The following is a 54,978-nucleotide window of genomic DNA, read 5'->3' as shown; positions in this document are numbered from 1 at the left end:
GCGGCTACAACGTCTCCGGTGAGACCAAGCTCGCGGAGAACAAGGGCCTGCCCTTCGCCTCCGTCGCCGACGCCCGCAAGTCGGCGACCGCCCTGCGCGCCCTCGGCGGCGGCAACACCGTCCGCTTCCTGCTCTCCTGGGCGTACGCCGAGCCCGAGCGCGGCAAAGTGGACACCGCCTACCTGGCCGCCGCCACCGACCAGATGAAGGCCTTCCTCGACGCCGGCATCCGCGTCTACCCCGACTTCCACCAGGACCTCTACTCCCGGCACCTCTTCGACGCCGACAGCTGGTACACGGGCGACGGCGCGCCCAAGTGGGCGGTGGACGCCGGGAACTACCCGGACGAGTCCTGTGGGATCTGCCTGTTCTGGGGGCAGAACATCACCCAGAACGAGGCCGTGAAGCGGGCGTCGTACGACTTCTGGCACAACGCGCACGGCGTGCAGGACGCCTTCCTCGCCACCGCCGAGAAGACCATGGCGTACGTCCAACAGCACTTGAGCGCCGACCAGTTCGAGGGCGTCGCCGGCTTCGACCCCTACAACGAGCCGCACGCGGGCGTCTACGACTCCGGGCAGACCAGCCGCGCCTGGGAGAAGGACGTGCTGTGGCCGTTCTTCGAGAAGTTCCGGGCCCGCATGGACGCGGCCGGCTGGCGGGACAAGCCCGCCTTCGTGGAGCCGAACCTCTTCTGGAACGCGGGCCTCGACTTCCAGAGGCAGGAGGGCGGCCTGCTGGATGCCGGAAAGCTCGGACCGCGCTATGTGTTCAACACCCACTTCTACGACCAGAAGGCCATCTCCGGCGTCTTCATGTGGGGCAAGGCGGCCGACGGCCAGTACGCGAAGGACTTCCGCACGGTCCGCGACCGGGCGGCCGCCGCGCAGACCGCCGCCGTGGTCAGCGAGTTCGGGCATCCCCTGGCGGGCAACGTCTCCGACAAGGCGCCGACCGTCCTCAAGGCGATGTACCAGGCCCTCGACTCCCGCCTGAAGGGCGCCGACTGGTGGTCCGACCCGGCGGCCTCGGGACCGGTGCTCTCCGGCTCGCAATGGCAGTGGGACATCTACAACGGCCGCCACCGCGAGCTGATGAACGGCAACCCCGACAAGGTGCTCACCGCCGGTGACGCCTGGAACGACGAGGACCTGTCCGCCGTACGCCTCGACGACTCGGGCAAGCCGGTGCTGCGCCAGGACGCCCGGCTCCTGGACCGCCTCTACCCGAGCGCCACGGCCGGTACGACCGTCGGCTTCACCTACGAGGACCGCTCCCGGGACGGCTCGACGACCCTGACCTGGAACCCGGTGCCCAACTCCTTGCCGAAGGTGCGGCAGTTGGTGGGCTCCGGACAGTACGGGCTGCTGCTGTGGCGCTCGGACGGCGGCCGGGCGCCCACCGAACTGCACCTGCCGGCGAGCTTCCCGACCGCGTCCACCACGGTCGTCTCCGACCTGGGCACGGCCCACGCCCCGCCCGCGTACACCTCGACGACCCCGATCGGCGTGGCCCAGGAGCCCGGCGGCACGGGAAGCCGCCGCCTGCTGCTCACCGCGCCGGACTCGGGCGTCCTGCACTACGCGCTGGTGACCAACGGGGCGACGGCTCCCTCGGCGGATCTGCTGAACGCGGCCCGCTCCGAGCTGGCGGCGTGGGCGGCGAAGGAGGTCAACTAGCGGACGGGCTCGTCCAGCCGGCCTCGACATGACCGAGCCGGACGCGCTGCGGGTGGTCTCCGACCGGCACGGACGCGACCTTCTTCCCGGTGGCGAAGTCGATGGCCGTGACCTGGTCGGAGCCGCTCTCGGAGACGACACAACTCCTGCCGTCACCGCTGACCGTGGCCCAGTAGGGCTTGGCGGCGGTGACGAGCGGGCCCTCCTGGAGGGTGCCGCGGTCGACGACCGTCGCGTAGTCGTCCATGGTCCCCGCGACGCACAGCTTCTTGCCGTCCGGGCTCATCGAGAGGCCGTGGTGGCGTGAGTCGTTGACGAAGGTGGTGCGGTCGTCACTGGTCGCCGGGTTCTTCGGCAGGGTCTTCGTGCGGGTGATCTTGTCGGTGGCCAGGTCGTACTCGAAGAAGCCGTTGAAGAACGACACCTGGAAGTACAGCTTCGACTCGTCCGGCGAGAACACCGCCGGCCGGACCGCGTCGGAGAAGTCCTTCAGGCCGATCGCGTCCAGGCGCGGACGCATGTCGATGACCTTGACCTGCTGGTACGTGGTCGCGTCGATGACGGTGATGCGGCGGTCGCCCTTCGTCCAGTCCAGCCAGGACGCGTCGGTCTGCGTGTTCACCTCGCCGATCGACATGTTGTAGATGTACTTGCCGTCCTTGGTGAAGATGTTCTCGTGCGGCTTGTCGCCGGTTGCGGCCTTGCCGAGCTGCTTGCCGGTCTCGATGTCCAGGACGTGCACGGTGTTGCCGGTGGACGCCGACACGGCGACCCGTTTGCCGTCGGGGGAGACGGCCATGTGGTCGGAGCGGAAACCGGACACCGGGAAGCGCCAGTTGATCCGCCCGGAGGCGAGGTCGATGGAGACGACGTCGGCGAAGCTGGGCCGGGAGACGACCACCGACTTCCCGTCCGGCGTGGAGTACATGTCGTCGACGAACTGGTCGTGTCCCTCGCCGACGCTGTTGCGGATCGTCATGAAGGCGATCCATCTGATCGGATCGGCGTTGATCTCCGCCATCCGCTCGTCCTTGTCGGGGATGACGTTGATCCGGCCGATCTTCGCCAAGTCGCCGGTGGACTTGATGACATCGGCGGTGCCCTCCCAGTTGTTGCCCACGAACAGCACCTGGCGCAGCGCGTCAGGGGCGTCCGCGTGGGCGGCGGTCGCGGGAAGGGTGGCGGTCAGGGCGAGGGCGGCGGTCAGGGAGCACAGGTGCCGTCGTCGGAAGACGGGCATGGCTGATCCCTCCTCTGCGGGTGGGGGTGAGGAATCTGAACACACATACTTTCAGAGTCAACTTACTGCAAAGTAAGGAAAGGGCGGCCTACTTCACAAGACCGCGTCCACGACAAAATCGCGTTCGAGGGAAGATGGGTGTCCGAGCGGATGAAGGGAGAGCCGGTGCCGGGCAGACTCAGAGCGCCGACCGGCCGCTACGGCGGCAAGACCGCCGAGGAGCGGCAGGCCGAGCGGCGCCGGCGGTTCCTGGACGCCGCGCTCCAGCTGTTCGGTGACAACCCCGGCTTCCGCGCCACCACCGTCGCGGCGCTCAGCGAGGCGGCCGGGCTGTCCACCCGTCAGTTCTACGAGGAGTTCCGCACCCTGGAGGACGTGCTCGCGGCGCTGCACCTCCAGGTCAACGACTGGGCCGAGGCGGCGGTGCTGGAGGCGGCGGCCGGAGCGGCGGACCTGCCGCTCGTCGAACGCGCGACCGCGATCTTCCGCGCCTACGCCGGGAACGTCGCCGCCGATCCGCGCCGGATCCGCATCACCTTCGTCGAGATCATCGGCGTCAGCCCGCGCCTGGAGGAGCAGCGGCTCGCCCGCCGGGCCGGCTGGATCGACCTCATCTGCGCCGAGGCCCGGGCGGCCGCCGCGCGCGGGGAGGCGGCACCCCGCGACTACCGCCTCGCGGCGACGGGTTTCATCGGCAGCGTCAACGGCCTGCTGCACGACTGGAGCGCCGGCTGGGTCGACGCGACGCTGGACGAGGTCGTCGACGAACTGGTCCGGCAGCTGCTGGGGATCCTGCGGCCGCCGGGGTGGAGCCCGCGGGGCTGACTCAGACCCGCGTACGGTCACGTCCGGTCGCCCGGGCTCCGGGAAAGGCGCGCCGGTAGTCGCCGGGCGACACCCCGAGGTGCCTGAGGAAGTGGTGGCGGAGATTGTTGGCCGTGCCGAGGCCGCTCAGCTCCCCGACCTTCTCGATCGGCAGGTCCGTCGACTCCAGCAGTGACCGGGCGCGTCCGAGCCGCTGGTCGAGAAGCCACTGCAGAGGCGTCGTCCCGGTGGCGGCCTGCAGCCGCCGGTAGAACGTACGTGGGCTCATCGCGGCCCGCCTCGCCAGGTCGGCCACGGTCAGCGGCCGGTCCAGGTTGGCCCGCGCCCACTCGAGGACGGGCGCCAGCCCCTGGTCGTCGCCGGCCGGCACCGACAGCTCGATGAACTGCGCCTGCCCGCCCGGCCGGTGGGCGGGCACGACCATGCGGCGCGCCAGCTGGTTCGCGACGTGCGCGCCGAGATCGCGCCGCACCAGGTGCAGACACAGGTCGAGTCCGGCGGTCAGTCCCGCGCTGGTGAGCACGTCGCCGTCGTCCACGTACAGCACCGACGCGTCGACGTGCACCTTCGGGTAGCGCTCGGCCAGCTGGGCGGTGTGCATCCAGTGGGCGGTGGCGCGCCGTCCGTCGAGCAGCCCCGCCTCGGCGAGCGCGAAGGCGCCGGTGCACAGGGAGACCATGCGGGCGCCCGCGTCATGAGCACGGCGCAGGGCCGCGATCAGCTCCCGCGGCAGCGGCCTGCCCTCCTCGACGCACGGGTCGGGCACCGAGGGCACGATGACCGTGTCGGCACCGACCAGGTCGTCCAGCCCGTACCGGGTGCGCAGGCTCAGGCCGTGACCGTCCGCCGCACCGTCCCCCTCAGGCCCGGCCCCGGTCCCGCACAGCCGCAGGTCGTACCAGGGATCGGCCAGATCGGGCTGCGGCTTGCCGAACACGGTGCACGGGATGCTCAGTTCGTACAGATCCCACGAGGGGACCCCGATCTCCTCGGTCACGACCACGGCGACAGAACCGGCACTCATGCTCCGCAGCCTATGGCAGGAATTTGGTGGAGGCCGTCACTGCTGTCACTTTTCCCGATCTCCGTGCCCTGCGAACGTTGGCCGTACGTGATCACACGTCACTTTCCAATGGAGCACGAGGAGTTGGGCATGAACGCACGACACCGGCCGGTCACCGTCGTCGGACTGGGCTCGATGGGCTCGGCACTGGCCGCCACGCTGCTGGAGCGGGGCCACCCGACCACCGTCTGGAACCGTTCCCCGGACAAGGCCCGCCCCTTGGCCGACCGGGGTGCCCGTCTGGCCGCCACACCCCAGGAGGCGATCGCCGCCTCCCCGCTGACCATCGCCTGTGTGCTGGACTACGAGGCGATGTACACCGTCCTCGACCCGGCCACCGGCGAACTGGCGGGCAGAACCCTGGTCAACCTCTCCTCCGGCTCTCCCGAGCAGGCCCAGGAGGCCGTCAAGTGGGCCCATTCCCACGGGGCCGACTACCTCGACGGCGCCATCATGACCACCCCGCCCGGCGTCGGCGACCCCGCCATGATGTTCCTCTACAGCGGCTCCCGGGAGGTCTTCGACGCCCACCGCCCCACCCTGGCGACCCTCGGCGACCCCCTCCACCTGGGCACCGACCCCGGCCTCGCCTCCCTCTACGACGCCGCCCTGCTCGGCCTGATGTGGTCCACCATGACCGGCTGGCTGCACGGCACCGCGCTGGTCGGCGCCGAGCGGACATCGGCCACCGACTTCACCCCGGTCGCGATCCGCTGGCTGAGCGCGGTGGCGGGCTTCCTCACCACGTACGCGCCCCAGGTGGACGCCGGCCGCTACCCGGGCGACGACGCCACCGTCGACGTGCAGATCGCGACCATCGACCACCTCATCCACGCGGCGGCGGCCCGCGGCATCGACAACGCCCTGCCCGAGCTCCTGAAGGCCGCCATGGAGAAGGCCGCCGCCGCCGGCCACGGACAGGACAGTTACGCGAGCCTCATCGAGGTCCTGAGGAACCCCGCCGACAGCGAGGCCTGACATCGGCTAGACCGACACCAGCACCACGAGATTCGCCGCCACCAGCAGCGCGCATCCCGGCAGCAGACCGGCCAGCAGCCGTGCGCGGAGCCCGCGGTACACCGCCTCGTACTCGGCCCGCCGGGCGGCGGCGTCCACGGTCTGCTCCAGCGGCGTGGCGATGGTCGTCGGGCCGACGCCGCCCGGCACGGTATCAGCGAGGCCCGCTCCACGGCGTAGCCGAAGTCGACGTCGCCGACGTTGCCGGGGTTGTACCCGGCGTCGATCACGACGGCGCCGGGCTTGCCGTCCCGGCCGCGGATCAGCCGGGGCCGTCCCACCGCGGGTGAGCGTCGCGTCCCGGGCGAGCAGCAGCGTTCGTCCTCCCCACCAGTGCCTTGAGGGCCTGCGGGGTGTCCACGCTGCGGGGCTCGTCGGCGTCGTTCCTCCTACTCGTCCCAGGCCTGGACCAGAGTCTGCTCGGCGATCTTGCCGTCCCGCAGCGAGAGCATGGACTCGGACAGGACACGCACCCCGTCCGAGTACTCGCAGCTCTCGCTGTAGGCGGCCTCGTCGCCCTGGATGACGCACCGCTCCAGCTTGTGCGTCATGTCGCGGCTGTAGACGTCCTCCAGCATCCGGCTGATCTCGTCCCGGCCGTGCAGGACCTTGGGGTGGCTGGGCTGGGTCGTGCGGTCGACGATGCGGAACTCCGCGTCGTCGGCGTAGAGCGAGAGGAAGATGTCCGGGCTCTGTCCTTCCACGGCCCGGCGCAGCGTCTCTCGGTCGAAGGCGGGGTCTGCCGCGGTTCCCATGATGACCTCCTTCGAAGGGCCGCGACCCGGTCGGGACCGGGCCGCGAGGGGCCTCTCCTGTCGAGCCTCCTCCCGTCCGGCGAGCTCGGCAAACGCAGCCGGACCACTGGGCCTGACGGGCGAGCGCCACCGCCCGCCCGTATCCGCCGGGGACCCGCTCGCGCTGCGATACGCATGCTCTCAACACGACGTATCGTCGCCGCCGTTGGTCTCGCCGCGGGTGTCACCGGCCTCGCCGCGCCGATGGCGAACGCGGCCGACGCGGAGTCCCGGAGCCCGCTCAGCCCGGTCGCCACGCTCGACTCGCTGACCGTGAGTGACATCCCCGCCGAGCACGAGGACGAGATCCCACGGCCCTCCTCCCAGCCGGCCGGGCTCAGTCCGCCGCGGCCAGGAACTGGGTCGCCGCCAGCTCCGCGTAGAGCGGGTCGGCGGTCACCAGCTCGCGATGAGTGCCGACCGCCCGGACACGACCCGCGTCCATCACCACGATCCGGTCGGCCATCGTCACCGTGGACAGCCGGTGCGCCACCACGAGGACCGTCGTCGTACGGGCCACGTCCGCGACGGTGTCGCGCAGCGCCGCCTCGTTGACCGCGTCCAGCTGCGAGGTCGCCTCGTCGAGCAGCAGCAGCCGGGGGCGGCGCAGCAGAGCCCGGGCGATGGCGACCCGCTGCCGTTCACCGCCCGACAGCTTGGTGCCACGATGCCCGACGAGCGTGTCGAGACCGCCGGGCAGCCGGGCGACCAGACCGTCGAGACGGGTCGTCTTCAGTACCCGCGCGAGGGCGTCGTCGTCCGCCTCCGGATTGCCCAGCAGCAGGTTGTCCCGCAGGGAGCCCGACAGGACCGGCGCGTCCTGCTCCACGTAGCCGATGGCGGCGCGCAGTTGCGTCAGCTCCCAGTCGGCGAGGTCGCGCCCGTCGAACGTGATCGCCCCGGAGTCCGGCTCGTAGAACCGCTCGATCAGCGAGAAGACGGTGGTCTTGCCGGCGCCGGACGGGCCCACGAACGCCGTCATGCCCTGCGCGGGAACGGCGAACGTCACCCCGTGGTGGACGTACGGCAGGTCGTCGGCGTAGCGGAAGCGGACGTCGTGGAAGGCCAGGGTGGCGGGCTGCGCGCAGGGGGAGGGGAGCGGGGCGGCCGCGGCCGCCGGCTCGGCGGGCAGACGCAGCGCCTCCTGGATGCGGGTGAGGGCCGCGGCGCCCGTCTGGTACTGCGTGACGGCGCCGACGACCTGCTGTATCGGGGACATCAGATAGAAGACGAACAGCAGGAACGCGACCAGCGTGCCCACGTCGATCGCGCCGGTCGCCACGCGCGCGCCACCCACCGCGAGCACCGTGATGAAGGCGATCTGCATGGCGAGCCCCGCCGTGTTGCCCGCGGCCGCCGACCACTTGGCGGCCCGCACACTCTGGCGCCACGACTCCTGCGCCGCCTCGTGCAGCGTGCGTTCCTCCCGGTGCTCGGCACCGGACGCCTTCACGGTGCGCAGGGCGCCGAGGATCCGCTCCAGCGAGGCACCCATGACACCCACCGCGTCCTGCGCCTGCCGGCTCGCCTTGTTGATACGCGGCACGATCACGCCGAGGATCACGCCCGCGCCCAGGATCACGGCCAGGGTGACGCCCAGCAGCACGGCGTCCACCAGGCCCATCATCACCACCGTCGCGACGAGCGTGAGGCCGCCCGTGCCCAGGCCGACCAGCGAGTCGGTGGTGACCGCGCGCAGCAGGGTGGTGTCCGAGGTGATGCGGGCCATCAGGTCCCCGGGTTCGCTGCGGTCCACGGCCGGGATGCGCAGCCGCAGCAGATACGACGACAGGGCGCGCCGCGCGCCGAGCACCACCGACTCGGCGGTGCGCTGCAACACGTACGAACCCAGCGCGCCGACCGCCGCGTTGGCCACGATCAGGGCCGACATCACCAGCAGCGCCCCGGTGATGGCCCGGTCGTGCGCCAGATCGTCGATCAGGTCCTGCGCCACCAGCGGCAGCATCAGCCCGGTCGCCCCGGTGACCAGCGAGAGCACCGCACCGGCGAACAGGGACCGGCGGTGCGGCCGTACGTATCCGAGCAGCAGCCGCCAGGCGGGCGTACCGGTATCGGTCTCCGCGATGCTCACATCACTCCTTCGGCGTCGGGCGGAGCGTTCAGATTACGGGGGCCGCGGGGTGCGGTGCCCGGCGTTTTCGAACAGTGTGTGAGCTGGTGATACAGCGCCGCGGGTGGCCGATCCGCATCCCTTGCCGATCAGTCGCGCGTAGGGTCGGGAAGGAAGGCATCCCGGCCGACGAAGCCGACGAAGGAGTCAGCATGACGCAGGAAGTACGCGGTGTGATCGCACCGGGCAAGGACGAGCCGGTACGGATCGAGACCATCGTCGTGCCCGATCCCGGCCCGGGGGAGGCGGTCGTGCGCGTCCAGGCCTGCGGGGTGTGCCACACCGATCTGCACTACAAGCAGGGCGGCATCAGCGACGACTTCCCCTTCCTGCTCGGCCACGAGGCCGCGGGCGTGGTCGAGGCGGTCGGCGACGGCGTCACCGACGTGGAGCCCGGTGACTTCGTGATCCTCAACTGGCGTGCGGTGTGCGGGAAGTGCCGGGCCTGTCTGCGCGGGCGGCCCTGGTACTGCTTCGACACGCACAACGCCGAGCAGAAGATGACCCTCGCCTCGACCGGCCAGGAGCTCTCCCCGGCCCTCGGTATCGGCGCCTTCGCCGAGAAGACGCTGGTCGCGGCCGGGCAGTGCACCAAGGTCGACCCGGCCGTCGCCGCGCAGGTGGCCGGGCTGCTCGGCTGCGGCGTCATGGCCGGCATCGGCGCCGCGATCAACACCGGGAACGTCGGCCGGGGCGACACGGTCGCCGTCATCGGCTGCGGTGGCGTCGGCGACGCGGCCGTCGCCGGCTCGCACCTCGCCGGAGCGGCGAAGATCATCGCCGTCGACATCGACGACCGCAAGCTGGAGACCGCTCGGAGCATGGGCGCCACCCACACCGTCAACTCGCGCGAGACCGACCCGGTCGAGGCGATCCGCGAACTCACCGGCGGCTTCGGCGCCGACGTCGTCATCGAGGCCGTCGGCCGCCCGGAGACGTACAAGCAGGCCTTCTACGCCCGCGACCTCGCCGGTACGGTCGTCCTGGTCGGCGTGCCCACCCCCGAGATGAAACTCGAACTGCCGCTGCTGGACGTGTTCGGGCGGGGCGGGGCGCTGAAGTCGTCGTGGTACGGCGACTGCCTGCCCTCCCGCGACTTCCCCATGCTGATCGACCTGCACCTGCAAGGCCGCCTGGACCTCGGGGCGTTCGTCACCGAGACCATCCAGCTCGACGAGGTGGAGAAGGCGTTCGAGCGGATGCACCACGGCGACGTGCTGCGCTCGGTGGTGGTGCTGTGATGACCCCGCGTGTCGAACACCTCGTCACCTCCGGGCAGTTCAGCCTCGACGGCGGCACCTGGGACGTCGACAACAACGTCTGGATCGTCGGCGACGACCACGAGGCGATCGTCATCGACGCCGCCCACGACGCCGACGCGATCGCCGAGGCCGTCGGAGACCGCCGGCTCACGGCCATCGTGTGCACCCACGCCCACAACGACCACATCGACGCCGCCCCCGCACTCGCCGAGCGCACCGGGGCCACCATCTGGCTGCACCACGACGACCTGCCGCTGTGGAAGCAGACCCACCCGGACCGCGAGCCCGACGCCTGGCTGGTCGACGGCCAGGTGATCGAGGCCGGCGGCGCCGGCCTGCGGGTCCTGCACACCCCGGGGCACGCGCCCGGCGCGGTGTGCCTGTACGACCCCGGGCTCGCCACCGTCTTCACCGGGGACACCCTCTTCCAGGGCGGCCCCGGCGCCACCGGCCGGTCCTTCTCGCACTTCCCGACGATCATCGACTCGATCCGCGACCGCCTCCTCACACTGCCGCCCGAGACGAAGGTCCTCACCGGCCACGGAGACTCCACGACCATCGGCGCGGAGGCCCCGCACCTTCAGGAGTGGATCGCCCGCGGCCACTGACGGCGTGTCGTCAGGAAAAGACGACAGAAGATGTCCGGCTTCCCCGTCACCCTGGAGGCGACAAGCAGCCACGGTCACGGGAGGTCGGACATGTCAGCTCCGCTGAAGGGCAAGGTCGCACTGGTCGCCGGTGCGACCCGGGGCGCCGGACGGGGAATCGCGGTGGAGCTCGGCGCGGCCGGCGCCACCGTCTACGTCACCGGACGCACCACACGCGCCCGCCGCTCGGAGTACGACCGGCCCGAGACCATCGAGGACACCGCCGACCTGGTCACCGAGGCCGGCGGGCAGGGCATCGCCGTACCCACCGACCACCTCGACGCCGCTCAGGTCCGCGCCCTGGTGGACCGGATCGCGGACGAACAGGGCCGCCTCGACGTCCTCGTCAACGACATCTGGGGCGGCGAGAAGCTCTTCGAGTGGGACACCCCGCTGTGGGAGCACGACCTCGACAACGGCCTGCGCCTGCTCCGGCTCGCGGTCGAGACCCACGCGATCACCGGCCACCACGCCCTGCCCCTGCTGCTGCGCAACCCCGGCGGCCTGGTCGTCGAGGTCACCGACGGCACCGCCGACTACAACGGCGACCACTACCGCGTGAACTTCTTCTACGACCTCGCCAAGGCCTCCGTCCTGCGCATGGCCTTCGCCCTCGGCCACGAACTCGGCCCGCTCGGCGCCACCGCCGTCGCCCTCACCCCCGGCTGGCTGCGCTCGGAACTCATGCTGGACACCTACGGGGTCCGCGAGGACAACTGGCGCGACGCCCTGGAGCGCGTACCCCACTTCGCCATCTCGGAGACCCCGCGCTACGTGGGCCGGGCCGTGGCCGCGCTGGCCGCCGACCCGGACGTGGTGCGATGGAACGGCCGGTCCCTCTCCAGCGGCGGCCTCGCAAAGGTGTACGGCTTCACCGACCTCGACGGCAGTCGCCCGGACGCCTGGCGCTACCTCGTCGAGGTGCAGGACGCGGGCAAGCCGGCCGACACGACGGGCTACCGCTGAGCGCCACGGACTGCGGCACTGACGGCGTGCGGCTGCGGGCCGACGACCTCGACTGGACCTTCGGCACCGGCACACCCCTGCACGGCACGGCGCAGGACCTCCTGCTGGCCACCTTCGGCCGGCGTCTGCCGCCCGGCCGGCTGAGTGGAGAGTTATGTCACCGTTTCGTCGCAGGCTGAAAGTCCGTACAACCGAACCCCCCGTGTGCCCGTCTAGCTGGCAGGGATCGCAGACCATGTGACCACTTCCGCGAAAGGGCAGGACCAACCATGGGGGACGTACGCAGACGGGGCGCCGTCGTACTCGGGATCACCGGACTGGTGGCACCGCTCACGCTCGCGCTCGGCGCCACGCCGGCCGCGGCCGCGAGCTGCACCGCGAAGACCGGCCCGTACCAGAAGCAGGTGGAGAAGTTCCTGGGCCGTCCGGTCGACGGCAAGCAGTCCGCCGCCGACTGCAAGGCGATCCGCGCCTTCCAGACCAAGCACGGCATCTCCCCGAACGCCGGCTACGCCGGGCCCGTCACCTGGGGAGTGATGGACCTGATGCAGAAGCAGAAGGCCGTCGGGAAGAACCCGAACAAGGACGGCAAGTGCCCGGTGAACAAGGGCCGGATCGCCTGCGTGAACCTGAGCCTCCAGCTGAGCTGGATCCAGGACGGCAAGAAGCTCGTCTACGGCCCGGTCCCGGTCCGCACGGGCCGCGACGGCTACGAGACCCGCACCGGCCTGAAGAAGATCTACTGGCGCAACATCGACCACGTCTCGTCCATCTACGACGTGCCGATGCCCTACGCCCAGTTCTTCGACGGCGGCCAGGCCTTCCACTCGGTCGGCGTCAGCATGTGGAACCCGCCGGGCTCGCACGGTTGCGTCAACATGACCAAGACCGACGCCAAGAAGTACTGGTCGCTGCTGAAGAAGAACGACGACGTCTTCGTGTACGGCCGCAAGCCGGGCACCTGATCCAGGCACCCGGCTCGCACGGAGCCCCTACAGGGGCGCGTCCCCGAAGTCCGGGATCTCCAGCCGTACCCCGCCCTGCCGCGCGGACTCGTGAGCGATGATGCCCGGCAGGGTGTAGCGGGCGGCCACCCACGCGTTCACCGACGGCAGGGTGCGCGTGTTGACGGCGGTCACGAAGTCGTCCACCAGGAAGTGGTGGCTGCCCTCGTGGCCGTTGTGGAGGTTGTCGAACTCCCTGGGCAGCCGCGCACGGTCGTGCACGGGAGCCGACCCGGAGGTGAAGGCGGCCCGCAGCTCCGGCGCGATGTGCTGGAGCGACGGGTCGTCGGGCGCCATGGTGGGCTTGGGCTCCAGCAGTTCGCTGATGTCCTGCACCCCCTGCTTGTCCTGCCACAGGGCGACCGTGGCGAGCTGTTCCATGCTCGCCTCGGTGCCGAAGAAGCGGAAACGCGACTCCCGTATGTGCGAGGGGTAGCCGACCCGCCGGAACTCGTTCGTACGGAACGAGCCGCCGCCCGCCACCTCGAACAGCGCGGTGGCGTTGGAGAAGTCGTTGCCGAACTGGCTGACCTCCTTGTCGAAGACGCCGTCGCCCCGGTCGTCGACGACACCGATCGCCGACACGCTGACAGCGTGCGTCTGCCAGGCGCCCAGCACCCCGCCGACCGCGTGCGTCGGGTACAGCAGCGGGGGATAGCTGGCGGTGGCCTTCCAGTTCTCGCCGCCGCTGTACTGGTAGGCCTCGTAGAACCCCAGGTCCATGTCGTGGACGTAGTCGCCCTCGGCGTAGAACAGCCGCCCGAAGGCGCCCTCGGCGATCTGGTTGCGGGCGTGGACCGTCGCCGGGTTGTACTCGCTGGTCTCGCCCATCATGTACGTCAGCCCGGTGGCCTTGACCGCGTCGATGATCGCCGCGATCTCCTCCGTGCTGATCGCCATGGGGACCGCGGAGTACACGTGCTTGCCGGCGCCCAGGCCCTGGAGCACCAGCGGCCCGTGCGTCCAGCGCTGCGTGAAGATCGCGACGGCGTCGACGTCCTCCGATTCCAGCATGGCCTGGTACGACGGGAAGGTGCCCGTCAGCCCCTGCGCGGAGGCGAGTTGCTCGGCCCGCTCGGGCAGCAGGTCGGTGACGTAGACGGCGCTGACGCCGGGGTGGGCCTGGAACAGCGTGGCGAACTGGCCCGAGAACTGTCCGGCGCCGACGATGCCGATGGAGAACGTCATGTAAGGCGTGCCCTTCACTGGTCGGGGGATCACTGCGAGAGGATCAGGTTGATCTGTTCGTTGGTCTCGTCGAGGCTGTTGACCGGCTTGCCGTTGCCGTAGATGTCCTCCATCGCCGGCGACATGAGCGCCGTCATGTCCGCCGAGTAGCTGGCGATCGGGTACGAGAAGGTCCGGAAGTTCTTCTTGTCGGCCACGGGCTTCGTGAACGACGAGACGTCGATGCCCTTCTTCCGGTACGCGGCGACGGCGGCCTCGGTCCCGGCCTTCGTCGCGGGGAAGACCACGCCGTAACCACCGACTACCTTCTGGCACTTGTCCGAGGCCAGATACGCCACCCACTTCTTGGCGCCCTCCTTGTTCTTGGAGGCCTTGGTGACGGAGTCGGCGAGGCCGTTCATCATCGTGGCGCGCTTGCCGGTCGGGCCGACCGGTGTCAGGGCGGTCTTGATGTCCCGGCCCTTGAAGCCCGCGTACGTGGAGATCATCCAGGCCCCGTCGAACGCGGTGGCGGCCTTGCCCGCCGCGACCTGGGTGTTCGCCTGGTTGGACTGGACGTTGTAGTCGGACAGCGGCGGCATGTAGCCCTTCTTCGCCAGGCCGAAGTACCACTTGACGACCGACTGGAAGGTTTTGCTGTCGTACTGGTACTTCGTCCCCCAGCGCGGCTTGTCCAGGTAGCTCCACCCGGCGGAGGCGGCGAAGTTGCTCCACTGGGTCTGGCCGTCGCCGAACCCGCCGCCGTTGGTGGCCATGCCGTACACCTTGACGTTGTTCTTGTCGAAGCCCGGTTCGTCGCCCCGCTTGCCGTTCCGGTCGATCGTGAGGTGGGCGATGGCCTTCTCGAAGGTGCCGCCGTCCTCCGGGTTCCAGGAGAGGTCGTTCAGCTGCTCGGCGGTGAGGCCGGCGTCCTTCGTCATCTTCGAGTTGTAGAACAGCGCGACGGTGTCCCAGTCCTTGGGGGCGCCGTAGCGGTGGCCGTCCTTCCCGATCCAGTTGGCGGCGAGGCCCGGCTGGTAGTCGGAGTCCTTGATGCCGAGGTCGTCGAGCGGTTCGAGGACCTTCAGGTCGGCGTACTGGCCGAAGTTCTGGATGTGGTCGGTGAAGACGTCCGGCTGGGTGCCCGCGATGAACCCGGCGGTGAGCTTGGTCCAGTAGTCGCTCCAGCCCAACTGCGTGATCCTGACCTTCAGTCCGGGGTTCTCCTTCTCGAACCCCTTCGCGCAGGCCTGGTAGGCGGGCAGCTGGTTGGCGTCCCACAGCCAGTACGTGACCGTGTTCGCGGAGGATCCGGCGGCGCCCTGCTGCGCGCATCCGCTGACCAGGGACAGCGCCAGCGCGCCGGTCGCCGCGACGAGCGTACGCATACGAATTAGCATCACAGTCCCTCTACTTGATCCCGGTGAAGCCGATGGAGCTGACGATGCGGCGCGCGAAGCAGGCGAACAGCACCAGCATCGGCAGCGCGGCGATCAGCGTCGCCGCCATGAGCCCGGACCAGTCGACGCCGGTCGCCGGGGTCTGCGCCCGGAAGATCGCCAGCGCCACGGTCAGCACGCGCGAGCTGTCGCTGTAGGAGACCATCAGCGGCCAGAAGTAGTCGTTCCAGGAGGTGATGTACGTCAGCACGCCCAGCGTGAGGATCGGCGTGGACGCCATCGGCAGCACCACCCGGAAGAAGATCTTGATCTTTCCGGCGCCGTCCAGCAGCGCGGCCTCCTCGACCTCCTGGGGGATGTTCATGAAGAACTGCCGCAGGAAGAACACCGCGAACGGCGCCATGAACATGGTGGGCAGGGCGATGCCGAGGAGCGTGTCCACCAGGTGCAGTTGCTTGATGAGCACGAAGTTCGGCAGCAGCGTGAAGATGGTCGGCACCATCATCCCGGCCAGGAACAGCCCGAACACCGCGTCCCGGCCGCGCCAGCGCAACCGCGAGAAGGCGTACGCGGCCATCGCGGAGAAGAAGAGCTGACAGCCGGTGATCAAGGTCGAGACCAGCACCGAGTTGAGCAGATAGCGCCAGAAGTCGAGCCCGCCGCCCGCGCCGCCCTGCGCGACGGCCTCCTCGGCCGACTGCATGCCCAGGGCGCGTTCGAAGCCGCTGGTGGTGAGGTCCACGGGCAGGGGGTTGGTCGGGTCGGCGTTGAGTCCCGCGTTGGTGGACAGGGCGGTGCGCAGGATCCAGTAGAACGGCAGCAGGGTGATGAGGACGATCAGCCCCATCACGGTCCAGGCGGCGGCCCGCCCGAAGGGGAACCTGCGTCGCCGGACCGGTCGCAGGGTCGTCGACGTCGTTGTCGTCACGGCAGCCATGCCGGTGTCTCCCTTCGTCAGCCGAGGTCGGTCCGGCCGGCCCGGGTGAGCCGGTACTGGAGGATGGTGATGGCGCTCAGCACGATGAGCAGGGCGACGGACATGGCCGAGGCGTAGCCGAACTGGAAGCGCCCGAAGGCGGAGCCGTAGATGTAGTACTGGAGCACGTTGGTCGCGTTCGCCGGGCCGCCCGCGGTGGTCACGGCCACGGTGTCGAACACCTGGAACGACCCGATCACCGTCATGATCAGCACGACCGCGAGCACCGGCCGCAGCAGCGGCATGGTGATCCGCCAGAACATCCGCCATTCGCTGGCGCCGTCCACCCTGGCCGCCTCGTACATGTCGTTCGGGATCGCCTGGAGACCGGCGAACAGCAGCAGCGCGGTGTATCCGACGTGCCGCCACACGTTGATGAGCGCGATCGTCGGGATCGCCCAGGTCTCGTCGGCGAGGAACGGGATGCGGTCGGCGCCGAGGGCGCTGATGATCTCGTTGCCGATGCCGAGCTGGGTGTCGAGGATCCAGAGCCAGACCAGACCCGCGACGACGTTCGACATCAGGTACGGCGTGAGCACGATGCCGCGCAGCATCGCCGACTGGGTCAGCCGCTGGAGGAGGACGGCGATGGCGAGGGCCGCGACCGTCTGGACGCCGATGTTGATGACGACGTACTCGACGGTGACCGTCAACGAGTCCCAGAAGATGGGGTCGTTGACCATGCGGACGTAGTTGTCCAGGCCCACCCACTCCGCCGGTGTCAGCAGGTTGAAGCGGGTGAAGCTCAGGTAGATGCCCCGCAGCGTCGGCCAGAGCAGGAAGACGAGGAAGCCGAGCAGCGCCGGCGCGATGAAGACCGCGGCCAGCCGTCCGTCACCCCGCCTCTCGCCCACCTCGGTCCGTCGTTTCCTCGGCTTGCTGCGGGCCTCCGTCGCACCGCCCGCGGGCAGGCGCGACGGAGGGCTGCTGGAGGCGATGGTCATCGGGAGACTCCCTCGCTGCGGCGGCTCGTCCTCTGGCGGGACTTACTTTTGGTGCGAAACAATTGCGGCGTCAAGAGGGGTGCAAACATCTTTTCGCAGGAACCACCATCGCCTTAGAGTGGTCATGTTGGTTTCAGCGCGAAAAAAAGGCGAGGGGAGTCGGACCGACATGACCGCAGGCGTCGCCAGCTGGCCGCCGCTGAGCCCGGGGGAGCGCTCGGTGGCGATCGAGGTGCTCGTGCACGGCCCGTTGTCGCGCACCGAGCTCGCCCGCAGGCTGGCACTGTCGGCCGGCAGTCTCACCCGGCTGACCAAGCCGCTGATCGAGTCGGGCCTGCTGGTCGAGGTGGCCGAGGCGGGAGCGCCGGCGGAGGCCCGTCAGGGCCGCCCCTCGACACCGCTGGACGTCGTCGCCGACTCCTGGTCCTTTCTCGGCTTCAAGATCACCGAGGACATGGTCTACGGCGTCGTCACCACGCTCAGAAGCGACATCGTCGCCCGCCACGATCGTCCGCTCACCACCCACGACCCCGCCGAAGTCGCCGATGTGCTCGGGGAGATGACCGCCGAGCTGACCCGCGACCACCCTCGGCTCGCCGGGATCGGCATCGGGGTCGGCGGTTTCGTCCAGGACCGCGCCGTCGTCGGCGAGTCCCCCTTCCTGCTGTGGCGGGACGTGCCGCTGGCCGAACTCGTCGAGGAGCGCACCGGGCTGCCCGTGGTCGTCGAGAACGACGTCGCCGCCCTGGTCGAGGCCGAGACCTGGTTCGGCGCCGGACGCGGCCTGGACCGCTTCGTCGTCCTCACCATCGGTGCCGGCATCGGCTACGGGCTCGTCCTGGGCGGCAAGCGGGTGCCCTGTGCCGAGGAGGATCGCGGCTTCGGCCGCCACTGGATCGTGGACCCCACCGGCCCGCTCACCCCGGACGGCCGGCGCGGCAGCGCCGTCTCGCTGCTGACCATCCCCAACATCCGCTACCAGGTCCAGGCCGCCACCGGCCGCGACCGGACGTACGAGGAGATCCTCGCGGCGGCCGCCGCCGGGGACCCGATGCCCGCCCGGGTCGTCGACGAGGCCGCACGCGCCCTGGGCACACTCGTCGCGCAGATCTCCAACTTCGTGATGCCGCAGAAGATCCTGCTCGCGGGGGAGGGGGTCGGGTTGATGGACGTGGCGGGCAAGACGGTCGAGGATGCCGTCCGCGACAACCGGCACCCCCTGGCCGCCCCGGTCGAGCTGGAGACCAAAGTGTCCGACTTTCACGACTGGGCGCGCGGCGCGGCCGTCCTGGCCATCAAGGTGCTGGTGCTGGGATCGACCGAAGCGTGAACAGGCTCACGTTTACTGGGAGATGGACGTGATCAGCAACACTGTCCGGAATGACCGCTTAACTCACAATTACTCACATCGTCTTCACTTGCGGCGACGTATGCTTCACAGCATGTCCACCACTGTTGAATCCTCTTCCCAGCGAACGGCTGACGAGGTCAACGAGGAGATCCGGGCCCTGTGGCGCCGGTCGGGCGGGACACTGAGCGTCGAGCAGCGCGAGGAATACCAGCGGCTCGTCCTGGAGTGGGCCGCCGCGGTCCCGCAGTCCGCGCCCGCGGCCTGAGCGTCAGCCAGGTCCGCTGACGCATCGGACCCTCGTCCCGGGGCACCCCTGATCCAATGGGTGCCCTTCTCGCACTTTCCTCGGCCGTCGTCTACGGCATCGTCGACTTCGCCGGCGGCCTGCTGTCCCGGCACATCCACCACGCCGCCGTCACCTTCCTCGGCCAGCTCGGCGGGCTGCTGCTCGCCTGCGCCGCCGCGATCCTCCTGCCCGCCGACGCCGTCCACACCGCCGACCTGCTGTGGGGCGCGCTGTCCGGCGTCGGCAGCGGCGTCGCCATGCGGTTCCTCAACCGCGGGCTGAGCCGCGGCGCGATGAGCGTCGTGGTGCCCGTGAGCGCCGTCACCGGCGTCGCGCTGTCGGTGCTGTGCGGGGTGCTCGTCCTCGGCGACCGCCCGGGAACCCTGGCCTGGCTGGGCATCGCCGTGACCGTCCCCGCCCTGTGGTTCGTCTCCGGAGGCGGAGGCGGGGGCGGGGGCGACGCGGGCAAGGGGACGGCGGACGGACTGCTCGCCAGCGCGGGCGTGGCCGTGCAGTACCTCGCCCTCGGCCAGGCCGGCCCCGCGAGCGGGCTGTGGCCCGTCGCCGCGGGCCGTGTCGCCGCGGTCCTCGTCCTCCTGCCGGACGCCGCCCGCCACGCCCGCCGGCTGAAGCTGCCGCCGGGCCGCTGCGTCCAGGCCCTCCTCATCGGGGCCGGTGCGGCCCTCGGCCTCGTGCTGTATCTGCTCGCCGCACAGCGCCAGTTGCTGGCCGTCGCCGTCGTCCTCGCCTCCCTCTACCCGGCCCTGCCCGTCGTCCTCGGCCTCGCCCTCCTGCACGAGCGGATCAGCCGACGCCAGGCACTGGGGCTGCTGGGGGCCGGGGCGGCGACGGTACTGCTCACGCTGGGGTGAGCGGGACCCCCGCCGACGCCGGCCTCACCCACCCGCATCACCCCCAAGTAGCCGAGTAGTACTGCCGATACGCCTTGCGGTCCTGCTCCGCGCGGATCCAGCGGGTCGCCACCAGGGCGACGATGCTGCCCGCGATGACCAGCAGGCCGGGGCCCACGTTGCGCGGGTCGGTGAGGCGGGTCAGCAGGCCCGACACGTCCTCGCCCGTGACCGGCGCCGACGAGCCCGGCGAGGCGGCGCCCTGCGAGGCCGACGGCGCGGGGGCGGCGCCGGTGCCGCCACCGGCCTGCTTGGCCACGATCAGCTTGACCCCCAGCTCGGTCAGCGCCTTCGTCACCGGCTGGAAGAACGTCGTACCGCCCGCCGCGCAGTCCCCGCTGCCGCCCGACGTCACACCGAGCGCGATGCCGTCGGCGAACATCGGGCCGCCGCTGTCACCCGGTTCGGCGCACACGTTCGTCTCGATGAGGCCGGTGACCGTGCCCTCGGGGTAGTTGACCGTCGCGTTCAGCGCGGTCACCTCCCCCTCGCGCAGCCCGCTCGTGCTGCCGCTGCGGAAGATCTTCTGCCCGACCTCCGGATCGGCCACGCCCGTGATCCGCACGCCCTTGCCGTCCCCGACCGCCACGACGTCCGCACTCTCGCCCGCGCGACCGCTGTCGTACTTCACCAGGGAGTAGTCGTCGCCGGGGAAGCTCCCCCTGAGCGACGTGCCGACCTGTTCCCGGCCCCGGTCGTCGGCGAACCAGACGGAACCGTCGGGACCGCAGTGCCCGGCCGTGAGGATGAAGTCGGTCTTCCCGTCGGTCACGTTGAAGCCCGCCGAACAGCGCCCGGCGGTCGACAGGATCGGCTGCGCGCCGTTGACCCGCGTCGTGAACGTGCCCTCGGTGCGCTCCATGCGCACAAAGCCGCCGATGTCCTCCGCGACCTCGGTCAGCCGGGACCAGTCGGAGGCGGAGACGGTGCTGTCGCCCCGTACCACCACCTCGTTGCTCTTGTAGTCCAGGGCCCAGGCGGTGCCGGGCACCCGGGGTGCCGAACGCAGCGTCGCCGTGGCGGACTTGAGGTCGCTCATGCTGTGGCGCACCATCTTCGCCTGCGCACCGGCGCGCTCTACCTCGTCGGCGGCCTGCTCGTTCGTGACCGCGACGACCGGCCGGCCGGCGGAGTCGACCCAGCTGCCCGCCGTACGGGAGGTGCCGAGCCGGGACACGAGGTCGGTGCCCATGCTCGTGGCCGGCTGCGCGGCGTACGGGACTCCGATCGACGGGGCGGGCGGCTCGCTCGCCACGGCGCGTGTGACCATCGCTCCTCCGAGGAGGAGTCCGCCGACGGCCGCCAGCCGTGTCACTCGCCGGACGACCCGTCGTCGTGCGTGCCTCATGCATGGCTCCCGAACCCGAACATCACAGTGTGAACACCGCAGGGCACTCCTTGAGTTGAGCGCCCTCCTCCCATACGGGGCGCAGCCGCGCCGTGTTCAGCGCACGCGTGATCTCTTCACCGCCGGCCGGTCACAGGGGCGCTCGGACCGAGGTCCGCCGGGGCGGCGAGCAGGGCCCGGCTGCGCGCGTCGCCCCACACCGAGGCCGGATCGACGTAGGGCCGCAGCAGGGCGGTGAGCGCCGGGTCCCCGCGTCCGTTCAGCTCGTCGGAGGCGATCTTGCGGGCGATCCCGGCGAGGAAGTCCGCCACCTGCACCCGCGCGTCCTCACGCGCGACGACCAGCCGCACCCCGGCCAGGCCGACCCCCGCCCGCCGGGCCGCCTCCTCGATCCAGGCGATGCGGTCCGGCGTCAGCATGTTCTGCCGGTCGTGCACCAGACGGACCGGCAGTCCGTCACCGCTCCACAGCGCGGCCGTCCGGACGATCGCCGGAAGCAGCGGGTTGAGTACCGGGATCAGGGGCGGTCCGTCCAAAAACGCCGCCCGATAGGACACCGCGCGGGGGCGGGTCGCGGCCAGTCGCTCAAGGATCGCCGTCGCGTCGGTATCAGGATGGGCGTGCCGCAGGGCGTCGACCGTGCCGTAGAAGACGTCCACGGGGGCGCCCGGCTCCCTGTTGTTGCGGACCCGCAGGAGTTGGTTGGCCGCTTCCAGGAACGCCCGCCAGCCGTCCTCCCCGAAGGCCCGCCGGCCCTCGCGGAACAGGGCCACGGCCTGGCCCGGGTCGCCCAGCAGCAGGCCGACGGCCCGGTCCACCACGAAGAAGGACTTCTCCATGAGATGCACCCGCGCCCGCCCGTGGATCGGCCCGTCCGGCGCGAGCAGCCACTCCAGCACGGCCCGGTGCTTCTCCCGCAGTAGGTGGTTCGCCTTGTACTCCTCGGCCGGTGAGCGGATCCGGTCCCGGATCTCCCGTACGGCCGCCGCAGCCGTCGCCACGGACAGCGACATACTGGCGTGCGCGAACACGTCCGTGTTCCCGCCGGTGAGGTTCTCGCCGTCCGACCCGGACTCGTCGCAGGCGATCTCCAGGAACGGGCCGTCGGTCCCTGCCCGCTCCCCGTCCTCACGATTCCCGCTCACTGCACAGCCCCCTATCGTGTGCCCATGACCAGGATCCCGCACGAGACCTCCGGTGAACCGAATCCTCTGCAGGCCCTCACTCTCGACCGTCTCCGCCGCCGTACGAGCATGAAGTGGCGCACCTACCCCGAGGACGTGCTGCCCCTGTGGGTGGCCGAGATGGACGTGCCGCTCGCCGAGCCCGTCGTGCGCGCCGTCACCGGCGCGCTCGGCCTCGGCGACACCGGCTACCCCGCCGGCACGGCCTATGCGGAGGCGCTGGCCGCCTTCGCCGAGAAGCGGTGGAACTGGGGCGGGCTCGCCGTGGAGCGCACCGCGATCGTGCCCGACGTCATGCTGGGCGTCGTCGAGATGCTCAAGCTGGTCACCGGATACGGGGACGCGGTGGTCGTGAACCCGCCGGTGTACCCGCCGTTCTACCAGTTCGTCGAGCACATGGACCGGCGCGTGGTGGAGGCCCCGCTCGGGGCGGACGGGCGCATCGGCCTCGGTGTCCTGGAGGAGACTTTCCGGCAGGCGACGGCGGGCGGAGGACGGGCCGCCTATCTGCTGTGCAGCCCCCACAACCCGACCGGCACCGTGCACACGGGCGAGGAGCTGTCCGCGGTCGCCGCGCTCGCCGAGCGGTACGGCGTCCGTGTCGTCGCCGACGAGATCCACGCGCCGCTCGTGGTCGGCGGCACGGACTTCGTGCCGTACCTGAGCGTGCCGGGCGCCGAGCGCGGACTGTCGCTGATGTCGGCCTCGAAGGCGTGGAACCTGGCCGGGCTCAAGGCCGCCCTCGCGATCGCCGGGCCCGTGGCCGGAGCCGACCTGGCCCGGATGCCCGAGGAGGTCGGGCACGGCCCGAGCCACGTCGGCATCATCGCCCACACCGCCGCCCTGCGCGACGGTGTGGCCTGGCTGGACGCCCTGCTCTCCGGCCTCGACGCGAACCGGCGGCTGCTCGCGGACCTGCTGGCCGAGCACCTGCCCGAGATCCGCTACCGCCCGGGCGACGCCACCTACCTCGCCTGGCTCGACTGCCGCGCGCTCGGCCTCGGCGACGACCCGGCGGACACCTTCCTGCACCGCGGCCGCGTGGCCCTCAACTCCGGCCTGCCCTTCGGCACCGGCGGCGCCGGACACGTCCGCTTCAACCTGGCGACCTCGCCCGAGGTGATCGAGGAGGCGGTGCGGAGAATGGCCGCCGCCCTGCGCTGAAACCCGGGGGCACGCCGCGCAGGCCGTGCTCGTACACTGCCCGCCATGGACGGCAGTGAGCTGGACGAACTGGGCGCGGGCAAGTACCTGCTGATCACCAGCTACCGCAGGAACGGCACGCCGGTCGCCACCCCCGTCTGGGTGGTGCGCGACGGCAACGCGCTCGGCGCCTGGACGCCGGCCGACTCCTGGAAGGTCAAGCGGATCCGCAACCGCGCCGACGTCCTGGCCGGCCCCTGCGACCTGCGCGGCAACCCCACCGGCGAGCAGGTGCCCGCGACGGCGGAGATCTGCGACCCGGCCACGACCGCCCGCTACCGGCAGCTGATCGCCCGCAAATACGGCATCGCCGGCCGGCTCACCCTGCTCGGCAGCCGGCTGCGCCGGGGCCTGGACGGCACCGTGGGCATCCGCGTCACCCTCACGCGCTGACCTGGCCGTCAGCAAGCGCTTTCGCGCCGGGGGAGTGGACGGCCCGTCCCCGGGACAGACCACCTGACATGAGCCGAACTCCCGTCCTGCGCGCAGCCATCGTCGGCACGGGCCACCGGGCCCAGCTGTTCACCCGGGGCCTCGCCGAACGCCCCGGCCACCTCGTGGCCGCGCTGTGCGACCCCAGCCCGACCCGGATGGCCTTCCACAACCGGCTGCTGGCCGAGACCGGCGCGCCGGCCGCCACCCCGTGGGAGCCCGACCGCTTCACCGACCTGCTCGCCAAGGACGACATCGACGAGGTCGTCGTCACCACCGTCGACGCCGAGCACGACCGCTACATCGTCCCGGCCCTGAAGGCGGGCTGCCGGGTCGTCACCGAGAAACCGATGACCGTCGACGCCGAGCGCTGCGCCCGCATCCTCGACACCGTCCGCGAGACCGGCAACTCCCTGACCGTCGCCTTCAACTACCGCTTCAACCCCGTGCACGAGAAGGTCCGCGCCCTGCTCGCCGAGGGCGCGATCGGCGAGGTGCTGTCGGTCCACTTCGAGTGGCTGCTCGACGTACGCCACGGCGCCGACTACTTCCGCCGCTGGCACCGCGAGAAGCACAACAGCGGCGGCCTGATGGTGCACAAGTCGTCGCACCACTTCGACCTGGTGAACTGGTGGCTCGCCGACGAGCCCCGGGAGGCCTTCGGCTACGGACGGCTCGGCTTCTACGGCCGCGAGGCGGGGGAGCGCCACGGACTGCGCCGGGACTACGACCGCGCCCACGGCGCCGACCGGGCCGCCGACGACCCCTTCGCCCTGGACGTCGCCGCCAACGACACCCTGCGCGCCCTCTACCTGGACGCCGAACGCGACGACGGCTACCTGCGCGACCGGAACGTCTTCGACGGGCCGATCACCATCGAGGACGACATGTCCCTTCTCGTGCGCTACGCGCGCGGCGCGACGATGACGTACCACCTGACCGCCTACTCCCCGTGGGAGGGCTACCGGGTGATGTTCAACGGCAGCGCGGGCCGGCTGGAACTGGAGGTCGAGGAGAGCCGCTGGCAGCCGCCCCTGACCCGGGTCACCTCGGCCGCGGGAGCCCTGCACGGGGACACGGCGGCGGAGCACGCGGGCGGCGCCCGACTCACCCTGCGCCCGCTGTGGCGGCCCCCGGTCGACGTGCCGCTCGCGGTCGCCCACGAGGCCCACGGAGGCGGCGACCCGCGCATGCTCGACGCGCTGTTCGGCCCCGCCGACCCCACCCGCCCTGCGGACACCGCGGCGGCCGCCCACCCGACGGCCACCGAACGCGACGGGGCACTGGCCCTGGCGGTCGGTCTCGCGGCCAACCGGAGTTTCGAGACGGGACGGCCCGTGCGCACCGGCGAGCTGCTCCCCGGGATCCGGTGAACCGACCGCCCGTCAGGTCCAGGCCCGGTACGGCTCGTCGACCAGCTGGAAGACCGGCTCGCCCCGCACGGGGTCCTTGGCGGTCGACAGCCGCACCCGGTCCCCGCTGTGGATGCCGATGGGCGGGCCCATCACCCGGCCGCGCACGACGAACCCCTCGGACATCTCGATCAGGGACACATTGCGCGCCGCGGGCGTGTTGCGGTGCACCACCGTCGAGTGGCGCACCGTGCCCGTGCCCTCGCTGCGCTCCGTCCGCAGGTCGCTGCCCCGGCAGACCGGACACAGCACCCGGTGGTACATGGCGGTGCCGCACCAGGTGCAGCGCTGGAAGAGGATGGCCTCCATGGCCGGGCCCCTCGGGTCGAGCAGACCCGTCGGGGAGCCGGCTGCCTGCTGAGCGACGCTTCCTGAGTGGTGGTACACGCTGGTCAACTCCCTGCACTCGGCCGGAATCCCGTGTGCACGGTCGCCCGCGCACAGGTGTGCCCGGTTCGCCGTGCCACCGCGCACGCAGCACAGAGTATGGCACTGAGTGCCACTCGTAAAGGCACTCCGTTCCCTCGATGTGTGGACCCTCAGCCCCGCCCCAGCGTCGACTCGATCTCCTGCACGACCCGCCACAACGGCGCACCGCGCCGCGCGACCACGATCACCACGTCCTCGGGCTGCTCCCCGGCCTCAGGCACCGGCGTGCCGCCGAACGCGGACTGCACGTACGCCAGCGCGTGGTCCACCGTGGCGCTCGCCTCGCCCTGCCCGTCCGAACGCAGCCAGGAGCGCAGCGCGTTGTTGTGCGCCGCGACCACCGCCGCCGCGATCACATCGGCCTGGAGGGTGCCGTCCCGGCGGGCCGCGAAACGCCGGCGCAGATACTCGGCGAGGGCGCGCTCGTAGCGCCACACCACCGACAGCTCGTAGGCGCGCAGGCCCGGGACCTTCTTGGTGAGGTGGTAGCGCTGCACGGAGAACGTCGGGTTCTCGGCGTACATCCGCAGCACGAGCCGGGCAGCGTCGCAGACCCGCCGCACGGGTTCCTCGTCGTCGGTGCCCTGCGCCAGGAAGGCCGTCATATCGGCCAGGCACCGCTCGTGGTCCGGGAAGACCACGTCCTCCTTGGACGGGAAGTAGCGGAAGAACGAGCGCCGTCCGACCCCGGCCAGCGCCACGATGTCGTCGATGGTGGTCTGCTCGTAACCCCGCTCGAGGAACAGCTGGAAGGCCGCCGCCACCAGGGCGTCCCGCATGGGCGGCTTTCCGGTCCCGGGGTCGGCTTTCTCGGAGCTCATGAGCGGGAACGTAGCACCCGGAAGGGTACGCATGGCACTCAGTGCACCCCTTGGAGGAACCGAGTTCCCTCTGAACCCCTCGCGCGGTAGCCGCGTATCTAGCGGCAGGACGATCCCCGAAGACGGGCGCCCCCGAGCCCGGACGGAAGGAGAGCAGCGTGTCGACACCGTCCGAGCCCCGGCAGCCGCACGACGGCCCGGCCCTCGAACCCATCCGCGTCCTGCGGCCCCGCCGCACCGACGCACTCGCGGAACTGATGCGGGAGTACCGAGAGGAGATCGGCTCCGCACCGGCCGGCAACGAACCTGGCGGCAACGAGCCCGGCGGCAACGAGCCCGGCGGCTACGGGCCCCGCGGCTACGAATCCGTCGCACTGCCCTGGCCGGCCGGCTCCGAGGACCTGACGCAGGAACTCCCGCCCCCCGCCCGCGAGAACGGCGACGGCCGTGCCGGGCCCGGATCAGCACTGCGCCGCACCGCCGTCGCGGTGGCCGTCGTCGCGGCCGCGGTGCTCGGCTTCGGCGGTGCCACCCTCGTGCTCCCCGGCGGGAACACCGCCGACGAGGCGGCCCCCGCGCCCCGCCCCACGACGTCGGCCGCCGCCCCTGCTCCCACACCCACGCCGCCCGCCGCCGACCCCGACGGCCCCGGCACCCTCCGCGAGGGAGCCACCGGCCCCGAGGTGACCGAACTCCAGGAACGCCTCCTGCGCATCCCGGACGTCTACCGGGACGGCTCCACCAGCGGCCGCTACGACCCCACACTGACCGCGGCGGTCGCCCGCTTCCAGCTCTGGTACGGCATCCGCGGCGACGAAACCGGCGTCTACGGCAACGACACCCGCCTCGCCCTGGAATCCCGCACGACACCGGGCACCGACTGACCCGCCCCGCCCGCCGGCGGCACCGCCCGCGAGGGGGACAATCCCGCGGCCGACCGGGGCGCCGGACGCCACGCACGTCGGCCGCCACTGGCGCCGACTTGGTCGTCGGCCGGCCCGGGTGCTGCTCGGCACGCACGCTGGCCCGCACTGGCGCCGGCCCGGTCGTCGGCTGCCACTGGCGCCGCACGGCACGGGCGGCACCGCCCGGTCGTGGGCTGGCCCGGAGCCGGCGGCACTGCCCGCCGGTAGGCCCCGCCGGCCTGACGGCGCCGTCCGGCTGGCCCGGGTGCTGCAGAGTACGGGCGTCGAACGGCACGCACGTCGGCACGGCACTGGCGTCGGCCTGGTCGTCGGTTGGCCCTGTCGTCGGCTGGCACGTTCGTCGGACCGCCCGGTCGTGGGGTTGGCCGGGAGCCGGGCGGCACCGTCCGCCGGGCGACACCACCCGCCGATAGGCACCCACCGGCCTGACGCCGCCGCCCGACTGACCCGGGCGCCGCACGGCCCGGCCGCCGGATCCCCCGATCGCCCCCTGGCCTGGAGTCGGACGGCACCGCCCCAGATCGTCACCCGCCGACCCGACGGCGTCGCCCCACAGCCGACAACGACCCCGGGGGTACCCCCCTCGGTATGGCACCCACACACCCGACATGGTGAGGTGATGCCGAGGCGACAGCGGCTGCGAGGGTGCGGGAGTGGTGTGAGCATGGCGGGCATGGACGCGTTCATCGGGCGGCTGGATCCCGACATGTGCGTGGTCACGGCCGTCGCGGGCGGTGAACGGGCGGGATGCCTGGTCGGATTCGCCTCGCAGTGCTCGATTCGGCCCGTGCGGTTCGTGGTGTGGCTGTCCGAGCTGAACCACACCTTCCGGGTGGCCCGGGACGCCGACGTGCTCGCCGTGCACCTGCTCGCCCGTGAACAGCACGGCCTCGCCGAGCTGTTCGGCGGTCGGACCGGCGACCGGACGGACAAGTTCGAGGGCCTTCGACTGCGAGAGTCGTACGGCGGGGCCGTCGTGCTGGAGGACGCGCCGGCCTGGTTCGTCGGCCGGATCGTCACGCGCGCGGGCGGCGGCGACCACATCGGCTTCGTCCTCGATCCGGTCGAGTGGGGCGGAGACGAGGCGTACGACGGACCACTGCTGCGCCTCTCCGGCGCCCACACCATCGACCCCGGTCACCCGATCGACTGAGCGAGCCGGCCCTCGCCCGGACCGAAACGGCGAACGGGCCGTCCCCTACGCCTCTCGGACCCTCGGAACCCGGACGTCCACGACGCACACGTCGTCCCGCCGCTCGTCCGGCAGCATCTGCGCGAGCAGCCGCCCCAGTGACCCCGGCCCGTCGGCGTGCGGAGTCGCCACGGCCTCGGCGAGACGTTCCAGGCCCCGGTCGATGCTCTGCGGAGGGTGTTCGACCAGACCGTCGGTGAACAGGATGAGCCGGTCGCCCGGTTCGAGACGGCACTCCGCCTCCTCGAAGACCGTCGTCGTGGTCGCGCCGAGCAGCATGCCTCTGGGGCGGCTCAGATACCGCACCTCGCCGTCCCGCAGCAGCAGGGGCGGGGGATGCCCCGCCTGGGCCCAGACCAGACGGCGCTGCCGGGGGTCGTAGCGGGCCAGCACCATCGTGGCCGTCGCGTGGGAATCACGGGAGTGCAGCAGCAGCGTGTTCAGCCGGGCCAGCGCGCCGGTCAGCGACGAGCCCGTGATGACCATGCCCTTCGCGGTGAAGCGGAGCTGGGCCATCGTGGCGACGGCGTCGACACCGTGCCCGGCGACGTCGCCGACCACCAGCAGCGCGTCCCCCTCGGGCAGTTCCACGGCGCTGAACCAGTCACCGCCGACATGCACCCCCGACTGGGCGGGCAGATAGGCGACCTCGACGCGCAGTCCCGCCAGGTGCACGGGCCGGTTGGCCAGCGGCAGCAGCGCGTGCTGGAGCCGGGACGCCAGGGTCCGCTCGGCCTGGAGCACGTCGTGCTGCGTGAGGATCGCCTGCTCGCTCTCGACCAGGGCCAGCTCCGCCCGCCGCCGGGCCGTCATGTCCTGGACGACACCGTGCACCTCGACGGGCGTGCCGTGCGTGTCGGCCACGGCCTCCGCCACGAGACGCAGATGCCGGATGCCGCCGCTCGTCCTCACCCGGAACGGCAGGTCGAACGCCCTCCCCTCCTGGACGAGCGCGCGGACGGCACGGGTCAGCGCGGGCGCGTCCTCGGGCAGCGCGAGTTCCGGCATCTCGGTGAGCCGCACCGGGCCCTGCGCGGGGTCCCGGCTGAAGATGGCGAACACCTGGGTCGAGCAGGAGGCCTCCTGCGTGGCCAGGTTCCAGTTCGCCCAGCCGAGATTGCCCAGCCGCTGGAGATCCGCCAGCCGCTGCTCCTGCCGGTCGGAGGAGCCGTGCCGGATCCAGGTGACGACCAGCGTGCCGTCCAGCTGCGCCACCCGCGCCGAGTACGTGGACAGCGCCGCGATGCCCGCCACGACCTCCTCGTGCGCGAACGGTTGACTCTCGTACGGCTTCCCGGTGGTCAGCGTGTGCAGGCAGCCCTGCCACAGCGGCTCCTCCGCCAGGGCCGGCCGGAACTCCAGCAGCCGCCGCCCGGCCAGTTCCTCACCGGGGCGGCCCAGCAGGTCACCCGCCCGCGCGGTCGCGGCCTCCACCCGGAAGTCCTCGGTCTCTCCCGACGCCGCCTTCAGCGGACTGAGCAGCATCGCCGCGATCGGCAGCGCGTCGAACAGCGCCTGCACGGCGTCCGCGGCGGCGTCGTCGGGCCGCTCGGGCGGTGCGTCGAAGGCGCGCAGCCGCCCGGCGCACAGCCCCGTGACGCCCCGCAGATGAGCGCGGTCGCGGGGCGTGAACGACCCGGCGCGGCCGCGCAGCACGCCGATGCAGACCTCGGCCGAGCCCGCGGCGGGCACGGGCAGCCAGGCGCGCGACCGCCACCGCTCGGGCGGGTCCCCGATCAGCAGGTCCCGCCGCTCGTCCGAGGCGAGGCCCTCCAGCCAGCGCGGTTCGCCCGTCCGCAGCGCGTCCAGCGCCGCGAGCCCTCTCAGCGGCGGCACCTGGCTCCACTGGGCGGCCAGCTGGTCGTCGATGCCGGCGTGCCCGATCAGTTCGAGGCCGCCGTCGGGCCTGTGGGCGTAGATCGTGATCGCGTCAGCGGCCATGTCGGGCGCGAGATGCTCCAGCAGACACCGGGCGAGGTCGTGCGGTGTCATCACCCGGACGAAGGCCTGCCCGAGGCGGGCCAAGGCGGTGGCGACATCGTCCGGCGCGGCTGTCTCCGGCAGGACGTCGGAGCCGAAGCCGGGGGTGGCGGTGCCGATGGGCTCGGTCGCCTCGCCCGGGCCGGGTGCCGTGGGCGCCAGGGATCCCAGCGTGATCCAGCACTCCTCCAGCAGGGTGTGACGGGCCGCCTTGGCCCGCTGGAGCAACCGCTCGTCCGCAGCGTCCGCGGAACACCCGGTCAGTGCCATCACCGCGCCCTTGGCCCGCTCCACGACAGCCGACGTGGCCGCCTGGTCGCGCAGCCGGTCCAGCTCGGCACGCTGCCGGGCGACGATCTTGGCCAGTTCGACCAGGTCCGGTGCGGCACCGGGCTCCGCCGGTGTCACGGGCTCGCTCGTCACGCGTTGAGCATCGCACACCCGGGCTGATTCCAAGACGGCCTTGCGCGCACTGGCCACTGCCGTATCCGGCGGGCCACACCGGTCACATCAGCCTCCCGAGCCGTCAGTGGCCGTCGCGCGGATACAGCCACAGCCGCAGCAGCCGGCTGAGCCTCGGCATGACCAGATACGTCAGCACCGGCAGCAGCACCAGCGGGAACATGGCGGCCCGCAGCGGCAGCGGCCAGCCGGTGGTGTGCGGCGTCACCAGCCACTGGATGAGCAGGGTGAACGGGTAGGCGCCGAGGAACGTCGTGAGGACCATCTTCCACCGGGGAGGGGCCTGCACGGTGGTGCCGGGCAGGCTGAACCAGGTCTCCATCCCGGTCGTCGACTGACGTTCGCTGCTGACCTCGGTGGCGATGTCCTCGATCCGCCGGTGCCAGTGCGCGCGCTCCTCGGACTCCAGCCAGGCGGCCAGCCGGTGCTGGTCGGACCAGCGCAGCACGGCGTGGTAGCGGTGGCCGTCCTCGGGCGTGAGCCAGGAGACGCCCTCGTTGCCCGGGAACTGACTGGCGCAGCGGGTGATGCCGTGCGTCCACTCCTCGAACTGCCGCTCCCGGCCGGGACGCACCTGCCAGGTCAGAACCGTGGTCACCGGCTCGCGGCGCCGGACTTCGGTGGTGCTCATCCCCCCACGTGTGCCACGCACGACGCGGGTCATGCCCTGAGACTCACGGCTGGCGGTTGGCCTCCACCAGAGCCTGGGTGACCGCCCGGACGCTGCGCGCGATGTGCTGCAACTGCATGACCTCGGCCGCGTACAGCTTGATCGTGTGCTCGATGACGCCCTCGTGCAGACCGAGTCCGGGCAGGTCGGCGCGGGCGGTCTGGAGGGCGGTGCGGGCCACCCTGATCTCCTGCTGGACCTGGATCTGGGCGTGCCGGGCGAGCAGGACGGGGTGGCGGACGAACACGGGGTAGCCGGCGTAGCGCGCGGGCACCAGCTCGCGCAGCCACTTGGCCGCCGAGCGCTCCCAGTCGTAGCTCCCGGGGGCCTTGACCTGGCAGGGCCAGTCCGGGCTGATGCGCGTGGACGTCAGAGGCATGATCATCGCTTCCGGGTGTGCGGCGTCGTGAGGGTGGACGACGGGTCGTGGCGGCCCCGGCCTAGGGGATGACCGGGGCCGCCACGGACACCCGGGACGCCGAAGCGGGTAGGAGCCGGCCTCCTCGGGTGGCGGAACGGATCCGGAAAAACGACCGGGTCGCGATCCGTGAGCAGTATTTATATATGCCATCCGGTTTTCAAGGCGCATGAAAACATTCATGGGCGCTTTGTTGTGGATGGTCCCCATGTGTGATCTGGTGCGTGCGGTCAGTCCCGGAGGAAGAACTGGTGCTGGTCGGCGACCTGTTCGTACTCCTCGAGCCGGGCCTGCGTCCGTTCCGGATCCGCGTCCGTCATGGCCTGGAGCAGCGCCGAGCACATCACGCCCGGGGCGGCGTAGGAGTCGAAGACCAGGCGCGATCCGGTCCCGAGGGAGAAGACGACGTCGGCCTCGTCCGCGAGCGGCCCGAGCGCCAGGTCGGTGATCAGGGCGACCTTGAGCCCGGCGCCCCGCGCGACCCGGACGGCCGTCAGGGTCTCCTGGGCGTGCCGGGGCATGGAGAACGCCAGCGCCCAGGTGCCGCCCGCCTCGCGCGACTGGAGCAGGGCGTCGTAGGCGACGCTGCCGCCCCGCGTCACGAGCCGTACGTCCGGGTGGATCCGGCGGGCGGCGTAGGCGAAGTACTCGGCCAGAGAGACGGAGATGCGCAGGCCGAGGACCGTCAGCGGGGCCGAGGACGCCAGCTTGCGGCCGATGTCGATCACCAGGTTCGGATCGGCGAAGTCCCGCCGAAGGTTCTCCAGGTTCTCGATCTCGGCGTCGACCGCCGCCTGCAGCTCGTTGCCCCGGTTCTCCTCGGCCGGGCCGCCGCCCGCGAGGGTGCCGAGCGCGATCGCCTGGAGCTTTTCCCGCAGAGCCGGGTAACCGCTGAAGCCGACCGCCGAGGCGAACCGCGTCACCGAGGGCTGGCTCACGCCGACCCGGTCCGCGAGATCCGTGATGGACAGGAACGCCGCCTCGGTGATGTTCTCGATCAGGTACTGGGCGATGCGCCGCTGGCCCGGGGAGAGCCGGGGCCGGTCGAAGAGCGCCCTGAGCTGGGCGGACGGGGAGACCTCCACTTCCGGGGCGGCCTTCCCCGAGGTGATCGCGGATGCCTGTGCGCGTGCCTGCTGCGGCGATGGCACCGGTGCGCCTCCTTCGTCTCCCACGGACGTTCAACATAGCTCACGCACCGTGGTGACCAGGGCTTCTTCACACAGCACATGAGGTGCCCGGCGAGTGGATACCCGGACGCCGGGCGGGAACCCGCCGCGGCAGAAGAGCCCGACACGACGGACGAGGAGCCATCGTCATGACCGTCCCCGAGGAGAACCGGCCGAAGACGGAGACCACGGACGAGGTCCTGGAACGCCAGGACGAGAACCAGTCCCGGCCGCCGGGCGCGACCGGCCGCACGATGCGCGAGGCCCTGGAGGAGGCCGAGGTACGGCCTGACGACTACGACGAGCATTAGCACACCCCGGCCACCGCAACCGAACCGACGACGCTTCCGGCAGGTGAGACCGCATGGGCGCACTGAGTGCGCTGGAGGAGACACTGGAAAGCCGATGGGAGGCCCTGTGGGCGCGGGTCCTCGACAAGGAGCCGGTCGAGGTCCTCGACGCCCTGCGGCACGAGTGCGACGACAACGCCGTGGTGTGCCGGGCGGGCCGGGTCATGGTCCCCAACGCCTACGACGTGGAACTCGCCGACGAGGTGCACGACCAACTGACGCGCCAGGGCACCAGCGTGGGCCAGGCCCTTACCGACAGCCTGTCCCGCCACGCGGAACGCAAGGGCTACGAGTTCGCGGGCCCGCTCGCGGTACACGTCGCGAAGTGCCCCGACGTGCCCAACGGACGCTATCGCGTGGCCAGTCGCGTCATGCAGCACGTGAGCACGGACGGCTTCTTCCACGCGACTCATTGACCCGCACACGGCACACTGGACGACGCTCAACGGCGATAGATCGTGATCGAGTGCCCGACGTCGTCGACCGGGCGGCTGCCGCCGAGCAACTCGGCCAGCCGCCCGGTCGCTTTCGCAGCCGCGGAGTCCGACACCACCAGCACACCCCGCACGTCACCGACCGGCACCCGACGCGGATCACGGGCCCGGATGCCATAGAAGGACGGCACCCCACTGCCCTTGTAGACCAACCACACCCGCTCACCCGCATACCGCTCCCGCAGCCGCTCCGCGAGCCGCCCCAGATCCTGTCCCCAGTCCACGTTGGAGTCGTGCAAGAACTCCCGGGTCCTGCCCGGCCCGCCGAACGCCTCGTTGGAGTACGGCAGGTAGTAGGGGTACGCACGCAGGGAACTGACCGCGACGAACGCCACCAGCGCCCCCACCACGACGGAGACCCACCGCCGCCGCACCACGAGAACGCAACCGGCCGCCACCGCGAGAAACAGCGGCAGGAAGACGGCGTACCGAGTGCCCAGGTCCCGCGCCCCCTGCATGGCCGCCGCCAGCAGCACCACAGGCGCGGCCAGTACATAGGACGCGGCCGGCCGCAGGCGGCGTACCGCCACCACGACGACGGCCCCGGCGCCCCACAGCGCGAGCATCCCGAGCGGTGTCTTCACCAGCAGCGCGGCCGGCAGGTAGTACCAGAGCGAACCCGAGTACAACCGGCCGAACAGAAACCCCTGCCACGGCCGGTACTCCAGCCCGAACTGGATCCGCATCCCGTCCCGGTACGCCTCCGGGAACGGCAGCGCCTCGACCAGCAGCCCCCGCAGCCCCCGCACGGTCGGTACATGCTGCTCCGGGGTCCAGAGCAGCCGCGGATCGACCATCAGATACGTCACCCACACGACCGCGACAGCGGCCAGCGCCACAACACCCGCGCCCGCGACCGCCCGCACCAGAACCTGCCCCGCCGCATCCCGCCCCCGGCCACCTGCCGACGCGTGCCACACCGACACGGCGGCCACAGCCATGAGCACCGGTACGGCGGGGAGCGTGCTCATCTTCGTGGCCAGGGCCGCACCCAGCGCCACCCCGGCGAGCGGCACGTACAGCCCGGGCCCGCGGCGGGCCCGCCACAGCAGCCACGCCGACGTCAGCACGAACCCGGCGGCCGGCACGTCGAGCGTGGCGAGCGAGCCGTGGGCGATGACGTCGGGGGAGAAGCAGTACAGGGCGAGCGCGGCCAACGCCCCGGCCGTCCCGGCCAGTTCACGGGCGAAGGCGAAGACGACCAGCCCGAACAGCAGCGTCAGCGCGATCACGGGGAGGCGGGCCCACAGCATCAGCCGCCAAGGGGCGTTGCCCGTCTCGTAGAGCAGATGCCGCCCCACCGCGCCCTGGTCGCCGGTGAAGGAGGAGTCGACACGCGGATCCGCGAGGGTCACACCGGCGCCGATGACGAGCTTGCCGAGCGGCGGGTGCTCGGGGTTGTGGCGCAGCCGGTGCTGGTGCGTGTACTCGGCGGCCGCGCCCACGTACACCGGTTCGTCGATCGTCGGGGTCTGCCGCACGGCGGTGGTGACCATGGCGAAGGCCATCTGCGCGAGCAGCACGGCCACGAGGAGCGACAGCGGCCACCGTCCGCCGGCCCGCCGCGTGGCCCCCGCCGGTGACGGCGGCGGGAGCGACCGCGGTCGCGGCACGGCGGGAGCGATCCAGAGGTCCCTCATGGACCAACTTTGCATCAGCCCCCGCCGCTCGGGGCGTCACCGCTTCACGAGTCGCACCGACAGACCGTCAGCCGTGTGAACGGGCACGGCCCGCAGCGTCGTCGAGTCCAGCTCGACACGGTCGAACCGGCCGCGCAGCCCCGGAGCCGACAGGACCGGGACGGTCGTCCCCGCGAGGGGCGGCCGCTCGGCGTCGAGCCGCAGCGACAGCACGCTGCCCCGGCCCAGCAGCACGCGCCGGCTCACCGCGAGGGCCGGGCCGTGGTTCTTGCGCAGCAGCAGCTCCAGCGTCGACTCGCCCTCCTGGACGTACGAGCCGCGCACCCGCAGGACCTTGTCCGCGCGCAGCGTGCCGCCCGTGACCCGGACGTCGCCCTGCCCCAGGGCACCCGGTGAGGCGGCGACCAGTGTGCCGTCCTCGACGACGGTCCCGCCGTGGTACCGGTTGTGGCCGGTCAGCGTGAGCGTGCCCGTGCCGCGCTTGGTCAGCCCGCCTTCGCCCTCGATGTCGTTGCGCCAGCTGTCGGCAGCGTGGAAGCCCCCGGCCGCCGCGTCCAGCGTCACCGTGACGTCGGTGTCGAAGGCGCCGTACCCGTCCGCCGCCGCGAACAGGTTCAGCCGGCCCCACTGCTCGAAGCCGTCCAGCAGGACGTACCCGGAGGGCAGCGCGGTCGTGCGCAGCACCTCGCGGCGCTGGGCCGCGCTCAGGTACGGCAGCCGCGTCTCCAGCAGGACCTCCGCGCCCTTCGGCACGGTGAGCGGGTCCTTGCGGCCGCGGCGGGGCAGGACGTACGTCAACCGGGGCCCGACTGCCCGGGCGCCCGCCTCGCGGTCGGCGTAGGCGTCATCGGCGTCCGAGTGGGCGTAGTCGTACAGCGTGTCCGCCGTCGTGCCGGTTTTCTGGGTGAAGTAGGCGAGGGCCTGGGCGCGTGCCGCCGCCTTGAGCTCCGCGTTCGCCGGGTCGGCCAGCGCCGCCGCGGTCAGGGCGGTCGCCATGATCCGGCCGCCGATGACGTCGACGGTGGAGTGCATGCCCGCCATGATCCGGGTGTGGCTGAGCTCGAACGCCCGCGTCACCAGCTCCTGGAAACGCTCGGGCACCGCGTACGCGAAGGCCAGGCCGGCCAGATGGAAGGCGTTGGTGTGGCCGCTGGGGAACCCGCCGTCCTCCTCCGGGTCCTCGGAACGCTGCCGCAGCAACTGCGGGGCCACGACCACGTCCGAGTCGTACACCGGGTAGCCGAGGGCGTCCTTCCTGCCGGTGTCGACGACCTCGCTGTCCTCGTTCATCCGCCACGGACGCGGGTACTGGAAGGCGAACTTGGCCGGGTTGCCCGAGGCGAACGGCCCGCGCACGGTGTCGACCAGCTTGGCCACCTTGCCGAGCTCCGAGTCGTAGGAGCCCGCGCCGAGCGCGGACCCGGCCGGGGCGTCGGCGGGCAGGGTGTCGCTGATCTTCCCCGGGGGCGTGCCGTCCGGGGCGGCGGTGATCGACGTGACCGCCTTCGCACCCGACTTGTACAGGCCGGCGAGCGGACCCAGGCCGCCGATCATGGCGTAGCTCTGGTGCTGGCGGTCGTAGAGGAAGGCCTCCTTGGCCTGCGCCTCGGTGCGGGATGCCGTGACCCGGGCGCAGTAGCGCATGTTGGCGCGCAGCACCTCGCGGTCCAGGACCCGGCCGGTGTCCCAGGCGCCGCCGGTCTTCCACACCCGGGACATGCCGCCCAGGATCCGGATGACCGCGTTGGTCTCGGGGGTCTGGTTCGTCAGGACGTTCGACTTGTAGTCGTCGACGAACGCGGCGGGGCCCGTGGCGGCCTTCGCGTCGGCGGCGGCGAGCCACGTGGCGAAGGTGGGCGCGGCCAGCAGACCGGCCGAGGCGCCCAGGGACGTCCTGAGGAAGCCCCGCCGGTCGACGGACGCGGTGGCGATGGGCCCGGCTGGTGACGGCATGCGTGTGCCTCTCTTGAGTTCTGCGACGGGTTCTTCCAGCCGTGCGGCCGGGGAAGGTCGTGCGATCGTGTGCGACTCTTGGCGCCTTTGACTGCTTGTGGGGCACCTGTTGAGTGACGAGCGAAGATCTACGGCCGTGTCGTGACCCTTCGGAGAGGGTCCGGCCACGAGCCGGTGTCCGGAACGTGAACGACGCCCGCCCGGCTCACAGAAGCGAACGGGCCAGCGCCACCGCGCCCTCGACCGGCGGCACGCGCAGCGGCTGCGGCCGGGCCGCGGGCAGGGACTCGGCGAGCGCGGAGGTGAACGCCGCGTACAGCGCGGGCTGGGCGAGCACCGTGCCGCCCGCCACCACCACGTCGTCCACCGCGACCCCGCGCCCGGCGAGCCGTACGACGAGCGCGGCGAGTGCCCGGCCGCCCTCGGCGATCACGGCCCGGGCGAGCGGTGAGCCCGCCTCGGCGGCGGCGAACACCACGGGGGAGTGGCGGCCCCATTGAGCGGAGACATCCGTGGCGGCCTCCAGCGCGGCGCCGAGGGCCGGCACCTCGGCCACGCCGAACGCGGCGACCAGCCCCGCGGCCAGCGCGTCGGGCTCCTCGCCGCGGTCGTGCGCCGCCCAGACGGCCCGCGCGGCCTCGCGGACGAGTCCGGCAGCGCCGCCCTCGTCGCCGAGCACCGCGCCCCAGCCGCCGACCTGGACCAGAGCGCCGTCGGGCAGCCGCCCCACCGCGACCGAACCGGTACCGGCGACCAGACCGACACCCTTGTCCAGCCCGGCGGCGGGGACGAGCAGTTCGGCGTCGCCCACGACCAGCGCGGGCACCCCGAGCCGCTCCTGAAGCGCGGCCCGGATGGCTTGACACTGGCGCGGCGTCTCGCAGGCGTGAGCGCCCACGGCGACGGCGGACGGGCGTGCGTGGGCCGGCAGGGCGTCACGGACAAGCGCGGCCAGCCGGCCGGCCGCGGCATCGGGCTCGTGCGGCCGCCAGCCCGCACTACTGCGGACACGGTCGACGACGCCTTCGTCGCCCGTGAGGGCACGCAGATGCGTCTTGGTGCCGCCCACGTCGATACCGACCACGTAAGGCGCGGAGTCCTGCACGGGTCCTCTTTCGTCGTTGCGCGGTCACGGCGACGGCAGGCGAACCGTGCGTCGGACCACGCCAGTTGAAGAGGTAGGGAAGCCCCGGGACGGGCTTCTGCGGGCCACGGCAGGCGAGTACCGTGAAGTTCGTTAGGAAGTTAACTAACGAAGTAGGGTGCGCGTCAAGAGGCACGGAATCCCGATGCCGCGCGACCCCTGCCGCCGCCCTGCACGGCCGCAGCACGACCTGGGGAGACCATGCACCTGAGTGAGAGTGCCCGTGTGGTGTTCGACGTACTGGCCGGGACGGGCACGGCCACCCGCCCCCAGCTGGCGGCCGGCGCGGGCCTTTCCAAGCCGACCGTCTCCTCCGCCGTGGCCGAGCTCGAAGCCGTCGAGCTCGCCGCCCACTCCGGCAGGGCCTTCGGCGGCACCGGCCGCAGCGCCGCCATCTACCGTCTCGGACCGGCCGCCGGCGCCGTGCTCGCGGTCGACCTGGGACCCGCCGTGACCCGGGTGCGCGGCTGCGCCCTGGACGGCACCCTGTTCGCCGAGGGCACCGGATCCCGCCCGGACGCGGCCGACACCGTCCGCAAGGTCCTCGACGCGCTGCCCGCCGGAGCCCCGCTGCGGGCCGTCGTCGTCGCCGTCGGCGACGTCACCACACGGGACCGGGAAGGCGCCGGGGAACGCCCCGCGACCGCCAAGGCCGGCCCCGCCTTCGACGCGATGGCCGTCGCGCTGCCCGAGGGAGTCCCCGTCCACCTGGAGAACAACGTCAACTGCGCCGCCCTCGCCGAACTCCACGAGGGCGCCGCCGTCGGCCGGGACACCTTCGGCTACCTGCGCATCGGCGTCGGCATCGGTCTCGCCGTCGTCATCGGCGGGCGGGTGCTGCGCGGCGCGAACGGCGCCGCCGGTGAGGTGGCCCGGCTGCCCTACCCGTGGGACGACGACCGCGCCCCGCGCCACGAGGGCCTGGAACAGCGCATGGGCTCGCGCACCCTGCTGCGCCGGGCGGCCGAGGCCTGGCAGGACGGCGACGGGCCCCGTCCGCGCACCGCCGAGCGGCTCCTCGCGCTCGCCGGGCAGGGGCATGCCACGGCCGGTGCCGTGGTCGCCTCGCACGCCGCCGACGTGGGCCGGCTCGCCGCCGCCGTCGCGGCCGTACTGGACCCCGGGCTGATCGTGCTGGGCGGGGACACCGGCGCCGACCCGCAGCTCCTGCCCGGTGTGCGGGCGGAACTGGCCCGGCTGAGCTGGCCGACCGAGGTGGTCAGCAGCGTCGTGGGCGACACCGGCACGGTGGCGGGCGCCAGCAGGCTCGCGGTCGCCCATGGAATTCAAACCGTGACCGGAGCTGTGCGGGCGAAGCATTGACGGCTGCGCCATCGGTCTGCCAATGTCCGGACAAGCGCTTTCTGAGTCGGCCGGGACGCCGACTCCGGGTGAGCCTCCCGCCCGTACGAGAAGTACGGCAGCCGCACGAGGGCGTGCTTGTGCGACGTCGGCCGTCATGGCCGGGGACCCCACCCGTCAAGGCGTCGCGGCCGGGCGAGGCCGTGCCCCCGGAAAGCGAATTTTCCCCGCAAATGCACCCGTGCCGCCTCGGCTGGCGCCGTGCTTCCTCCGCTACGACGAAAAGGGATCGAAGATGACCAGTGTGGGTGTGCGGCGCTCCCGCCGACTCGGCCGCGGCGGCATACGCCGCGTGATTCCCCTCGCTGCCGTGGCCACGGCAGGTGCCCTTCTGCTCTCCGCCTGCGGGTCGGAATCCGGCTCGGGCGGGACCTCCAAGTCGCTGACGTTCTGGATCTCCACGGTTCCGGGACAGGACGCGGGCTGGAAGAAGATGGTGACGCAGTACAAGAAGGAAACCGGCGTCAAGATCAACCTCGTCAACATTCCCTACGACGGCTACGACGCGAAGCTGCGCAACGCCGCGCAGGCGAACTCCCTGCCCGACGTGGCGGCAGTGCCGAAGCTGGACCCGATCTGGGCGAACAAGCTGATCGACCTCAGCTCCATCGCCAACAAGAAGAGCAACAAGATCAACGGCAACTTCGTCGCCAAGGACTCGTCCGGGAAGGTGCTGTCCATCCCCTCGGACATCACCGCGTCCGGCCTGTTCATCAACGAGACGCTGTTCAAGAAGGCCGGCGTCTCCGTCCCGACCTCGCCCCAGAAGACCTGGACCTGGACCGAATTCATCAAGGCGGCGGACAAGGTCCGGGAGAAGACCGGCGCCAAGTACTCCCTCACGTTCGACCAGTCGCCCTCCCGGCTCCGCGCCATGGTGTACGAGCTCGGCGGGAAGTACGTCCACGCGGACTCCTCCGGCAAGTTCTCGGTGGACGCCGCGACCAAGAAGGCCGTGAAGCGCTTCGTCGAGATGAACGACGACAAGACCATGCCGAAGTCGGTGTGGACCAGCGGCGCCGACCCGTCCGCCATGTTCCAGAGCGGTGACGTGGTCGCCTACTGGTCCGGCGTGTGGCAGGTGCCCGCCTTCGCGGAGAGCATCAAGAAGTTCGACTGGGCGAGCGTCCCGACTCCCGCCGAACCGGTGCAGGCGAGCGACGTCAACAGCGGCGGCATGACGGTGGGCTTCAACAACAACGGCGACGCGGCCGCCGCCGCGACGAAGTTCCTGTCCTGGCTGTACGAGCCGGCCCACTACCAGGCGCTGTGCGAGGCGTCCGGGTTCCTGCCCGTCGAGAGCGGTCTGAACCCGAAGTACCCCTTCAAGTCCGAGGCGGCGCAGGCGGCGTTCAAGCTGTACAACGAGTCGATCCCGCTCTACGCCCCGATCTCCGGCTACTTCAACTCCGCGCAGACGAAGTGGGTGCTGAAGGGCAAGAGCCTCACCGAGGACCCGACCAAGACGGAGCTGGGCAAGGCGATCAACGGCCAGCAGTCGGCCGACAAGGCCCTGCAGAACATCGTGGACGGCTACAACCAGCAGGTCGGCGGCTGAGCGCAGGCCGACAGGCCCGGGCGGCGGGGTGGAGACACCGCGCCGCCCGGCCTCGGGACCACGCGATGCCGGGCTCATGGCCTGAGCCCACAGGAACCCATTCCACCAGCACGGAGTCAGGAAGATGACCAAACGCGCCCCGGACGTGTCCGCGAGCCCGCCCAGGAGCCGCAGTAAGTACACTCTTGCGCCGCTCGTCCTCATCGCGGCCAACGCCGTGCTCTTCGCGCTGTTCTTCGTCTGGCCGGCAGTGATCGGGCTCGTCTACTCCTTCACGAACTACACGGGCGTAGGGGCGTTCCAGTTCGTCGGACTGGACAACTACAGCAACCTGTTCGGGGACTCCACCTTCTTCGACGCGCTGACCCGGACACTGCTGTACACCGTGCTCTTCGTTCCGCTGAACTTCGTGTTCTCACTGCTCATCGCCAACGTGCTGGTGAGCAAGCACGCCAAGGGCGTGTCGGTCGCCCGCGTCTTCTTCTTCATCCCGTGGCTTCTGTCGCCCATCGTCGTGGGCGTCCTGTGGCGGTGGCTGTTCGGTGAGAACTTCGGACTGGTCAACTACTTCATCGAGAAGTTCGGCGGAAGTGCCGTTCCGTGGCAGTCGAACGCGGACCTGTCGCTGATGGTGGTCGTGGTGGCGGCATCCTGGGCCTGGACGGGCTTCTCCATGCTGCTGTTCATCGCGGCGATCAAGAACGTACCGCAGTCGTACTACGAGGCGGCCGCGCTCGACGGCGCCGGTGCGTGGCGCCAGTTCATCAGCATCACACTGCCGAGTATCGCGCCCACTTCCTTCATCGTCATCCTGCTCAACACGATCCACGGGATGAAGGAATACCCGCTGTTCGCCTCCCTCAACAACGGCGGACCCGGAACGTCGAACAACCTGCTTGTCCAGTACATCTACCAGACCGGCTTCAAGTCGGGCCAGATCGGCTACGCGAGCGCCGCGTCGTTCGTGCTCATGCTCATCCTGATGGCCGTCGCGATCATCCAGCTGATCGTCAACCGACGGGTGGAGAACCGATGACAACCACAGACACGCCGCATAAGGTCGACGCCGACTCCGGAAGGGCCCTTTCCGCAAAGCGGTCCCGCAGTGGGGGCGGCGGCCGGCTTCGGCGCGCGGTGCCCGCGACGACACTGCTCTGGGTCCTGGCGGCCCTCTACGGGCTGCCGGTGGTGTGGTTCGTACTCAGCTCCTTCAAGCCGGCGGGAGACCTGTTCTCCCTTCCGCTGACGCTGCTTCCGCACGACCCCACCCTGTCGGGTTACAAGACGGCGTGGGACAGCGCCAACTTCTCCCAGTACTTCATCAACACGACCATCGTGAGCGTGATCGCGACGATCCTCACGGTGGGCGTCAGCTGCTGCACCGGATACGCGCTGGCCAAGTACGACAACAAGTGGCTCAAGGTCTTCTTCGTCGGCATCCTGGCCACCACGATGCTGCCGGGCGAGGTCATGCTCGCCCCGCAGTTCCTGGTGGTCCGCGACCTCGGCCTCTACAACTCGCTCGCCGGCATCATCCTCCCGGCCGTGCTCACCGCGACCGGATGCTTCATGTTCCGCCAGTTCTTCCTGACGGTCCCCGACGAGCTCATCGAGGCCGCCCGCATCGACGGCGCCCGCGAACTGTCGATCTTCCTGCGGATCATGGTGCCGATCTCCCGGCCCATCATGCTGACGCTCGCCATCCTGTCGTTCCAGTGGCGGTGGAACGACTACATCTGGCCGCTGCTGATGCTCAACGACCCCGGAAAGTTCACCGTGCAGATCGGCATCCAGAGCCTCGTCGGGGCGCAGAACATCAACTGGTCGGTGGTGCTCGGCGGATCGGTCATCTCCATGATCCCTCTGATCGTCGTCTTCCTGGTGTTCCAGCGCTACGTCATGAACGCCGACATCAACGCCGGACTGAAGGACTGACCCACCCGTGCACCTCCCTCACCAGCGCGGCCCGTTGCACGACCTCCCCGACACCCCTCAGGCGTACGACGCCGTCCTCGCCGACGTCACCGAGCAGGCCCTGGCCCGCATGACGCCGGAGGGCAACCTCGAACACCCCGACTGCGTCGACGACATCGGCGACACGTCCCTCGGCGTCACCTCGCTGCTCGCCCTGGCCTGGCAGCGCACCAAGGACCCTCGCCTGCCGGAGGCGGTGCGCCGCAGCCTCGCCTTCCACCTCGACGAGCGCGTCTACACCGAGGACAACCCCGGCTACCCCAACCTGAAGGCACGTAACTCCGGCCTGCCGTACGCCCGTTACACCCTGGCGGCCGGCGCGCACCCCATCGGCGACTGGCCGAGCACGGTGTGGGCCCTGCTCCAGGCGGTGAACGTGCTGGACGCGGCGGACGGACTGGTCGACGACGCACAGCGCGCCCGACTCGTCGAGGTGGCACACGGCTACTGGCGCTGGCTGACGGAGGTGACGTTCTTCAACCCGCAGGAGGCCGGCAACCAGGCGATCGGCTGCGTGGTCGGCGGCCTGATGCTGGCCCGGCACCTGCCGCCGGCCGAGGGCGACCCGGTGCGCCGGGAGGCCATGCGGCTGTACGAGGACGAGATCCGCGCCCACCGGGTCCGCGACCGCGGCGCGCTCCTGCCGCCCGAGCACGGCGGCGCCTACGACAACAACTACGGCCCGATCTCCCTGTCCTTCCTCGCCCAGGCCCATCGGGTCAGCGGCGAGGAGATCTTCGCCGAGGACGGCGACGCGCTCGCCCGCTACATCGACGCCCGCCTGACGAGCGGCGGCTTCGACAACGGCGGTCCGCGCTACAGCGAGCAGCACTCCGCCTTCGAGTCGGTGCTGGGGCTGCGCTACTTCAGCGCCCGCATCGGCTCGGACCTGGGCCGCTACCGGGGCGACAGCCGCTGGGCCCGGCACGCGTGCAAGGCGGACGGCGGGGTCGACGGGCACTTCGCGTGGATGCTGGTCTGGCAGATCCAGGACACCACGCGCTGGCACCGCGCCCCGGCCACGGTCGCCGCCCGGCACCAACTGCGCGCCGGCTCGGTGTCGGTGGCCTTCGACGACCGCATGACGCCCTCGCTGGTCGAGGCCGCCGGCACCTACTACCTCCCGGCCGCCGTCAACCGCCAGCACGGCTTCGGCCCCGTGACCGACGGCTTCCTGCTGTCCCGCCCGATGGGCGAGGTCCGCGTCCGGGACGTGACCGCCGACGGACTGACGGCCAAGCTGGTCACCAAGCCGGTCGTCGGCCGCGACCACGTCCTGCGCCACGTCCGGTCCCTGTACGTCACCGACGGCACCAGCCTGTGGACGACGGTCGCCGTGGAACGGCTCCCGGGCACGCCGTACCTGCTCGCCGGCCTGCCCTACGCAGCCGACGACGGCGACCGGGTGCGCCGGACGTCACAGCCCCGGGCGACGTCGGCGGGCCCACTGCGGCTGACCCACCCGGGCCCGGACGACCCGCACCACTTCGACGCCCGCACGGACACCACCCAGGAGCAGGCCGCCTTCGCCCTGGCCGCCGACCCGCGCGGCTACGGCAACCCCGACGAGGGCTGGCGCCACCTGGTCGCCTCGACCGCCCTGGAAGCCGGACCGGCCCCCGGCGCACCCGAGGACCTGCACGTCTTCGCCGTGCGCTACGGCCGGGACGACAGCGCGTTCACGCCCACGTTCGAGCGCGACGGAACGGCCCTGACGGTCCGCACCGAGGCGTTCACGGCCGTGATCGGCGACGCGGCGGGCGGCGCGGACGCGGAACCGGAGCTCACACTCGGGCGCTGACGCCGCCGGCCGGTCACGCCTGCGCGTCCACACACGGCAGCGCCAACTGAGGCACGACGAGGTCGGCCCGGTCCCGGGTCGTGGCGACCAGTTCGGCGTTGCGCTGGTCCGAGCGCATCACCCACGCCACGGCCTCCTCGTGGCCCTTGCCGAACTCCTCGTGCCGGGCGACCAGTCGCCGGGTCCGCTCCGGCTCGGGGAGTTCGCAGAACCACACCTCGTCGAGCCGGGGGCGCACCCGGGCCCAGGCGCCGGTCTCCAGCAGGAGGTAGTTGCCCTCGGTCACGACGAGCCGGGCCGTCGGCGGCACCGGGATCGCCCCCGCGATCGGCTGCTCCAGGACGCGTTCGAAGCCGGGCGCGTACACGACGTCGTGCGTTTCCTCGCGCAGCCGCCGCAGCAGGGCGGCGTAGCCGGCCGCGTCGAACGTGTCGGGCGCGCCCTTGCGGTCCCGGCGGCCGAGCCGCTCCAGTTCGGCGTCGGCGAGATGGAAGCCGTCCATGGGGACGTGCGCCACCCACGGGTCGCCGGATCCGTTCAGTTCCCGCACCAGTCGCTCGGCGAGCGTCGACTTGCCCGCGCCGGGGCTGCCGGTGATACCGAGGATCGCGCGCCGGCCGGCCTGAGGCAGGACCCGGGCACGGCGGACGAGGTCGTCGAAGGTGATTGGCACAGAGGAGAGTGTGTCACCGGCGTCCGGGCTCGGGCGTCGAGAGTCCCGCACTCCGCGCGCCCCCAACAGTGTGGCGTGCGCCACTCACTGGACATCGCGGGTCGGGGAACCGGACCTGTATGACGCAGCTCGGTCTCCCCGAAGACATCCACGCCTGCCTCTTCGACCTCGACGGTGTCGTCACCAAGACGGCCGTCGTGCACGCGGCCGCCTGGAAGGAGATGTTCGACGCCTTCCTGCGCGAGCGCGACGGCGCGGACTTCCGGCCGTTCGACGCGTCCGACTACGACGAGTACGTCGACGGCCTGCCACGGGCCGACGGCGTGCGCGCCTTCCTCGCGTCCCGCGGCATCGACCTGCCCGACGGCGACCCCGACGACCCACCCGGAGCACAGACCGTGCACGGCCTCGGCAACCGCAAGAACGAACTGGTCCTCGACAAGATCCGCACCGAAGGCGTCGAGGCCTACGACGGCACCCTGCGCTATCTGGAGGCCGTCCGCGCCCTCGGCCTGAGCACCGCCATCGTCTCCTCCAGCGCCAACTGCCGGGACGTGCTGCGCTCGATCGGCGCCGAGCACTTCTTCGACGTACGGATCGACGGCGTGGTCGCCGCCGAGCGCAAGCTGCCCGGCAAACCGCACCCCGACACGTTCCTGGCCGCCGCCGAGGACCTCGGCGTCGAACCGGCCGAGGCAGCCGTCTTCGAGGACGCCCTGGCCGGCATGGACGCGGGCCGCGCGGGCCGTTTCGGGTACGTCGTCGGCGTCGACCGCGTGGGACAGACCGACGCGCTGTACACACACGGCGCCGACGTCGTGGTGAGGGACCTCGCCGAACTGGGGGACTCGCAGTGATCACACAGCGGGCGTACAACGTCGAACCCTGGACGGTGCGCGAGACGGAGCTCAACCTCGACCTCCTGGCACAGAGCGAGTCCGTGTTCGCCCTGTCCAACGGCCACGTCGGCTGGCGCGGCAACCTCGACGAGGGCGAACCGCACGGGCTGCCAGGCTCCTACCTCAACGGCGTCCACGAACTGCACCCGCTGCCGTACGCCGAGGCCGGATACGGCTATCCCGAGTCCGGCCAGACCTCCATCGACGTCACCAACGGCAAGGTGCTGCGGCTGCTGGTCGACGACGAGCCGTTCGACCTGCGCTACGGGCGCCTCGTCACCCACGAACGGACCTTGGACCTGCGGCGCGGCGTGCTGGAACGGGTCTGCGAGTGGACCTCCCCGGCCGGCTCGACGGTCCGGGTGCGCTCCACGCGCCTGGTGTCCCTGACCCAGCGGGCGATCGCCGCCGTGGCGTACGAGGTGGAGCCCGTCGACAGCCGTACCCGCGTGGTCGTCCAGTCGGAGCTCGTCGCCAACGAGAGCCTGCCCGGGCCGGACGGCGACCCGCGCGCCGCACGGGCGCTGAAGTCGCCGCTGGAACCGGAGGAGGACCTCGCCTCGGGCAGCCGGCTGCGCCTGGTCCACCGCACCCGGCGCAGCGGCCTCAGGGTCGCCGTGGCCGCCGACCACCTCGTCACCGGCCCGGAACGGACCACGACCAGCAGCGAGAGCAACGTGGACGTGGCCCGGCTGACCGTCACCTCCGTCCTGGAGCCGGGGGAGCGGCTGCGGGTGGAGAAACTGGTCGCGCACGGCTGGTCCGGCGCCCGCTCCCGGCCCGCGATGAGCGATCAGGTCGAGGCCGCCCTGGCGGCGGCCGCGCACAGCGGCTGGTGGGGGCTCCTGAAGGACCAGCGGGCCTACCTCGACGACTTCTGGGCGCGCGCCGACGTCGAGATCGACGGCGACGAGGAGATCCAGCAGGCCGTCCGCTTCGCCCTCTTCCACGTCCTGCAGGCCGGTGCCCGCGCCGAACAGCGCGCCATCCCCGCCAAGGGACTCACCGGCTCCGGCTACGACGGCCACGCCTTCTGGGACACCGAGGCGTTCGTGCTGCCGCTGCTGACCTACACCGCGCCGGCCGCGGCCGCCGAGGCCCTGCGCTGGCGCCTCGACACCCTGCCCGCCGCCCGCGAGCGCGCGGCCCAACTCGGCCTGCGCGGCGCCGCGTTCCCCTGGCGCACCATCGAGGGCTCGGAAGGCTCCGCGTACTGGCCGGCGGGCACGGCCGCCTTCCACGTCGGCGCCGACATCGCGGACGCCGTGGTGCGGTACGTGGCGGCCACCGGCGACGAGGAGTTCGAGCGCGAGGTGGGCGTGGAGCTGCTGGTGGAGACCGCCCGCCTGTGGCGCTCCCTCGGCCACCACGACGACCGGGGCGTCTTCCACATCGACGGCGTCACCGGACCGGACGAGTACAGCGCGATCGCCGACGACAACACGTACACCAACCTCATGGCCCGGGCGAACCTGCTGGCCGCCGCCGACGCCTGCAAACGCCACCCCGACGAGGCGGCCCGGCTCGGCGCCGACGAGGAGGAGATGGCCGCCTGGCGGGACGCCGCCGAGGCCGTGCACGTCCCCTACAACGAGGAGCTCGGCGTGCACGAACAGCACGCCGGCTTCACCCGCTACCAGCGCTGGGACTTCGACCGCACCGGCCCGGACCAGTACCCGCTGATGCTCCACTTCCCGTACTTCGACCTCTACCGCAAGCAGGTGATCAAGCAGGCGGACCTGGTGCTGGCGATGTACACCTGCGGCAGCTTCTTCGAGGAGTACTTCGACGAGGAGCAGATCGCCCGCAACTTCGCCTACTACGAGCCGCTGACCGTACGGGACTCCTCCCTGTCGGCCTGCGTCCAGGCCGTCATGGCCGCCCGGACCGGCCACCTGGACCTGGCCTGCGCCTACACGGCCGAGGCCGCCCTGATGGACCTCGGGGACCTGGAGCACAACACCCGCGACGGGCTGCACATCGCCTCGCTGGCCGGCACCTGGATGGCGCTGGTGGCCGGGTTCGGCGGTATGCGGTGCGTCGACGGCGGCCTGCGGTTCGCGCCCCGCCTGCCCGAGAGGTACAGCCGGCTGGCCTTCACGGTGGGGTTCCTCGGCCGGTGCCTGCGGGTGGAGCTGACCGCCGGGCAGGCCACGTACACGCTGCGCTCCGGCCCGCCCCTGACGATTCGTCACCACGGCACCGAGGTGACGGTGCGTGAGGAAGCCCCCGTCACCCGCCCCGTTCCCCCGTTGACGCAGCGTCCGGCCCCGAGCCAGCCACCGCACCGCGCCCCGAACGCCCACTGACCCCCGGATCGCGTCAGCCACTTGGCCGTAATCCGCTCTGCACGTCCCCACCCCGCGGGTTAGCTTGGCCGTGTTTTCCGATAATCGGACCTCCGCGTCCGGCCCGCGGGCCGCGGAGGTCCCAGCGGCCCTACGACGCGTAGGGGGTAAGGGGTGGACGATGTCCGACGGCGCGAACGCCATCCTCGTTCGTATGCGAAGACGCGAACAGGCGGCCGCGTCGGGCGCCACTCGCGGGACTCGCGTCGACGGACCGCTCGCCGCGGTGGCCGCCGTCTTCACCGTCGCCCAGCTCGTCCTCGTCCGGCCCGTCCTCGGCCTCGGCTGGGACGAGATCGTCTACGTCAGCCAGGTCACCTCCCACACCCCGGCGGCCTTCTTCAGCGCACCGCGCTCCCGGGGCGTCTCTCTGCTCGTGGCGCCCGTCGCGTCCTGGTCGTCGTCGATCCCGCTGCTGCGCGTCTACCTCGCCCTGCTCTCCGGCCTCGCCCTCTTCCTGGCCCTGCGCGCCTGGCGGGGCCTGTTCCCGACCCGGGTCCTGGTCGTCGGCGGCGCCCTTTTCGCCTCCCTGTGGGTGACCCTCTTCTACGGTCCGCAGGCCATGCCCAACTACTGGGTCGCGATCGGCGCCCTGATCAGCGTGGGCTGCTTCCTGCGGGCCCGGGCGCAGCGTTCCGCCCGAGCGGCGCTGTGGGGCATCGCGGCGGGCGCCGCCCTCATGGCGTGGATGCGGCCCACCGACGCGGTCTGGGTGACCGTGCCGCTGCTCGCCATCACCCTGGTGCGCCGCCACTGGCGGCTCCTGCTCGTGCTCGTGGCAGGCCTCGCGGCGGGCGCCGTCCCGTGGGTGATCGAGGCCTACGTCGGGCACGGCGGCCTCGGGCAGCGGCTGTCCGACGCCTCCCGTATCCAGGGCGGACTGGGCTGGCAGATCGCCGTCGACGACCAGCTGCGCAGCCTGGGAGGACGGGCCCTGTGCCGACCGTGCACCGGCTCGATGCCCCATCCCCTGGTCACCGTCTGGTGGTTCGTCCTGCCGGTGCTGGCCGGCCTCGGTCTCGTGGTCGCGGCCCGGGCCCGGCGCCTGGGACGGACCCTCGTCCCGCTGACCTGCGCCGCCACGGCAGCCCTCCCGTACCTGTTCATGATCGGCTACGCAGCGCCCCGCTTCCTCCAGCCGACCTACGCGCTGCTCGCGATCCCGGTCGCCGACGCCCTGTGGCACCTGGTCAGGGCCCCGGGCGGGAAGTGGCGCCCGGTGGCCGCCGCCCTGGTCGCGCTCGGCCTGGCCGGGCATCTGGCGGTGCAGGTCGCCGTCCTGGAACGCACCGTGGCCCGCAACACCGACAGCCGCCGCGACTGGGACCGCACCGCCGGCGCGCTCCATCGCCTCGGCGTCCGCCCGCCCTGCCTGCTCACCGGCCACAACGCCCTCCCGATCGGCTACTACGCCGGCTGCTCCTCGGGCGCGACCGCCGGACACAACGAGAACACCACCCCGGCGGCCGTCCTGCGCACCGCGCAGCGGCTCCCCGTCGCCCACCTCACCCCGGCCGGCGGCACACCGCCGGGCTACGCCCGCACCTGGCCCGTCCACCGGATCTCGGACCTGGACGTCCGCGTCGCACCGCCCGCACAGCGGACCGGCCCCTGACGCCGCACGGCGCTCCCGCCCCAACTCGCGTTTCCCGCCCGCCCCGTTCAGGTAGGAGTCGGTTGACGGTCACGGACGAGGGGGGAACGCCATGGCGGGGAACGACCACGAGGGCCGGCTGGGGGAGGAGTTCTTCACACCCGGCTCCTCGTCCTTCACCGAGTTCCTGGCGGCCCACCGCCCCGAACTGCTGAGCACCCGCCGGATCCTCCCGGACGGCGTCCGCGCCGAGGGCGCCCCGCACGGCACCACCGTGCTGGCCCTCACCTACGGCGACGGCGTGCTGATCGCGGGCGACCGGCGGGCGACGATGGGGAATCTCATCGCCCAGCGGGACCTGGAGAAGGTGCACCCCGCCGACGACCGCACCGCGGTGGCCTTCGCCGGTTCCGTCGGGCTCGCGCTGGACCTGGTGAAGCTCTATCAGGTCGAGCTGACGCACTTCGAGAAGGTCGAGGGCATCCCCATGACCCTCGCCGCGAAGGCGACCCGGCTGGCCACGATGATCCGGGGCAACCTGGGGCAGGCCATGCAGGGCCTCGCCGTCGTCCCGCTGCTCGCCGGCTACGACCCCGCGGCTGACGAGGGCGGGCGCGGCCGCATCTTCGGCTTCGACGTCGCCGGCGGCCGCTACGAGAAGTTCGGCTTCCACGCCGAGGGCTCCGGCTCGCCGTACGCCCGGGGCGCGTTGAAGAAACTGTTCCGCCCGGGCATGTCCCGGCGCGAGGCGGCCCTGGCCGCGCTCCAGGCGCTGTACGACGCGGCCGACGACGACTCCGCGACCGGCGGCCCGGACATCACCCGCCGCATCTACCCCGTCGTGTCCGTCATCACCGAGGACGGATTCGAGCGGCTGCCGGAGGCGGAGACGGAGGAGCTCAGTCGCGAGATGGTCGAGCAGCGCCGCAGCCGGCCGGACGGACCGAACGCCGCGATGTGACACCCCGCCGCGGGGAGCGTGTGACACCCCACCGTGGGGCGCCCGGTTCCGCGGAGTTTTCGGTTCCATGGACAAGACCTGTCGCGGGCTTTACTGCATACGTGTTGCAGGTACCAGAGGATGGCGCGAGGCTGTTTCCCGCAGCCGTCCGTCCGACAGAAAGACCTCCCCCCGATGACGGCCGCCCCTGAGTCCACTCCGCCCCTCCCCGCCACGGCTTCCGCCCAGCGCACGGCCCGGCACCGCGTCCGCACCTCCATGACGCGTCAGGAGTGGACCAGGGTCGGGGGGATGGCCGCGGTCATCGTGGCCCTGCACGTGATCGGCTGGTTCACCCTCGTCGCGATCGTCGCCCCCGAGCACCGCAGCATCGGCACACAGACCTTCGGCGTCGGCATCGGCGTCACCGCGTACACGCTCGGCATGCGGCACGCCTTCGACGCCGACCACATCGCCGCCATCGACAACACCACCCGCAAGCTGATGGGCGAGGGGCAGCGCCCGCTGTCGGTCGGCTTCTGGTTCTCCCTCGGCCACTCCAGCGTCGTCTTCGTCCTGGCCTTCCTGCTCACCCTCGGCGTGAAGACCCTGGCCGGACCGGTGCGCGACGACGGCTCCGCGCTGCACGACGTCACCGGCTTGATCGGCACGACCGTCTCCGGGACGTTCCTCTACCTCATCGCGGCCGTCAACCTCGTCGTCCTCGGCGGCATCTGGAAGGTGTTCCGCGGCATGCGCTCGGGCCACTACGACGAGGCCGCCCTGGAGGAGCAGCTGAACAACCGCGGCTTCATGAACCGCCTCCTGGGCCGTGTCATGAAGTCGGTCTCCAAACCCGGGCAGATGTACCCGCTGGGCGTCCTCTTCGGCCTCGGCTTCGACACCGCCACCGAGATCGCCTTGCTCGTCCTGGCCGGCTCCGGCGCCGCCTCCGGCCTGCCCTGGTACGCGATCCTGTGCCTGCCCGTCCTGTTCGCCGCCGGGATGTGCCTCCTCGACACCATCGACGGCTCGTTCATGAACTTCGCCTACGGCTGGGCCTTCTCCAAGCCGGTCCGCAAGGTCTACTACAACCTCACGATCACCGGCCTGTCCGTCGCCGTGGCCCTGCTCATCGGGACCGTCGAACTCCTCGGCCTGCTCGTGGAGCGGCTCGGCCTGCACGGCCCCTTCTGGGACTGGATCGCAGGCCTCGACCTCAACGTCCTCGGTTACGTCGTCGTAGCGCTCTTCGTCGCCACCTGGGTGGTGGCGCTGCTGGTGTGGAGGTTCGCGCGCATCGAGGAGAAGTGGACGGGGGACCTGGCCCGGCCGGGAGGCGGTGTCAGTCCATGACGGCGACGGTGTACCCGAACGCGAGGGCCACCGCCAGGAGGGCGACGGCCACCGCACAGCCGAGCACCCCCGTCATCGCGGCGATCGCGATCCAGCCGGCCCGTGCCACGCGCTCGGACCGCCGGACCACGTCGTCGTCCTCGTACAGGCCCTCATCGGTCATGACGCCCTCCCGGACGGCGAACCTACCGCAGGGTGATGCGTCCGCCGAGGTTAGAGACCGCGTAACGGGAAACGCGGAACGGGCACGTGAGACGAACGAGTCGACGCAGCGCGACAGGGAGGCAGAAGTGATGGGCACGGAACCGATGCGCCCCGAACCGATGGCGGACGACGCGTACCAGCCCACCGGGAGCAACGAGGAGCAGGAGGACGCCGCGCCGCTGGACCTCCAGGACGCCGTCGACGAACGGACCTACGACGACACCCTCGACGAGGGCTACTCCCCGCCGGAGAAGCCGCTCGGCGTCACCAAGCGCGGCACCACCGCCGCCGAGCAGCACGACGGCGAGACCCTCGACGAACGCCTCTCCCAGGAGGTCCCCGACGTGTCCGCCGAACCCGCCGGGGACGGCTTGGGCGACAGCCCCGACAGCGACGGCGAACCGGTCGACCCGGAAGCGGGCACCGACCGTGCGGGCCGCCTGGTCGCCCCGGACGAGGGCGCCCACCCCGACACGACGAAGGAGACCGTCGCGACGGACGTCGGCATCGACGGGGGCGCGGCCGGTGCGGAGGAGGCGGCGGTACACGTGGTGGAGGACGACAGCGACCTGCCGGAGGACGACGACAGGGCGTGACCCGCAGGGCGTCACGCGTCATGGAGAACCGTGTGACGCGCGACGCCCTGCGGGGAAGGGCTACGGCAGCAGCTTCTCCAGCGCGGCCGGGCCCTCCGCTGCCAGCTTGCGCTTGGCCCATTCCAGGTTGCGCGGGGTGATGTCCTTGCCCGAGGCGAGGACGAGGTCCTCCGGCGACACGTCGGTGCCGGTGCGGGCGTGGAGCAGGCGGTCCGGGGTGGCACTGTCCTCGGGCGGCCGGGACGCGTGGGGCTGTGACGTCGACATGTTCTCTGCTCCCTAGGGTCCGGATCGCTGGTGCGGCCCCGGTGCGGAAAATCGGGTCCGATATCACCATTCAACGCGGGAGCCCAGCGTGCATCCGGAGAGCCCCGGCCGCTGCGCTGGTCCCCCACCGACAGCTCGCCGGATGCCCTGCCGAGACCCTCACCGGAAGCTCACCCGAATCCGACTGGAAGCCCCCGGAAGCCGACCGGAAGCTGGCCTGGTGGCGGCCGGAAGGCTCGCCGGTCCTGGCCGGAAGTCGGACGTGGCTTGTGCGCGGGGAGCGCCTGTCTCCGTGTCCGCGGTCAACGCCAAGGTCTGCGGCAACTCGATCAACCTGGTCGGCCTGCTGAACCCGGTGGTCGGCAACGCGTGCACGATCAAGGACTGACGCACGGTCGTACGGCTCCGCCGGCGGGGGGCCCCCCCCCCCCCCCGGGCCCCCCCCCCCCCCCGCCCGGGGGCCCCCCCCCCCGCCGGGGGGGGCGGCCCACCCGCCGGTGGTGGGGATAACAAACC

52 protein-coding genes and 2 pseudogenes (1 of these 54 running past the window's edge) are annotated in these 54,978 nt (G+C 71.6%); 31 read left to right on the top strand and 23 right to left on the bottom strand.

Translation table 11 applies throughout. The features are described 5' to 3' along the window. Positions 1-1,679 carry the 3' portion of a cellulase family glycosylhydrolase gene (locus ACIBNA_RS06340; protein ID WP_399164103.1) on the top strand. 181 nt of this gene lie to the left of the window's left edge, so the window shows 1,679 of its 1,860 coding nt (coding positions 182-1,860); its start codon lies beyond the left edge, outside the window; the stop codon is at positions 1,677-1,679. Here the strand turns inward: ACIBNA_RS06340 and ACIBNA_RS06335 are convergent. Then, positions 1,672-2,919, bottom strand: coding sequence for a YncE family protein (locus tag ACIBNA_RS06335; RefSeq protein ID WP_399164102.1), 1,248 nt, complete (start codon positions 2,917-2,919; stop codon positions 1,672-1,674). The genes ACIBNA_RS06340 and ACIBNA_RS06335 overlap by 8 nt on opposite strands. Before the next feature lie 165 nt (positions 2,920-3,084). Between ACIBNA_RS06335 and ACIBNA_RS06330 the strand changes: the two genes are divergently transcribed. Beyond that, positions 3,085-3,744: a TetR/AcrR family transcriptional regulator gene (locus tag ACIBNA_RS06330; RefSeq protein ID WP_399164338.1), complete on the top strand. Its 660-nt coding sequence runs from the start codon at positions 3,085-3,087 to the stop codon at positions 3,742-3,744. Position 3,745: 1 nt separating this feature from the next. On the opposite strand, the gene ACIBNA_RS06325 is transcribed toward ACIBNA_RS06330, so the two are convergent. Then, a complete protein-coding gene (locus ACIBNA_RS06325) occupies positions 3,746-4,768 on the bottom strand; it encodes a GlxA family transcriptional regulator (protein WP_399164101.1) in 1,023 nt (340 codons plus the stop codon). Positions 4,769-4,897: 129 nt separating this feature from the next. On the opposite strand from ACIBNA_RS06325, the gene ACIBNA_RS06320 reads away from it, so the two are divergent. Then, entirely contained in the window at positions 4,898-5,785 is an 888-nt protein-coding gene (locus tag ACIBNA_RS06320) for an NAD(P)-dependent oxidoreductase (protein WP_399164100.1), read from the top strand. 117 nt (positions 5,786-5,902) lie between these two features. Here ACIBNA_RS06320 and ACIBNA_RS06315 read toward each other — a convergent pair. Together ACIBNA_RS06315 and ACIBNA_RS06310 are read right to left on the bottom strand one after the other, a co-directional pair. Continuing rightward, positions 5,903-6,108 (bottom strand): annotated as a pseudogene (locus ACIBNA_RS06315) (bifunctional 5,10-methylene-tetrahydrofolate dehydrogenase/5,10-methylene-tetrahydrofolate cyclohydrolase); the annotation flags it as partial. A 105-nt stretch (positions 6,109-6,213) separates the two neighbouring features. Next, positions 6,214-6,579 (bottom strand): nuclear transport factor 2 family protein, encoded by a 366-nt coding sequence (locus ACIBNA_RS06310; RefSeq protein WP_399164099.1) that lies wholly within the window; start codon positions 6,577-6,579, stop codon positions 6,214-6,216. Between the two features lie 174 nt (positions 6,580-6,753). Between ACIBNA_RS06310 and ACIBNA_RS06305 the strand changes: the two are divergent. Beyond that, a pseudogene (locus ACIBNA_RS06305) lies at positions 6,754-6,960 on the top strand (hypothetical protein); the annotation flags it as partial. On the opposite strand, the gene ACIBNA_RS06300 reads toward ACIBNA_RS06305, so the two are convergent. Continuing rightward, positions 6,956-8,710: an ABC transporter ATP-binding protein gene (locus ACIBNA_RS06300; RefSeq protein ID WP_399164098.1), complete on the bottom strand. Its 1,755-nt coding sequence runs from the start codon at positions 8,708-8,710 to the stop codon at positions 6,956-6,958. The pseudogene ACIBNA_RS06305 and the gene ACIBNA_RS06300 sit on opposite strands and share 5 nt — an antisense overlap. 191 nt (positions 8,711-8,901) lie before the next feature. Between ACIBNA_RS06300 and ACIBNA_RS06295 the strand changes: the two genes are divergently transcribed. The 5 genes from ACIBNA_RS06295 to ACIBNA_RS06275 all read left to right on the top strand — a co-directional run bounded on the left by ACIBNA_RS06295 (position 8,902) and on the right by ACIBNA_RS06275 (position 12,589). Next, on the top strand, positions 8,902-9,990 hold the full coding sequence (locus tag ACIBNA_RS06295; protein ID WP_399164097.1) for an S-(hydroxymethyl)mycothiol dehydrogenase: 1,089 nt from the start codon (positions 8,902-8,904) through the stop codon (positions 9,988-9,990). Next, positions 9,990-10,619 carry an MBL fold metallo-hydrolase gene (locus tag ACIBNA_RS06290; RefSeq protein WP_399164096.1) on the top strand — a complete coding sequence of 210 codons (630 nt, stop codon included), beginning with the start codon at positions 9,990-9,992 and terminating at the stop codon, positions 10,617-10,619. The genes ACIBNA_RS06295 and ACIBNA_RS06290 overlap by 1 nt, the downstream gene beginning before the upstream one ends. Before the next feature lie 90 nt (positions 10,620-10,709). Continuing rightward, complete coding sequence (locus ACIBNA_RS06285; RefSeq protein WP_399164095.1) at positions 10,710-11,624, top strand: SDR family oxidoreductase; 915 nt, start codon at positions 10,710-10,712, stop codon at positions 11,622-11,624. 26 nt (positions 11,625-11,650) lie between these two features. Next, the gene (locus ACIBNA_RS06280; protein ID WP_399164094.1) at positions 11,651-11,803 is read left to right on the top strand and encodes a hypothetical protein; all 153 of its coding nucleotides are present in this window, start codon (positions 11,651-11,653) and stop codon (positions 11,801-11,803) included. A gap of 90 nt (positions 11,804-11,893) precedes the next feature. After that, positions 11,894-12,589 carry a L,D-transpeptidase family protein gene (locus ACIBNA_RS06275; protein WP_274821635.1) on the top strand — a complete coding sequence of 232 codons (696 nt, stop codon included), beginning with the start codon at positions 11,894-11,896 and terminating at the stop codon, positions 12,587-12,589. A 27-nt stretch (positions 12,590-12,616) separates the two neighbouring features. On the opposite strand, the gene ACIBNA_RS06270 is transcribed toward ACIBNA_RS06275, so the two are convergent. Genes ACIBNA_RS06270 through ACIBNA_RS06255 form a run of 4 tightly spaced genes read right to left on the bottom strand, consistent with a single transcriptional unit; the run spans position 12,617 to position 17,115 of the window. Continuing rightward, positions 12,617-13,816 (bottom strand): Gfo/Idh/MocA family protein, encoded by a 1,200-nt coding sequence (locus ACIBNA_RS06270; protein WP_399164093.1) that lies wholly within the window; start codon positions 13,814-13,816, stop codon positions 12,617-12,619. Positions 13,817-13,845: 29 nt separating this feature from the next. Then, a complete protein-coding gene (locus ACIBNA_RS06265) occupies positions 13,846-15,183 on the bottom strand; it encodes an ABC transporter substrate-binding protein (RefSeq protein WP_399164092.1) in 1,338 nt (445 codons plus the stop codon). A 22-nt stretch (positions 15,184-15,205) separates the two neighbouring features. Beyond that, the gene (locus ACIBNA_RS06260) at positions 15,206-16,132 is read right to left on the bottom strand and encodes a carbohydrate ABC transporter permease (protein WP_399164091.1); all 927 of its coding nucleotides are present in this window, start codon (positions 16,130-16,132) and stop codon (positions 15,206-15,208) included. 17 nt (positions 16,133-16,149) lie between these two features. Beyond that, positions 16,150-17,115, bottom strand: coding sequence for a carbohydrate ABC transporter permease (locus ACIBNA_RS06255; protein ID WP_399164090.1), 966 nt, complete (start codon positions 17,113-17,115; stop codon positions 16,150-16,152). Between the two features lie 169 nt (positions 17,116-17,284). Here ACIBNA_RS06255 and ACIBNA_RS06250 point away from each other — a divergent pair, with 169 nt between their 5' ends. The 3 genes from ACIBNA_RS06250 (at position 17,285) to ACIBNA_RS06240 (ending at position 19,624) form a co-directional block, all read left to right on the top strand. Beyond that, complete coding sequence (locus tag ACIBNA_RS06250) at positions 17,285-18,445, top strand: ROK family protein (RefSeq protein WP_399164089.1); 1,161 nt, start codon at positions 17,285-17,287, stop codon at positions 18,443-18,445. A 100-nt stretch (positions 18,446-18,545) separates the two neighbouring features. After that, on the top strand, positions 18,546-18,731 hold the full coding sequence (locus ACIBNA_RS06245) for a hypothetical protein (RefSeq protein ID WP_274821641.1): 186 nt from the start codon (positions 18,546-18,548) through the stop codon (positions 18,729-18,731). A gap of 56 nt (positions 18,732-18,787) precedes the next feature. Further along, a complete protein-coding gene (locus ACIBNA_RS06240; RefSeq protein ID WP_399164088.1) occupies positions 18,788-19,624 on the top strand; it encodes an EamA family transporter in 837 nt (278 codons plus the stop codon). Between the two features lie 37 nt (positions 19,625-19,661). On the opposite strand, the gene ACIBNA_RS06235 is transcribed toward ACIBNA_RS06240, so the two are convergent. Together ACIBNA_RS06235 and ACIBNA_RS06230 are read right to left on the bottom strand one after the other, a co-directional pair. Further along, positions 19,662-21,011 (bottom strand): S1 family peptidase, encoded by a 1,350-nt coding sequence (locus ACIBNA_RS06235; protein WP_399164087.1) that lies wholly within the window; start codon positions 21,009-21,011, stop codon positions 19,662-19,664. A 116-nt stretch (positions 21,012-21,127) separates the two neighbouring features. Further along, positions 21,128-22,156, bottom strand: coding sequence for a hypothetical protein (locus ACIBNA_RS06230; RefSeq protein WP_399164086.1), 1,029 nt, complete (start codon positions 22,154-22,156; stop codon positions 21,128-21,130). A gap of 24 nt (positions 22,157-22,180) precedes the next feature. On the opposite strand from ACIBNA_RS06230, the gene ACIBNA_RS06225 reads away from it, so the two are divergent. The 3 genes from ACIBNA_RS06225 to ACIBNA_RS06215 all read left to right on the top strand — a co-directional run bounded on the left by ACIBNA_RS06225 (position 22,181) and on the right by ACIBNA_RS06215 (position 25,203). After that, positions 22,181-23,359 carry a MalY/PatB family protein gene (locus ACIBNA_RS06225; RefSeq protein WP_399164085.1) on the top strand — a complete coding sequence of 393 codons (1,179 nt, stop codon included), beginning with the start codon at positions 22,181-22,183 and terminating at the stop codon, positions 23,357-23,359. 45 nt (positions 23,360-23,404) lie between these two features. Then, the gene (locus tag ACIBNA_RS06220) at positions 23,405-23,791 is read left to right on the top strand and encodes a PPOX class F420-dependent oxidoreductase (RefSeq protein ID WP_399164084.1); all 387 of its coding nucleotides are present in this window, start codon (positions 23,405-23,407) and stop codon (positions 23,789-23,791) included. 68 nt (positions 23,792-23,859) lie between these two features. Then, entirely contained in the window at positions 23,860-25,203 is a 1,344-nt protein-coding gene (locus ACIBNA_RS06215; RefSeq protein ID WP_399164083.1) for a Gfo/Idh/MocA family protein, read from the top strand. Between the two features lie 12 nt (positions 25,204-25,215). On the opposite strand, the gene ACIBNA_RS06210 is transcribed toward ACIBNA_RS06215, so the two are convergent. Continuing rightward, positions 25,216-25,629 carry a Zn-ribbon domain-containing OB-fold protein gene (locus tag ACIBNA_RS06210; RefSeq protein WP_399164337.1) on the bottom strand — a complete coding sequence of 138 codons (414 nt, stop codon included), beginning with the start codon at positions 25,627-25,629 and terminating at the stop codon, positions 25,216-25,218. A gap of 152 nt (positions 25,630-25,781) precedes the next feature. Next, on the bottom strand, positions 25,782-26,492 hold the full coding sequence (locus ACIBNA_RS06205; RefSeq protein ID WP_399164082.1) for a TetR family transcriptional regulator: 711 nt from the start codon (positions 26,490-26,492) through the stop codon (positions 25,782-25,784). A 158-nt stretch (positions 26,493-26,650) separates the two neighbouring features. Between ACIBNA_RS06205 and ACIBNA_RS06200 the strand changes: the two genes are divergently transcribed. Both ACIBNA_RS06200 and ACIBNA_RS06195 read left to right on the top strand, forming a co-directional pair. Further along, positions 26,651-27,376, top strand: coding sequence for a peptidoglycan-binding protein (locus ACIBNA_RS06200; RefSeq protein WP_399164081.1), 726 nt, complete (start codon positions 26,651-26,653; stop codon positions 27,374-27,376). Between the two features lie 706 nt (positions 27,377-28,082). Then, positions 28,083-28,571, top strand: a complete 489-nt coding sequence (locus ACIBNA_RS06195; RefSeq protein ID WP_399164080.1) for a flavin reductase family protein — start codon at positions 28,083-28,085, stop codon at positions 28,569-28,571. Between the two features lie 45 nt (positions 28,572-28,616). Here ACIBNA_RS06195 and ACIBNA_RS06190 read toward each other — a convergent pair whose 3' ends face one another. From ACIBNA_RS06190 to ACIBNA_RS06175, 4 genes are all read right to left on the bottom strand, one after another. Beyond that, a complete protein-coding gene (locus ACIBNA_RS06190; RefSeq protein WP_399164079.1) occupies positions 28,617-31,013 on the bottom strand; it encodes a SpoIIE family protein phosphatase in 2,397 nt (798 codons plus the stop codon). Between the two features lie 103 nt (positions 31,014-31,116). Further along, positions 31,117-31,683: an antibiotic biosynthesis monooxygenase gene (locus tag ACIBNA_RS06185; protein WP_399164078.1), complete on the bottom strand. Its 567-nt coding sequence runs from the start codon at positions 31,681-31,683 to the stop codon at positions 31,117-31,119. 43 nt (positions 31,684-31,726) lie between these two features. Next, the gene (locus tag ACIBNA_RS06180; RefSeq protein ID WP_399164077.1) at positions 31,727-32,107 is read right to left on the bottom strand and encodes a hypothetical protein; all 381 of its coding nucleotides are present in this window, start codon (positions 32,105-32,107) and stop codon (positions 31,727-31,729) included. Between the two features lie 263 nt (positions 32,108-32,370). Then, complete coding sequence (locus ACIBNA_RS06175) at positions 32,371-33,291, bottom strand: MurR/RpiR family transcriptional regulator (RefSeq protein ID WP_399164076.1); 921 nt, start codon at positions 33,289-33,291, stop codon at positions 32,371-32,373. Positions 33,292-33,458: 167 nt separating this feature from the next. On the opposite strand from ACIBNA_RS06175, the gene ACIBNA_RS06170 reads away from it, so the two are divergent. Beyond that, on the top strand, positions 33,459-33,620 hold the full coding sequence (locus ACIBNA_RS06170; protein ID WP_274821655.1) for a hypothetical protein: 162 nt from the start codon (positions 33,459-33,461) through the stop codon (positions 33,618-33,620). A 53-nt stretch (positions 33,621-33,673) separates the two neighbouring features. Continuing rightward, positions 33,674-34,075: a DUF3662 domain-containing protein gene (locus tag ACIBNA_RS06165; RefSeq protein ID WP_399164075.1), complete on the top strand. Its 402-nt coding sequence runs from the start codon at positions 33,674-33,676 to the stop codon at positions 34,073-34,075. 26 nt (positions 34,076-34,101) lie between these two features. On the opposite strand, the gene ACIBNA_RS06160 is transcribed toward ACIBNA_RS06165, so the two are convergent. From ACIBNA_RS06160 to ACIBNA_RS06150, 3 genes are all read right to left on the bottom strand, one after another. Next, positions 34,102-35,661, bottom strand: a complete 1,560-nt coding sequence (locus ACIBNA_RS06160; RefSeq protein ID WP_399164336.1) for a phospholipid carrier-dependent glycosyltransferase — start codon at positions 35,659-35,661, stop codon at positions 34,102-34,104. Positions 35,662-35,829: 168 nt separating this feature from the next. Next, complete coding sequence (locus ACIBNA_RS06155) at positions 35,830-37,746, bottom strand: phosphatase PAP2 family protein (protein ID WP_399164074.1); 1,917 nt, start codon at positions 37,744-37,746, stop codon at positions 35,830-35,832. Positions 37,747-37,951: 205 nt separating this feature from the next. Then, a complete protein-coding gene (locus ACIBNA_RS06150; protein ID WP_399164073.1) occupies positions 37,952-38,851 on the bottom strand; it encodes a BadF/BadG/BcrA/BcrD ATPase family protein in 900 nt (299 codons plus the stop codon). Between the two features lie 240 nt (positions 38,852-39,091). Between ACIBNA_RS06150 and ACIBNA_RS06145 the strand changes: the two genes are divergently transcribed. The 5 genes from ACIBNA_RS06145 to ACIBNA_RS06125 all read left to right on the top strand — a co-directional run bounded on the left by ACIBNA_RS06145 (position 39,092) and on the right by ACIBNA_RS06125 (position 45,585). Continuing rightward, complete coding sequence (locus tag ACIBNA_RS06145) at positions 39,092-40,213, top strand: ROK family protein (RefSeq protein WP_399164072.1); 1,122 nt, start codon at positions 39,092-39,094, stop codon at positions 40,211-40,213. A gap of 274 nt (positions 40,214-40,487) precedes the next feature. Beyond that, on the top strand, positions 40,488-41,810 hold the full coding sequence (locus ACIBNA_RS06140; protein WP_399164071.1) for an extracellular solute-binding protein: 1,323 nt from the start codon (positions 40,488-40,490) through the stop codon (positions 41,808-41,810). A gap of 124 nt (positions 41,811-41,934) precedes the next feature. Then, positions 41,935-42,846, top strand: a complete 912-nt coding sequence (locus tag ACIBNA_RS06135; RefSeq protein WP_399164070.1) for a carbohydrate ABC transporter permease — start codon at positions 41,935-41,937, stop codon at positions 42,844-42,846. Next, the gene (locus tag ACIBNA_RS06130; protein ID WP_399164069.1) at positions 42,843-43,745 is read left to right on the top strand and encodes a carbohydrate ABC transporter permease; all 903 of its coding nucleotides are present in this window, start codon (positions 42,843-42,845) and stop codon (positions 43,743-43,745) included. The genes ACIBNA_RS06135 and ACIBNA_RS06130 overlap by 4 nt, the downstream gene beginning before the upstream one ends. 7 nt (positions 43,746-43,752) lie before the next feature. Next, a complete protein-coding gene (locus ACIBNA_RS06125) occupies positions 43,753-45,585 on the top strand; it encodes a hypothetical protein (protein ID WP_399164068.1) in 1,833 nt (610 codons plus the stop codon). Positions 45,586-45,598: 13 nt separating this feature from the next. On the opposite strand, the gene ACIBNA_RS06120 is transcribed toward ACIBNA_RS06125, so the two are convergent. Beyond that, entirely contained in the window at positions 45,599-46,258 is a 660-nt protein-coding gene (locus tag ACIBNA_RS06120; protein WP_399164067.1) for a nucleoside/nucleotide kinase family protein, read from the bottom strand. A 119-nt stretch (positions 46,259-46,377) separates the two neighbouring features. On the opposite strand from ACIBNA_RS06120, the gene ACIBNA_RS06115 reads away from it, so the two are divergent. The 5 genes from ACIBNA_RS06115 (at position 46,378) to ACIBNA_RS06095 (ending at position 53,395) form a co-directional block, all read left to right on the top strand. Continuing rightward, positions 46,378-47,115, top strand: coding sequence for an HAD family hydrolase (locus ACIBNA_RS06115; protein ID WP_399164066.1), 738 nt, complete (start codon positions 46,378-46,380; stop codon positions 47,113-47,115). Then, positions 47,112-49,466: a glycoside hydrolase family 65 protein gene (locus ACIBNA_RS06110; RefSeq protein WP_399164065.1), complete on the top strand. Its 2,355-nt coding sequence runs from the start codon at positions 47,112-47,114 to the stop codon at positions 49,464-49,466. Before ACIBNA_RS06115 ends, ACIBNA_RS06110 begins: the two co-directional genes overlap by 4 nt. 160 nt (positions 49,467-49,626) lie before the next feature. Then, positions 49,627-51,120: a hypothetical protein gene (locus ACIBNA_RS06105; protein WP_399164064.1), complete on the top strand. Its 1,494-nt coding sequence runs from the start codon at positions 49,627-49,629 to the stop codon at positions 51,118-51,120. 91 nt (positions 51,121-51,211) lie between these two features. Then, the gene (gene prcB / locus ACIBNA_RS06100) at positions 51,212-52,060 is read left to right on the top strand and encodes a proteasome subunit beta (RefSeq protein WP_399164063.1); all 849 of its coding nucleotides are present in this window, start codon (positions 51,212-51,214) and stop codon (positions 52,058-52,060) included. Positions 52,061-52,234: 174 nt separating this feature from the next. Continuing rightward, on the top strand, positions 52,235-53,395 hold the full coding sequence (locus ACIBNA_RS06095) for a HoxN/HupN/NixA family nickel/cobalt transporter (protein WP_399164062.1): 1,161 nt from the start codon (positions 52,235-52,237) through the stop codon (positions 53,393-53,395). Here ACIBNA_RS06095 and ACIBNA_RS06090 read toward each other — a convergent pair. Beyond that, complete coding sequence (locus ACIBNA_RS06090; protein ID WP_399164061.1) at positions 53,385-53,558, bottom strand: hypothetical protein; 174 nt, start codon at positions 53,556-53,558, stop codon at positions 53,385-53,387. The two genes, ACIBNA_RS06095 and ACIBNA_RS06090, sit on opposite strands and share 11 nt — an antisense overlap. Positions 53,559-53,703: 145 nt before the next feature. On the opposite strand from ACIBNA_RS06090, the gene ACIBNA_RS06085 reads away from it, so the two are divergent. Beyond that, positions 53,704-54,195: a DUF5709 domain-containing protein gene (locus ACIBNA_RS06085; protein ID WP_399164335.1), complete on the top strand. Its 492-nt coding sequence runs from the start codon at positions 53,704-53,706 to the stop codon at positions 54,193-54,195. Positions 54,196-54,255: 60 nt separating this feature from the next. On the opposite strand, the gene ACIBNA_RS06080 is transcribed toward ACIBNA_RS06085, so the two are convergent. After that, positions 54,256-54,462, bottom strand: a complete 207-nt coding sequence (locus tag ACIBNA_RS06080) for a hypothetical protein (RefSeq protein ID WP_399164060.1) — start codon at positions 54,460-54,462, stop codon at positions 54,256-54,258. Between the two features lie 292 nt (positions 54,463-54,754). On the opposite strand from ACIBNA_RS06080, the gene ACIBNA_RS06075 reads away from it, so the two are divergent. Then, positions 54,755-54,850, top strand: a complete 96-nt coding sequence (locus tag ACIBNA_RS06075) for a chaplin family protein (RefSeq protein ID WP_399164059.1) — start codon at positions 54,755-54,757, stop codon at positions 54,848-54,850. Positions 54,851-54,978 lie beyond the last annotated feature (128 nt).

Origin of the sequence: Streptomyces sp. NPDC050164, from assembly GCF_044459945.1 — a bacterium.
In the GTDB taxonomy this organism is placed as follows: Bacteria; Actinomycetota; Actinomycetes; order Streptomycetales; family Streptomycetaceae; genus Streptomyces; species Streptomyces coeruleorubidus_A.
Note: the sequence above shows the minus strand (reverse complement) of the source record. Positions and strands in the feature narration are given on the sequence as shown.

What these genes read in the sequence shown, in the direction of transcription:
- ACIBNA_RS06335 (WP_399164102.1), bottom strand. Translation starts at nt 2,919, where the DNA reads ATGCCCGTCTTCCGACGACGGCACCTGTGCTCCCTGACCGCCGCCCTC.
- ACIBNA_RS06325 (WP_399164101.1), bottom strand. Translation starts at nt 4,768, where the DNA reads ATGAGTGCCGGTTCTGTCGCCGTGGTCGTGACCGAGGAGATCGGGGTC.
- ACIBNA_RS06320 (WP_399164100.1), top strand. Translation starts at nt 4,898, where the DNA reads ATGAACGCACGACACCGGCCGGTCACCGTCGTCGGACTGGGCTCGATG.
- ACIBNA_RS06310 (WP_399164099.1), bottom strand. Translation starts at nt 6,579, where the DNA reads ATGGGAACCGCGGCAGACCCCGCCTTCGACCGAGAGACGCTGCGCCGG.
- ACIBNA_RS06295 (WP_399164097.1), top strand. Translation starts at nt 8,902, where the DNA reads ATGACGCAGGAAGTACGCGGTGTGATCGCACCGGGCAAGGACGAGCCG.
- ACIBNA_RS06290 (WP_399164096.1), top strand. Translation starts at nt 9,990, where the DNA reads ATGACCCCGCGTGTCGAACACCTCGTCACCTCCGGGCAGTTCAGCCTC.
- ACIBNA_RS06285 (WP_399164095.1), top strand. Translation starts at nt 10,710, where the DNA reads ATGTCAGCTCCGCTGAAGGGCAAGGTCGCACTGGTCGCCGGTGCGACC.
- ACIBNA_RS06275 (WP_274821635.1), top strand. Translation starts at nt 11,894, where the DNA reads ATGGGGGACGTACGCAGACGGGGCGCCGTCGTACTCGGGATCACCGGA.
- ACIBNA_RS06270 (WP_399164093.1), bottom strand. Translation starts at nt 13,816, where the DNA reads ATGACGTTCTCCATCGGCATCGTCGGCGCCGGACAGTTCTCGGGCCAG.
- ACIBNA_RS06265 (WP_399164092.1), bottom strand. Translation starts at nt 15,183, where the DNA reads ATGCGTACGCTCGTCGCGGCGACCGGCGCGCTGGCGCTGTCCCTGGTC.
- ACIBNA_RS06260 (WP_399164091.1), bottom strand. Translation starts at nt 16,132, where the DNA reads ATGGCTGCCGTGACGACAACGACGTCGACGACCCTGCGACCGGTCCGG.
- ACIBNA_RS06255 (WP_399164090.1), bottom strand. Translation starts at nt 17,115, where the DNA reads ATGACCATCGCCTCCAGCAGCCCTCCGTCGCGCCTGCCCGCGGGCGGT.
- ACIBNA_RS06250 (WP_399164089.1), top strand. Translation starts at nt 17,285, where the DNA reads ATGACCGCAGGCGTCGCCAGCTGGCCGCCGCTGAGCCCGGGGGAGCGC.
- ACIBNA_RS06245 (WP_274821641.1), top strand. Translation starts at nt 18,546, where the DNA reads ATGCTTCACAGCATGTCCACCACTGTTGAATCCTCTTCCCAGCGAACG.
- ACIBNA_RS06240 (WP_399164088.1), top strand. Translation starts at nt 18,788, where the DNA reads ATGGGTGCCCTTCTCGCACTTTCCTCGGCCGTCGTCTACGGCATCGTC.
- ACIBNA_RS06235 (WP_399164087.1), bottom strand. Translation starts at nt 21,011, where the DNA reads ATGAGGCACGCACGACGACGGGTCGTCCGGCGAGTGACACGGCTGGCG.
- ACIBNA_RS06225 (WP_399164085.1), top strand. Translation starts at nt 22,181, where the DNA reads ATGACCAGGATCCCGCACGAGACCTCCGGTGAACCGAATCCTCTGCAG.
- ACIBNA_RS06220 (WP_399164084.1), top strand. Translation starts at nt 23,405, where the DNA reads ATGGACGGCAGTGAGCTGGACGAACTGGGCGCGGGCAAGTACCTGCTG.
- ACIBNA_RS06215 (WP_399164083.1), top strand. Translation starts at nt 23,860, where the DNA reads ATGAGCCGAACTCCCGTCCTGCGCGCAGCCATCGTCGGCACGGGCCAC.
- ACIBNA_RS06205 (WP_399164082.1), bottom strand. Translation starts at nt 26,492, where the DNA reads ATGAGCTCCGAGAAAGCCGACCCCGGGACCGGAAAGCCGCCCATGCGG.
- ACIBNA_RS06195 (WP_399164080.1), top strand. Translation starts at nt 28,083, where the DNA reads ATGGCGGGCATGGACGCGTTCATCGGGCGGCTGGATCCCGACATGTGC.
- ACIBNA_RS06185 (WP_399164078.1), bottom strand. Translation starts at nt 31,683, where the DNA reads ATGAGCACCACCGAAGTCCGGCGCCGCGAGCCGGTGACCACGGTTCTG.
- ACIBNA_RS06180 (WP_399164077.1), bottom strand. Translation starts at nt 32,107, where the DNA reads ATGATCATGCCTCTGACGTCCACGCGCATCAGCCCGGACTGGCCCTGC.
- ACIBNA_RS06170 (WP_274821655.1), top strand. Translation starts at nt 33,459, where the DNA reads ATGACCGTCCCCGAGGAGAACCGGCCGAAGACGGAGACCACGGACGAG.
- ACIBNA_RS06165 (WP_399164075.1), top strand. Translation starts at nt 33,674, where the DNA reads ATGGGCGCACTGAGTGCGCTGGAGGAGACACTGGAAAGCCGATGGGAG.
- ACIBNA_RS06160 (WP_399164336.1), bottom strand. Translation starts at nt 35,661, where the DNA reads ATGGCCTTCGCCATGGTCACCACCGCCGTGCGGCAGACCCCGACGATC.
- ACIBNA_RS06155 (WP_399164074.1), bottom strand. Translation starts at nt 37,746, where the DNA reads ATGCCGTCACCAGCCGGGCCCATCGCCACCGCGTCCGTCGACCGGCGG.
- ACIBNA_RS06145 (WP_399164072.1), top strand. Translation starts at nt 39,092, where the DNA reads ATGCACCTGAGTGAGAGTGCCCGTGTGGTGTTCGACGTACTGGCCGGG.
- ACIBNA_RS06140 (WP_399164071.1), top strand. Translation starts at nt 40,488, where the DNA reads ATGACCAGTGTGGGTGTGCGGCGCTCCCGCCGACTCGGCCGCGGCGGC.
- ACIBNA_RS06135 (WP_399164070.1), top strand. Translation starts at nt 41,935, where the DNA reads ATGACCAAACGCGCCCCGGACGTGTCCGCGAGCCCGCCCAGGAGCCGC.
- ACIBNA_RS06130 (WP_399164069.1), top strand. Translation starts at nt 42,843, where the DNA reads ATGACAACCACAGACACGCCGCATAAGGTCGACGCCGACTCCGGAAGG.
- ACIBNA_RS06115 (WP_399164066.1), top strand. Translation starts at nt 46,378, where the DNA reads ATGACGCAGCTCGGTCTCCCCGAAGACATCCACGCCTGCCTCTTCGAC.
- ACIBNA_RS06105 (WP_399164064.1), top strand. Translation starts at nt 49,627, where the DNA reads ATGTCCGACGGCGCGAACGCCATCCTCGTTCGTATGCGAAGACGCGAA.
- prcB (WP_399164063.1), top strand. Translation starts at nt 51,212, where the DNA reads ATGGCGGGGAACGACCACGAGGGCCGGCTGGGGGAGGAGTTCTTCACA.
- ACIBNA_RS06095 (WP_399164062.1), top strand. Translation starts at nt 52,235, where the DNA reads ATGACGGCCGCCCCTGAGTCCACTCCGCCCCTCCCCGCCACGGCTTCC.
- ACIBNA_RS06090 (WP_399164061.1), bottom strand. Translation starts at nt 53,558, where the DNA reads ATGACCGATGAGGGCCTGTACGAGGACGACGACGTGGTCCGGCGGTCC.
- ACIBNA_RS06085 (WP_399164335.1), top strand. Translation starts at nt 53,704, where the DNA reads ATGCGCCCCGAACCGATGGCGGACGACGCGTACCAGCCCACCGGGAGC.
- ACIBNA_RS06080 (WP_399164060.1), bottom strand. Translation starts at nt 54,462, where the DNA reads ATGTCGACGTCACAGCCCCACGCGTCCCGGCCGCCCGAGGACAGTGCC.